The organism is Pseudoalteromonas sp. PS1M3 (assembly GCF_016865405.1).
Classification (GTDB): Bacteria; Pseudomonadota; Gammaproteobacteria; order Enterobacterales; family Alteromonadaceae; genus Pseudoalteromonas; species Pseudoalteromonas marina.
Genome location: NZ_AP022624.1, coordinates 1,672,472 through 1,730,142, shown reverse-complemented (window position 1 = coordinate 1,730,142; position 57,671 = coordinate 1,672,472). Strand labels below are relative to the sequence as shown.

Here is a 57,671-nt window from a genome sequence, read left to right as displayed (position 1 = left end):
TATTACTAGCCGGTGCTGTCTCCATTACATCTGGACACGGATTATATAACTCTAATGTCCAATTTCGACCTGAGCTTGCAGTCATAATATCGCTCAGCACTTTTGGATCTAACCCGTTATTAATACCCATTTGAATGGCTTCACTTGTGCCTGCCATTAATATGCTAAGCAGCATGTTGTTGCATATTTTTGCAACTTGACCTGCACCAATATCGCCAGCATGAAATATGTTTTTACCCATATCTACTAATACGGTATTTGCTTTTTCGAATGCGGTTTGTTCACCACCCACGATAAACGTAAGCGTTCCTGCCGTTGCCCCGGCTACACCACCTGAAACCGGTGCATCAACAAACCGTATACCTTGCTCGTCAAGTGCATTTCCAACAACGCGTGCCGATTCGGCATCAATTGTAGAGCAGTCAATCACTAAGGTATTTTTGCTTAAAACCTCAATTAGTCCATTGTTATCGTTATTACCTAAGTATAACGATTTAACATGCTTGCCTGCAGGTAACATGCTGATCAGAACGTCGGCATTGGTGGCACATTGCGCTGCATCAACGCCCGCTTTAGCACCCTGGCTAGCAAGCTCACTTACGACCGACTGGTTTAAATCAAAAACAGTGACTGTGTGCCCCGCTTTTACTAAATTTGCCGCCATAGGGCCGCCCATGTTTCCTAATCCGATAAAACCAATATTAAGTTTAGTCATCGTCTTTCCTTTATTTTTGTGTTGCCGTGTCTAGGCCATCAAGTGGGTGACTAGTGCCGTAACGATTATCAAAAAAGCTATTAACTACGCTACTTGGCACATCATGGAGTGTTGGGTATTGCCAATTGGGAGCGCCGTCTTTATCGATTAACAGTGCTCTAACGCCTTCTTGGAACTCACCTACTTCACCGGCTCTTACCGACATGCCTAGTTCCATTTTAAAGCAGTCTAAAAGGGTTTTACCTTCACTTGCTTTAAGCTGCTCACTGACCAATGCACAGCTGAGTGGGCACCCATGTTTTAACGATTTTTGCGCACGTTGTAACCACTTGTCGTCGGTGCTTAAGCTTAATAGGTAATCAACTTGCTCTTGCAATGAGGCAAAACTACCTAGTGTTTGAATTGTTTTTAAATTAGCGCTAACGTTCCCTATTGGCATATCGGCAGATTGCGCGTTTAACTCATTCAATAAATTAGTTAGCACCGTGTGGTTTTCGCTTGCACTCTTACTCCAGCTTGTAGCTAAAATAGTGTTTAGCATGTCGTTGTATTTACCGCTGTCAATAAAGTGATCAGCAAGTGATACAAAACATGCATCGTCGCAATTAATAGACGCTGACGTTAACCCTAAAAACAAGCCAACACTTTTGGGCATTTTATGCAAAAAATAGCTGCCGCCTACATCGGGGTATAAACCTATTGTTTGTTCTGGCATTGCAATACGTGAGGTTTCGGTAACAACACGGTGGCTTGCGCCAGCCATTAGCCCTAAACCGCCTCCCATTACAATCCCGTTTCCCCAAACAAGGATAGGTTTAACGTAGGTATGTATAAGGTAATCGAGCTTATATTCTTGGGTAAAAAACTCTTCAACTAAACTTGTTGGTTCACCTTGTGCCATTGCATGATGAAGACTTACTACATCGCCACCAGCACAAAACGCTTTTTCTCCTGCCCCTTTTAAAATAACCATTGCGATGGCATCGTCGTTTGCCCATGCCTTTAGTTGAGGAGTAAGCAATTTGATCATGTTAAAATTAAGCGCATTTAACGATTTAGGTGCGTTTAGTGTAATAAGCCCAATTAAACGGCCGTTGGCTGCGGTTGCCGTCTCAAAAAGTACTGAATCATCCGCTTTATTTAATAAGGTTAAATCACTCATTAGCCATTTACCCATTCTGCTTTGCGCTTTTCTAAAAAGGCATTTACGCCTTCTTTTTGATCATCAGTATCAAATAAACCAACAAATAGTTCGCGCTCTAATGGTAAAACGCTCGCCATGGGTTGGTGGCGCCCTTTTTGAATTAATGTTTTACATGCCGCAACCGAGCTAGGGCTTTGCTCGCTTACTTGGTTTGCAAGATTAAGCGCAGCAGCAAAACTCTCACCTTGGCCAACAACCTCCTCGACTAAACCAATGTGTAGTGCTTTATCAGCTTTTAAGCGCTCGCCGCACAAAATCATGCGTTTAGCCCAGCCTTCGCCCACTAACCATGCTAAATTTTGCGTGCCACCTGCACACGGTAATAAACCGACTTTTGCCTCAGGGAGTGCCATTTGCGCTTGTTGTTCAGCAATGCGTATATCACACGCTAATGCAACCTCTAAACCGCCGCCCATCGCATAGCCATTAATGGCAGCAACCGACACGCCTCTAAAATTAGTTAATGCTTCAAACGCTTCGCCAAATACACGCGACATGTCTGCAGCAATACCTTTGTCACCACTTGCAAATACATTAAGGTCGGCGCCTGCGCTAAAAAACTTATCGCCTTCACCCGTTAGCACTAAGGCATAAATGTTTTTATTGTTATTAAGCGCGTTAACTTTATTTTTTAAATCAATTAAGGTGTCTTTTGTCCAGGTATTCGCTGGCGGGTTAGACATTGTTAAAATAGCAACATGGCCTTCGGTTGTTAACTCAATGCTTGGTTTTGATTCAGACATACCGTGCTCCTTATAATATTTCGCTTGCTGATTCAGCTAAAATTCGACGCGCAATAATCACACGCATTATTTCGTTTGTGCCTTCAAGAATTTGATGAACGCGCACGTCACGTACATGGCGCTCTAGTGGGTATTCTTTTATGTAACCATAACCACCATGTATTTGAAGTGCTTCATTACACACTGTAAAACCAACATCGGTTGCAAAGCGTTTGGCCATAGCACAATAAGTGGTTTTTTCGCTGTCGCCAGTATCAAGTTTAAATGCCGCAAGCCTTACCATTTGGCGCGCCGCTACAAGCTCTGTGTTCATATCTGCAATTTTAAATTGCAAAGCCTGAAACGCAGCCAGCGGTTTACCAAATTGTGAGCGCTCTTTGAGGTATTCACGTGCTGTATTTAAGGCTGCTTGTGCGGTACCAATTGAACAGGTGGCAATATTAATGCGCCCGCCATCTAGGCCTTGCATTGCAAACTTAAAACCTTCGCCTTCTGCACCAAGTAAGTTATGTGCAGGAATACGAACGTCCTCAAAGCTTATTAGTCGTGTAGGCTGTGCGTTCCACCCCATTTTTTCTTCTGCTTTGCCGTATTCAACGCCTTTTGCATCGGCCGGTACAACAAACGCAGAAATACCCGCAGCGCCTTCGCCACCAGTGCGCGCCATGACCACTAGCACTTCGGTTTCGCCTGCGCCCGATATAAACATTTTAGAACCGTTAATAACGTATTCGTCGCCGTCGCGTACTGCTTTTGTTTTAAGTGAAGCTGCATCTGAACCAGAACCAGGCTCGGTTAAGCAGTATGATGCTAATAACTCACCCATAACTAATTGGTCTACATATTGATCTTTTATTGCGTCTGTACCAAAACTTGCAACCATCCAGGTAGCCATATTATGAATAGTTAGCATGGCAGTGGTTGCCGTACACCCTAGTGCAAGTTGTTCAAAAATAATGCTTGAGTCTAAACGTGATAAACCAAGGCCGCCCGCGTCCTCTGGTGTGTATAAACCACAAAAGCCTAACTCACCGGCTGCTTTTATCGTATCTTTAGGAAAAATATGTTCGCGATCCCATTTAGCCGCATGAGGTGCAAGCTCTGACTCGGCAAATTGGCGAGCAGTTTGTGCAAAGGCTTGTTGGTCTTCTGATAAGTTAAAGTCCATGATAGACCTCTTTAGTTGTGTGTTGTCGGTTTTCCCGTATTGGGATTGTGAGTGAAGAGCGGCGAAGGCATATTTATGTGTGTGAAAAACCTTCGCGCCCGTCTTTGTTATTATTTTTTGTGTGTGTTTATTAATTATTTTAAGTTAATGCTCATATTTGGGCCTGACGCTATATCGTCTTCAAACCAACGTGAGGTAATGGTTTTGGTTTCTGTGTAAAAACGAATACCTTGCTTACCATACGTATGAGTATCGCCATAAAAAGAGCCTTTCCACCCCGTGAATGAGAAGAACGGCAATGGCACAGGAATAGGAACATTAATACCTACTTGGCCTACTTCTATTTCGTGTTGGAATTTACGTGCAACTGCACCGCTTGAAGTAAATAGCGAGGTGCCATTACCGTAAGGGCTTTCGTTAATTAAGGCGATAGCTTCTTCTAATGTGTCTACAAACATACAAGCCAAAACAGGACCAAAAATCTCTTCTTTGTATAAGTCCATTTCTTTTGTAACGTCGGTAAATAAAGTTGGGCCAACCCAGTTACCTTGCTCGTAACCTTCTACAGTAAAGTCAGAGCCATCTATTAAACAGGTCGCGCCTTGTTTTTTACCGCTTGCAATAAGCGATAAAATTCGCTCTTTTGCTGCTTTTGACGTTTGTGGGCCGTAGGCTGCGTCTTTATCATCCCATAAACCTGGGCGTACTTTTTGAAAGCCTGCTTTTATTTCATCTACCCATTCACTTGCTTGACCGACAAATACAGCTACCGAAATACCCATACAACGCTGGCCTGCGGCACCAACAGATGCACCAACAAGGTTATTTACAACATGCGATTTACTCGCATCTGGCATAATTACCATATGGTTTTTTGCACCTACACAGGCTTGAACACGCTTAAGGTTTTGTGTGCCTTTTGAATAAATATAGGCACCTACACCACACGAGCCTACAAACGAAATAGCACGAACGGCTTTATCTTCTAATAACCGGTCTACCTGCGGTTTTGTACCATGTACAATTTGCAGAACGCCTTTAGGTGCACCCGCTTCAATAAATAGCTCAGCTAAACGCATTGGCGTTAGTGGGTCTTGCTCTGATGGTTTTAATATAAATGTGTTACCACATACTATTGCCAGTGGAAACATCCAAAGTGGGATCATTGCCGGAAAGTTAAACGGCGTAACACCTGCACATACACCCAACGGCTGCATGTAAGAATAAGTATCGATTTTGCGCGCTACGTTTTCCATTGTTTCGCCCATCATCAGCGAAGGTGCATTAGCTGCTTGTTCTACAACTTCAATACCTCGCCATACATCACCTTTAGCATCTTCAAAGGTTTTACCTAGTTCGTGGCAAATAATAGTGGCTAGTTCGTCATGGTGTTCTTTTAAAAGCGCGGCGTATTTCATCATAATGCGGGCACGCTCAGTAATTGGCACATCTTTCCATGTTTTAAATGTTTCAGAGGCTGAAGCAATTGCCGCATCCATTTCTTCATCGGTGGTACACGGAACCTGCGCTAAAACCTCTTGGTTTGCTGGGTTTATAACATCGATTAATTCTTTTGAAGCCGATTGAATAAATTCGCCATCTATTAATAGTGGAACTTGGTGCATGGTTAAATCCTATTGTATTAGTGTGTTAGTTTTAAAAATAACGCAGCTTTATTATTGTTATGTTGCTGCGTATTTTTAATGTGATTGGTACTTAGTAAGCTTCTACTGCCATTGCAACGGCTTCACCGCCACCAATACATAAAGAAGCAACGCCTTTTTTAAGGCCTCGGTTTTTAAGAGCGTGTATAAGCGTAACCAAAATACGTGCGCCACTGGCACCAATTGGGTGGCCAAGTGCACATGCCCCACCGTTAACATTTACTTTGCTTTCATCAAGCTTAAGCTCGTTTATTGCAAGCATTGTTACCATGGCAAAAGCTTCGTTAATTTCCCAAAGGTCTACATCAGTTGTTGTCCAACCGGCTTTTTCGAGCACATTGTTCATTGCACCTACTGGTGCTACCGTAAATTCGCTCGGTTTTTGAGAATGTGTGCTGTGCGCTACAATTTTACAAAGGGGTGTTAAACCGAGTGCTTTTGCTTTTGACTCAGTCATTAAAACGAGGGCTGCGCCACCATCCGAAATAGATGATGAGTTAGCAGCTGTTATAGTGCCGTCTTTTTTAAAGGCTGCACGTAAACTTGGGATTTTTTCTGGGCGTGCATTACCTGGTTGCTCATCAACCGATACCGTTACATCGCCTTTTCGTGTTTGAATTGTGTGCGGTGCTATTTCGTTTTCAAAGCTGCCGTTTGCAATTGCGGCATTAGCTTTACTTAATGAGCTGAGTGCAAAATTATCCATTTGCTCACGGCCAATGCCATATTCGTCGGCGGTATCTTGTGCAAAACAACCCATGGCTTTATTGTCGTATGCATCTTCAAGGCCATCACTCATCATGTGATCTTTGATTTCGCCATGGCCCATTCGCATTCCGCCACGCGCTTTTGGAATAAAGTAAGGGGCATTGGTCATACTTTCCATGCCACCAGCAATCGCTGTTTCTATAGAGCCTGCTTTAATTAAATCGTTAGCAAGCATGGCGGCTTTTAAACCTGAACCACATACTTTATTAATGGTGGTAGCCCCCGTGCTTAATGCTAGCCCTGCTTTTAACATAGCTTGACGAGCTGGCGCTTGACCTAAACCAGCAGGGAGTACACAGCCCATAATTACTTCGTCAATTGCATCGGTGTTTAAACCAGTTTGCGCTAATGCACTTTTAATAGCCGTTGCACCTAATTCAGTAGACTGAGCATCGCTTAGCCCGCCCATAAAGCCACCCATAGGCGTACGTTTTGCTGCTACAATTACCACTGATTCTAAAGACATAGCTAACTCCATTGTATTTAAGGGTAAATAGTTGTTAGAATATTTACTCTATTAATTGTGTTTTAAATTATTATTTAATAACCATACACAATACTAACGTTTACGCTAACGTCAACTAAAAACCGTTAAAATTATACTTTCTTATCTGTAAGGTTTCTTTGCCACCTTTGGCTCTTACAATCTAAGTTAAAATTAAGTCATTGTAATTAAATAATTTAAATTACAAATACTGCAAACCACTTCGCTTATATTTATTTCACACCAGCCAGCGCTTTACCTTTACGTAAACTTCACTTATATTGGAGTTATTCGAATGAGGTAATTACAATTATGAAACCAGATAATCAAACAAACTTTGCAAGTTCCGCCACTATGCCGACCAGTAATGAACAAACTTTTAGCATTAGCGATTTAGCTAAAGAGTTTGACATTACAACTCGCTCTATACGCTTTTATGAAGACCAAGGGCTTTTATCACCTGAGCGTAATGGGCAAACACGTATTTACTCAAAGCGCGACAAAGTGCGCTTAAAGCTCATTTTACGGGGTAAACGCTTAGGCTTTACGCTTGCCGAAACGGGCCGTTTGTTTGAACTGTACGACGCTGATAAATCAAGTGCTAAACAACTAGTCACTATGCTAGATCTGATTTCAGAGAAAAAAGCCGACCTTTCGCAGCAAATGGATGATATTAAAGTTGTCCTAATGGAACTGGTTACTGCGGAACGACGCTGTAGAGACACACTGAATAAAATAGACGAGTAGTTTATTTTTAAAATAAAAACACACTGATAACACACACTCACACAGGAATGAATCATGAGCACTATTTCACTTTATAAAGAGATGAACTTTGGTCTTGGCGAAACCGCCGATATGATCCGCGACCATGTAAATAGTTTTTCAAGCCAAGAAATTGCGCCACTAGCTGAACAAACCGACATTGACAATACATTTCCAAATCAACTTTGGCCGCAAATGGGCGAAATGGGCGTGTTAGGCATGACCGTTCCTGAAGAGTTTGGTGGTGCTGGCTTAGGCTATTTAGAGCATGTTATAGCAATGGAAGAAATTAGCCGCGCAAGTGCATCTATTGGCTTGAGCTACGGTGCGCATTCAAACCTGTGTGTTAATCAAATCAACCGTAATGGTTCACAAGCACAAAAAGAAAAATACCTACCAAAACTTATCAGCGGTGAACACATTGGTGCGCTTGCTATGAGTGAGCCTAATGCGGGCTCTGACGTGGTATCGATGAAACTTAAAGCTGAGAAAAAAGGCGATAAGTACATTTTGAACGGTAATAAAATGTGGATCACCAATGGGCCGGATGCAGACACACTGGTTATTTACGCTAAAACCGATTTAAACGCCGGTGCTAAAGGGATTACTGCATTTATAGTAGAGAAGACGTTCCCTGGTTTTTCAACCGCACAAAAGCTAGACAAACTTGGCATGCGTGGGTCAAACACCTGTGAGTTAGTATTTGAAAACTGTGAAGTGCCTGAAGAAAACATTTTAGGTAACTTAAACGAAGGCGTAAAAGTTCTTATGAGCGGCCTAGATTACGAGCGTGTTGTATTGGCAGCAGGCCCCCTTGGCATTATGCAAGCATGTATGGATATTGTTGTGCCTTACATTCATGAGCGTAAGCAGTTTGATACCCCAATTGGGCAATTTCAGCTTATTCAAGGCAAGATTGCCGATATGTACACACAAATGAACGCTGCCCGTTCATACGTTTACACGGTAGCTAAAGCCTGTGACCGCGGTGAAACTACACGTAAAGATGCTGCTGGCGCCATTTTATATGCCGCCGAATTGGCAACCAAAATGGCACTGGATGCGATTCAAATACTAGGTGGAAACGGCTACATAAACGAATACGCAACGGGTCGATTACTACGTGACGCTAAACTATACGAAATTGGCGCCGGCACGTCTGAAATTCGCCGCATGCTAATTGGTCGCGAACTTTTCACTGAAAGCCGCTAAGGATTAGATTATGACGATTTTAAAATCGAGCGTTAATCCACACGATCCTACTTTTGTGCAAAATCATAAAAACATGTCGGCGCTAGTGGATGATTTACGCGATAAAGTTGCCACAATAAGCTTAGGTGGTGGGACTGCTTTAAAAGAGCGCCACGAAGGTCGCGGTAAATTATTTGTACGCGATCGTATTAGTACGCTAATTGACGAAGGTTCACCATTTTTAGAAATTTCTCAATTCGCTGCATTTGGCGTCTATGAGCAAGCTATCCCGTGCGCAGGTGTCGTAGCTGGTATTGGCCGTGTAAAAGGCATTGAATGCATGATCATTGCAAACGATGCCACGGTTAAAGGCGGCACCTACTTTCCGCTTACTGTTAAAAAACATTTGCGAGCACAAGACATTGCAGATCGATGCCATTTACCGTGTATTTATTTGGTTGATTCTGGCGGTGCTAACCTACCTGAGCAAGATGATGTATTTCCCGATAAATTACATTTTGGCCGTATTTTTTACAATCAAGCTCGAATGTCAGGTAAAGGCATTCCTCAAATTGCAGTGGTAATGGGGTTATGTACTGCTGGTGGTGCTTATGTACCGGCTATGGCAGATGAAAGCATAATAGTAAAAGAACAAGGCACCATATTTTTAGCAGGCCCGCCGCTTGTAAAAGCGGCAACAGGTGAAGAAGTAACGGCCGAAGAGCTTGGTGGTGCTGATGTTCATTGTAAAACATCAGGGGTGGCTGACCATTTTGCTGAAAACGACGAGCATGCACTGTCTATTGCGCGCCAATGTATTGAACGCATTAATTACACACGCCCTACTGCACCGTTATTAAAAGATATAAAAGCGCCTCGGTACGATATAAGCGAACTTTACGGCATTGTAGGTACCGACCTTAAAAAGCCATTTGACGTACGAGAAGTCATTGCCCGAACAGTTGATGATTCATCGTTTGATGAATTTAAACGCTACTTTGGTGAAACGTTGGTAACTGGTTTTGCAAGCATTTACGGTAACCCTGTTGGCATAGTGGCTAATAACGGCATTTTATTCAGCGAGTCTGCTCAAAAAGGCGCACACTTTATTCAACTGTGTGCACAACGCAATATCCCATTGGTTTTTTTACAAAATATTACCGGCTTTATGGTAGGTAAAAAATACGAAGCCGAAGGTATAGCAAAACACGGAGCTAAAATGGTGATGGCGGTTTCGTGTGCCGATGTACCTAAATTTACGGTACTAATTGGCGGCTCTTATGGCGCTGGTAACTACGGTATGTGTGGCCGCGCATTTGAACCCACCATGATGTGGATGTGGCCTAATGCCCGTATTTCAGTCATGGGCGGCGAGCAAGCCGCAGGGGTAATGGCCCAAGTTAAGCAAGACGGCTTAGCGCGAAAAGGCCAAAGTATGACCGATGAGCAAATTGGCGAGTTTAAAAAGCCAATCATTGAGCAATACGAGGAGCAAGGCCACCCATATTATGCCAGCGCGCGTTTGTGGGACGACGGTATTATTGACCCAGCCGACACACGTAACGTATTAGGACTTGCCTTAAGTGCTGCTAAGAATGCACCAGCGCAAGATTCTCAATTTGGCGTATTTAGAATGTAACCGGAGCGCAGTAAATGTCAGTAACACTACAAATAACAAAATCTAATGTGGCTGTACTTGTTTTAAGCCGCCCTGAAAAAAGAAACGCATTTAATAGCGAAGTAATACACGAATTAATTCAATGCATTGAACATGCTAATACGCTCGATATAAAAGCGCTTGTGTTAAAAACAGAAGGCAAACACTTTTCAGCCGGGGCAGACTTAGCTTGGATGAAATCCATGGCTGATAACAATTACGCCGATAATCTGGCCGACTCTATGCAACTTGCAAAACTAATGCAGGTTTTAGCCACCAGCCCTCACCCAACCGTGTGTGCTGTTCAGGGCGCTGCATTTGGTGGTGCGTTAGGCTTAATTGCCTGTTGCGATATTGCACTGTGTAAAGATGATGCTCAGTTTTGCTTAAGTGAAGTGAAACTTGGGCTTATTCCTGCGGTAATTAGCCCGTATATAATTAAAGCCATAGGTGAGCGTGCTGCTCGCAGATATTTTTTAACTGCTGAGGTGTTTGATGCCCACACAGCCAAACAACTAGGATTAGTTCATCAAGTAACCGGCAATTTAGACTGTGCGCTTGATAACATGTTGCAAACACTGATTGATAACGGCCCTGTTGCAGTCAAAGCCGCTAAAGCTTTAATTAATGATGTAGCAAACAAGCCTATTAGTGAACAACTTATTGAGCTTACGGCCGAACGGATTGCAAAGATCCGTGTATCTGATGAAGGCCAAGAAGGGCTTAGTGCTTTTTTTGATAAACGCCCACCCGCTTGGCAACTGTAGGATTAATTATGAACACACACACTTTAAAAAAGATACTCATTGCCAACCGAGGTGAAATTGCGTGCCGTATTATGCGCAGTGCAAAGCAAATGGGGTTGACGACTGTAGCCGTTTATTCTGACGTCGACAAACACGCACAACATGTAAAAATGGCTGATGAAGCTTACCATATTGGGCCTGCTCCGAGTAAAGACTCGTACCTTGTAACCGATAAAATTTTACAAGTAGCAAAAAATAGTGGTGCAGATTGTATTCACCCTGGGTATGGTTTTTTATCTGAAAACAGCGAGTTCGCTAAAGCCTGTGAGGCTAACAACATTGCGTTTATTGGCCCACTTGCAAGCAGCATAGAAGCCATGGGATCTAAAACCCGCGCTAAAGAAATAATGGCTGAAGCAAATGTACCGTTAGTGCCAGGCTATTATGGTGATAATCAAGACCCTGCCTTTTTACAATCTGAGGCCGAAAAAATTGGTTATCCCGTACTGATTAAAGCGGCTTTTGGGGGCGGTGGTAAAGGTATGCGCGTTGTTGAGCAAGCTAAAGATTTTATGAGTGCTCTTGAAGGCGCACAGCGTGAAGCTATAGCAGGCTTTGGTAATGACTTAGTACTGCTAGAGCGCTATGTTAACCAGCCTCGCCATGTTGAAGTACAGGTGTTTGCAGATAATCACGGTAACTGTGTTTATTTAGGTGATAGAGATTGTTCTTTACAACGTCGTCATCAAAAAGTAATTGAAGAAGCGCCAGCTCCGGGTTTAAGTGACACATTACGAAAAGAAATGGGTGAAGCCGCAGTACGCTGTGCTTTGGCTATAAATTACCGCGGTGCAGGTACTGTTGAGTTTTTACTGTGTGGCGATGAGTTTTTCTTTATGGAAATGAACACACGCCTACAAGTAGAACACCCAGTAACCGAAATGGTAACCGGTGTAGATTTAGTTAATTGGCAAATCAATATAGCAGCCGGGGATACCTTGCCTTTAACGCAATCTGACATACAACTACAAGGCCACAGCTTTGAAGCGCGAATTTACGCAGAAGATCCAAGCAACGACTTTATTCCTTGTTCTGGCGTAATTGAATCGTTAAATACTCCGCTTAATAGTGAGTTTGTACGCATAGATACCGGCATTGCACAAGGCGATGAAATCAGCCCCTATTACGACCCAATGATTGCAAAGCTTATAGTACATGATGATAACCGCGAGCAAGCATTAGGGCGTTTACGCCAAGCTCTTGGGGAATTTCATTTAGCGGGTTTTAGTACCAACATTGGCTTTTTAAGTAACTTAGCTAATCACCCTACTTTTAACCAGGGCGCGCCAAGTACACACTTTATTGCAGAGCAAGGCGACTCTTTAGTTGCTGTTGATAGTGCGCTTTTACAATCTAGTGAGCTCATAGGTGCATTTGCGTACTTATGCTCTTTGAATAATGAGCAAGCTCAGCAAAGCAATGGTAGCCCTTGGCAGCAACTTAACGGATTTAACTTAAATTCTCCACGCATCATTAATGTGCCCTTTAAAGATTTACAGCTGAGTGCGATTAAAACATCTGAAGGGTTCAACATTACCCATAACAACACGGTATTTAATCTTCAAGGGACAGTCATTAAAGGCGTTTGTACTGTATTTATTGATGGCAATAAGCATATTGCGCATGTCTCACACTGTAATGACGCTATTACGGTTATGAATAAAGCACTACAAATTAACCTTGAACTCATTAATAAACATTACATAAGTTCACATGAAAGTGATGCATTGCCACTAGCAGCACCACTCAATGGCACCGTGGTTAAACATTTGGTTAATGTTGGCAGTACGATTAGCAAAGGCGATCCTGTTGTGATCATTGAAGCTATGAAAATGGAATACACCCTCAATGCGCCACACGATGGCATTTTACAAAGCTATTGTTTTGGTGAAGGTGAATTGGTATCTCACGGTGCCCTACTCGCCATTGTTGAAGATACCACACAGCAGGAAGGTGTCTGATGAGTGCCTTTCCTGATTCAGTTCGTATTGTTGAGGTGGGAGCGCGTGACGGCTTACAAAGCGAGGGGGTGGTAAATACTCAGGATAAAATTTCACTGATTAATGCCCTTGCACAAGCCGGTTTAAAAGATATAGAAGCAGGTGCGTTTGTATCCCCTAAATGGGTGCCACAAATGGCAGATTCGGCAGATGTGATTAACGCACTTAACTTACCGAATATTAACTTAAGCGCGCTGACACCAAACTTGAAAGGTGCGCACGCGGCCCATGACGCTGGTATTAAAGAGTTTGCAATTTTTACAGCCGCAAGCGAGTCGTTCTGTAAAAAAAACATCAACTGCTCCATTGACGAAAGTATCACACGCTTCAGTGAAGTTATGAACTTTGCAAAAGAGCATAATATCCGTGTTCGTGGTTACGTAAGTTGTGTACTTGGCTGTCCTTACGAAGGAGACATAGACGCTAAGGCTGTGCTTGATGTAACACAAAAGCTATTAGATTTAGGCTGTTACGAAGTAAGCCTTGGAGACACGATTGGCGTAGGTACTGCAAAAAAAGTAACTCAACTCATAGAATTACTTTTAATGCACATAGACAGCAACCGGCTTGCAGTACATTTTCATGATACCTACGGGCAAGCGCTCACAAATATTTACGCAGCGCTAAGCCTAGGAATATCAACGGTTGACGCAGCAGTTGCCGGCCTTGGTGGGTGCCCTTATGCTAAAGGCGCGTCAGGAAATGTTGCCACTGAAGATGTCGTTTACTTACTTGATGGCCTTGGCATAAACCATGGAATTGATTTACAAAGGCTTGTTGATGCAGGTTGGGCCATTACTGATGCGCTTAACAAAACGCCAGTAAGTAAAGTTTCTGTAGCGCTGCACAAAAAACAACAATGACACACTTACGTGTTAACTACTTTTTAGCCTATATATTACTTAAGTAAGTGTAAAACGAAGGTAAATAGTTAACAAAATTTAGCACACAATGAGGAGAGACTCATGGCCGGTTTTGATAAGGTGGTTTCAAGCTACGAAGCTGCAATGGAAGGGTTGAAAGACGGTGATACCATTATTGCCGGTGGTTTTGGTTTATGTGGAATACCTGAAGGTTTAATAAAGCAAATTAAAAAGATGAACACAAAAGAGTTAACAGTTGTATCTAACAACTGCGGTGTTGATGATTTTGGTTTAGGTATTTTATTGCAAGATAAACAAATAAAAAAAGTAATTGCCTCGTATGTTGGAGAAAACGCCCTATTTGAGCAGCAATTATTAAATGGCGAAATAGATGTTGAGCTTACGCCACAAGGAACACTTGCAGAAAAAATGCGCGCTGGTGGTGCCGGTATTCCCGCATTTTATACCGCTACAGGTTACGGTACGCCCGTTGCAGAGGGTAAAGATGTAAAAGAATTTGATGGTCGCCCTTACATTTTAGAAGAGTCTATCACTGGTGAATTTGCCATTGTGAAAGCGTGGAAGGCTGACCGGTATGGAAACCTGGTATTTAGACAAACAGCAATGAACTTTAACCCCATGGCTGCAACAGCAGGAAAAATTACTGTGGCAGAAGTGGAAGAAATCGTCGAGCCGGGTGAACTTGAACCAAGCCAAATCCACACCCCTGGTATTTATGTAAATCGCGTGATTAAAGGTAACTTTGAAAAACGCATTGAACGTGTAACAACACGAGATTGAGCAGGAGCAAAGTAATGGCATTATCACGTGAACAAGTTGCAATGCGCGTTGCGCAAGAACTACAAGATGGTTACTACGTTAATTTGGGCATAGGAATTCCGACACTCGTCGCAAACTATGTACCTGATGATATTGAAGTTATGCTACAGTCAGAAAATGGCCTATTAGGTATGGGGCAATACCCAACTAAAGCTGAGCTTGATGCTGATATGATTAACGCGGGTAAAGAAACCGTGACAGCAGCCACAGGTGCTGCCATATTTAATAGTGCAGATAGTTTTGCCATGATACGGGGTGGTCATGTAGACTTAACAGTTCTTGGTGCTTTTGAAGTTGACCAGAACGGTAACATCGCGTCATGGATGATCCCCAAAAAGCTTATTAAAGGCATGGGCGGCGCAATGGACTTAGTTGCTGGCGCAAAAAATATAATTGTTACAATGACCCATGCCAGTAAGCATGGTGAATCTAAGCTTCTTGAATCATGTAGTTTACCGCTTACCGGTGTAAATTGCGTAAAGAAAATAGTAACAGATTTAGCCGTTTTAGAAGTTAAAGACGGCGCATTTCATCTAATAGAGCGTGCACCCGGTGTATCCGTAGATGAAATTATTAGCAAAACAGCAGGTAAATTACTTGTTGACGGTGAAGTACCAGAAATGGTTTTATAAGCTTATTATATAGTTAACTTTACCCTGTACCGACCTCATTCCCAGTGCCAATGGCGCTGAGTTACCCAAAATCCCTCGTAAGAGGGATTTTTTTTGCCTACAATGCTATTTTTATGGTTAATTAATACACGCTTAATAAATTATTATCTATAATAGATGCATAAATACTGTGTTATTTAGCTAGAGCTATTGCACTAATTTGTTGTTATGATGCACCAAAATTGTGAAGCTACCCTATCAATAAAATTAAGTTATTGATAGTATTGAATAATAACATTTGGATCGATATTTGCCTGTACAGGTAATCTAAACATTTAAACACTGGAAAACATGCAAACTCCTATTCGTGGTCTTCGTTCTTTTTGCTTTGCAGCAAGAAGCCTAAGTTTTAAGCATGCAGCCAATGAGCTGTACTTAACACCGTCGGCGGTAAGCCACCAAATAAAACAACTAGAAGAACAACTTGGTATAGAGCTGTTTCATCGTAAAACACGTTCGATTAGCCTAACTACGGCTGGAAAAAACTTTTTTGATGCGATCTCCCCTATCATTACTATGTTAGAAGGTACCATTAATGAGTTTAGTCAATTACAACAAAACACAAATATCACGATTACTTTACCCGAGTTTTTTGCCAGTGAATTGCTGATGCCAAAATTAAGCGAATGGACCACTCAGCATCCTAATATTAATTTGCAAATGGACACGCTTAAAACACGTAAAGAACTTACCCGCCATAGTGATTTGTCTATTGTGCTTTCGTCAAGTAAGCCAACTGAGGGCGCAGTCACTGAGCTATTTAATTTAGAATACATTCCTGCATGTAATAAAAAATTACTTGAACAATGGAAAAACAACGATTTACAAGCACTGAACCAAGTACCACTAATTTTACACAAAGCACGCCCTTGGGCATGGCACCAGTGGGCTGAAAAAGTGGGCATAGATGATTTTTCGCCTACGCAAATTATTCAGATAGATAGTATGTTTGGTGTTGCACGTGCCGCACAGCAAGGTATGGGGATTGCACTTATTCCTCTACCTATAAGCCAAAGCTGGTTAGACGAACAATGGTTATATAAATTGTTTGAACAGCCATTAACGACTAAAGATAAATATTATTTGGTTCAACACGACTCAAATGTAGCCAACCACCCTCTAGATCTGTTTGCTAAATGGGTAGTTGATACTTTTAGAAAAACACAAGAACAATAATTTTTAGTTCACACTTAGTTAATTTATTTACTGTATAAATCACAAAAAATTCACATTAAATTAATGTAAAAGCCAACTTATTATCAATGAGTTGGCTTTTTTGTTCTTTAATTTTATGGTTTAAATTTTTTCACTTATCAGTTTTATTTTTATCGTTTGTTTGAATTTAGGAAACAACATAAAGTTTATTTAACGAAAACATTTAATGACTAATTGAGTTGTTATTTAAATAACTAAGTTTGAAACCAATTTAGTTTTTATGACTCAAATAAATGTATAAAAGAATCTTTATATTGTGTGTGAAGATGTTGTCAGTGTGAAAAACAGTTCAAGTTAGGTGGTGACTTAGTTTGGGCTGTTTTTATTCTCTCCACAGCCACATAATATTAAAATCTGCTTTTAGCAGTAAACGAATCTTTATTGTGTGTGAAGATGTTGTCAGTGTGAAAAACAGTTCAAGTTAGGTGGTGACTTAGTTTGGGCTGTTTTTATTCTCTCCAACAGCCACATAATATTAAAATCTGCTTTTGGCAGTAAATGAATCTTTATTGTGTGTGAAGATGTTGTCAGTGTGAAAAGCAGTTCAAATTAGGTGGTGACTTAGTTTGGGCTGTTTTATTTTTCAACAAAAGTGCACCACTTAGTAAATATTTATAAAGCCCTCAATTATGAGGGCTTTTTTGTACTTGTTTCTTTACTAGTCGAAACACCAATTATAGACCGATAGGTTTATATGCGGTATTAGCTATTATCTCGAGGGACAAAGTCTAATACGGTTGCGTTTATACAATATCTATCTTTTCCTCTTGGCCCCTCACCCGGAAATAAATGCCCCAGGTGAATACCTGTGCTTTTAGACCTTAATTCTATGCGTTGCATGCCCCAACTATTGTCCTCGTGTTCGGTTACACTGTTTTTAACAGGGTGCGTAAACGACAGCCAACCTGTACCAGAATTAAACCGATCTCGAGTATCAAATAAAGCCTCACCACTGAGCTTATCGACAAAGGTGCCATCGGGTGTGTTTTTAAATATTTTATATTCTTTACAATATGGGCGATCTGTTTTTGCATTAAATGCAACTTTATAAGCTTCACTATCTCCTAATTTAAATGCACCTAATGCTTTGTAAAATGTCTCACGGCTTGCGTAGCCTTGGCGACCATATACTTCTTCACCATTTTCTAAAAATAGAATTGTGGGTGTTGCCCATGTCGCTGATTTAATGGTTAACCCATCTAATTGATCTGCATATCTAAATGATAAAGGGATGGTGCCTTTGTAGTCATTTGCCACCTCTTTTTTAAACTTCTCGCAATAAGGGCAATAGTCTCGAGAGTCTATGATCACAATTTGTTTACCCGTTAATAATGCAGTGTTGTCTTTCGTTTTAACTGGTACTGGTTCGAAAACCACACCAGTAGAATGATCAGGGCAATAACCATTAGGATTTTTTTGCAAATAATTTTGGTGGTATTCTTCAGCAGCTACAAAGCCCTCAAGTGGCTTGATAACGGTGACTATATTTTCATACCCAGCATTGGTTAATAATTGTTGGTATTGCGCTTTAATCTTTAACGCTGTGTCTTTTTGCGCATCGTTGCTCGTTAATATAATAGACCGATATTGCGTACCAATGTCATTACCTTGTTTGTTTAACTGAGTAGGATCGTGACTTTCAAAGTAATTTTTAAGTAACTCTTGCGCAGAAATAATATTGCTGTTGTAAGTCACTTTAACTACTTCAGCGTAATTGTTTTCGTCAAAGCGGCGTGATTGCTTAGTAATGTTTTTGTAAGTAGCCTCAAACCCATTGCCATCTGCATAACCAGATTCTGCATCAATTACTCCATCTAGCGCTTCATAGCGTTTTTCTGCGCCCCAAAAACACCCCGATCCTAGTACAAGGCTTTCTACATGCATACTGGCTGCTACATCGCTTTGTTCGACCTTTTCCATCGATAAAGCAAACGCGCCCGCGCTAAATATAATTGCAGCGCCCGATAAATATAATAAATGCTGATAATTCATAATGTACCTCTAAACAAGTCCGTACTAATTAAGACCATTTAAATTTAATTATTATTTCAAACGTCGTGCTTATTTATTACGAGGCTAAACATATAAAGTTTACTTTTAAATCTAATTGACAATAAGATTTAAATTTAAGTGTGTTAACAATTTTGCATAAATGTTCTGTGTTGGTCTCAAGGGTATAAATAATTAATTAAATATGTGATAGGTTTGCTTAATGATGTTCGAATTAGGTTTTACTAATGCAAAATCCTCACGTTTACGCCTTATCAAACAATAGCTTATTGCTTGATGCATCTCACTTAAGCACTAGCGGAACACTCAGTATTCAAAAAAAAATTTGGTCTTTAGCAAATCACTGTAAAAAAGGTAATTCATTTATTGATATTGTACCCGGTATGAACTCACTCACTTTATATTTAAAGCAAGATATTGAGTTAGCTAAATGGCTTGAGCAATTACCAGCTATTTGGAATAACATTAAACCTAATGAGTTCGTAGCTAAACACCACAAAATCAAAACGCATTATAACGGCGAAGACTTAAACTACGTGGCAAATTTTCATAGTTTAAGCATTGATGACGTCATTAACCTTCACAGTGAGCCCCAGTACGCTGTTTTATTTTTGGGGTTTCAACCTGGTTTTGCATACTTAAATGGACTAAACAAGCAACTTTTTACACCAAGACGCTCAGAACCTCGTGTTAAAGTACCTAAAGGGTCTGTCGCTATTGGTGCTGAGCAAACAGCCATTTACCCGGCAGATTCGCCTGGTGGCTGGCATATTATTGGCCAAACTGACATACCATTATTTGATGCAACGCAAAAAAGCCCATGCTTAATACAGCCTGGTGACACGCTTGAATTTATACCTGTATCTGTGGGGAAATAAATAATGATTAAAGTTATTAAAAGTGGCCCATTACTGAGCATCCAAGATTTTGGACGTAACGGATACCGCCATTTAGGCGTTAGTCAGTCTGGCAGCTTAGACCCTTACGCACAAACCATAGCAAACTGCCTTTTAAATAATGATAAAAACGCCGCTGTTCTTGAGGTAACCGTTGGCTTGTGCGAACTTGCGTTTGAATGCAACACTGTTATTGCCTTATTTGGTGCTGATTTAAATGCAACACTTGATGAAAAACCGATTTACCCAGGTTGGACATATAATATTAAACAAAAACAGGTGCTAAAATTTTCAACCGGCAGAGCTGGATTAAGAGCCTATATTGCCGTTAAAGGAGGGATTCAAAGCCCGGTTGTTATGAACTCTAAAGCAACTGACTTAAATGCTGGTTTTGGCGGACTAAATGGCAAATCGCTCATAGCCGGTAACACTATTAAAATAACCCCTTACCAATCAGAATTTACTCAATGCGGTGCACTAATGCCGCCAAAACGTAAAATTGTTCGCGTATACCCAAGCCCTCATGCAAAGCTTTTCTCAAAACAGATCATTAATGGGTTTACTCAGTCGTCGTTTAAAGTGAGTCACAATAGTAACCGCATGGGTGTTAGGCTTCAAAGTGATAATTATTCTTTAACCCACTCACACTCATTGCCTTCTCTTGCGGTGAGCCCCGGCAGTATTCAACTTCCACCAAATGGAGAACCCATTGTTTTGTTAAACGATGCGCAAACAACGGGGGGTTACCCCTTATTAGGCACCGTAATTGAAGCAGACTTGCATCAATTTGCGCAATACAGACCACTAGATACAATTGAATTTGAATATGTGACGTTTAAGCAAGCATTACACGCCAAACAAAAGCTCGACGGTCATTTAAACCAGTTAAAAATTGCACTTAAAAGCAAACGTTAAGCAATAATTAGTTACGTTTAACTTTTACTAATAAGTCGTGGCTTATTGCACCACTGTGTTACAAAAACGAGCTGTCTGTAAAGCAAGCTCACTTGGATAACTCACTAATAGTATAGAGTTTGAGCAATAGAATTGATGCAAAAATAATCATAGTTACTCCTTGTTCACCAACAAGGTGCGGTCACTTAAACATTGGTGCATAAATTATTCTTAATTAATTGCAAAAGCTATGTGACTTGAGTAAATATTTCTGATAAAACAAGGGTTCGCAGTTCAGCAAAGTGGCTGATCTGCACACATAATAGGAATGAGGAGTTACTATGTGTTCAATCTTTGGGGTATTAGATATTAAATCTGATCCCGCTCAATTGCGAACTCAAGCAATTGAAATGTCAAAATTACTACGACACCGAGGCCCAGATTGGTCTGGTGTTTACGCGTCTGAAAAAGCAATTTTAGTTCACGAACGTCTTGCAATTGTTGGCGTATCTAGTGGTGCGCAACCTTTATACAACCCTGAAAAAACGCATATTTTAGCGGTAAACGGGGAAATATATAATCACAAAGAGTTAGCTGCAAACTTAGACACTGATTTTACTTTTCAGACACAGTCTGACTGTGAAGTAATATTAGCGCTATACAAACAAAAAGGTCCTGAGTTTTTAGATGACTTGAACGGTATTTTTGCATTTTGCTTATACGATGAAGAGAATGACGCCTACTTAATTGGTCGCGATCACATTGGTATTATACCGCTATACACTGGCCACGATGAGCACGGTAACTTTTATGTTGCATCTGAGCTAAAAGCACTTTCTCCAATTTGTAAACATATTGAAGAATTTCCTCCTGGTCATTACCTTTACAGTAAAGATGGTGAATTAAAGCCGTATTATAAACGCGATTGGCAAACATTCGACGCAGTGAAAGATAACAGTGCAGAGTCATCAGATGTGAAAGACGCACTAGAGGCAGCCGTTAAACGTCAACTTATGTGTGATGTACCTTACGGTGTATTACTATCTGGTGGATTAGACTCATCGGTAATTTCTGCTATCACACAGCGTTTTGCAGCTAAACGTATTGAAGATAACGACGAAAGTGATGCTTGGTGGCCTAAGCTTCACTCGTTTTCAGTGGGTCTTGAGGGTTCACCCGATTTAGCGGCAGCTCAAAAGGTAGCCGACATGATTGGGACAGTGCACCACCCTATCATTTTTACTATTCAAGAGGGTATTGATGCGCTTCGTGAAGTTATCTACCACATAGAAACTTATGATGTAACCACTATTCGTGCATCAACCCCTATGTATTTGATGGCTCGTCAAATTAAAGCCATGGGTATTAAGATGGTTCTTTCTGGTGAGGGTGCAGATGAATTATTTGGTGGTTACTTATACTTCCATAAAGCGCCAAATGCACAAGAGTTTCATGAAGAACTAAACCGTAAAGTATCTAAACTTCATATGTTTGACTGTCTGCGTGCTAATAAATCAATGGCCGCATGGGGTGTTGAAGCTCGCGTACCATTCTTAGACAAAGAATTTGTTGATGTTGCTATGCGCATCAATCCTGAAGCTAAAATGTGTAAAGATGGCAAAATTGAAAAGCATATTTTACGTGAAGGCTTTGGTGGTTACCTACCTGATGAAGTTTTATGGCGCCAAAAAGAACAGTTTTCTGATGGTGTTGGCTACAGCTGGATAGATACATTAAAAGAGTATGTTGAAGAGCAAGTAAGCGATCAAGACCTCGCTAACGCTAAGTTTAAATACCCTATTAATACCCCTGATTCAAAAGAAGCTTATTACTACCGTGCTATTTTTGAGTCGCACTTCCCAGGTGACGCCTCGGCTAAGTGTGTACCACACGGTAAGTCAGTCGCTTGCTCGACACCAGAAGCACTAGCTTGGGATGAATCATTCCAAAATAATGCGGACCCTTCTGGTCGTGCAGCGGGCGTACACAACGACGCTTACACAGGTAAAAAATAAGCACTAACGTATACACTGCATAAGTTTTATGCAGTGTATAAACTTCCACCACCCAGTTAGGTTCATTTTCTTCTTCAACTTACTAGACTGCTTGGTCTATAAATAATTACTTTAATTATAGTTTAAGTTCTAAGCTTATAGTTTTTATCTACCTACTATTATTTTTTTAAATAGCTATTTTTATGGCTAACATTACCCTTAAAACACGCTATTTTAACTATTTGTTACTTTTATCGTTTATGTAGCTGCGTATCATCTGTAAGATAGAAAAATAAATAGTTAGTCTTCAAATTATTTTTTATTCTCAGTATATAGACTAATGTATTTAATGGGCGGCTGGATAACCAGTTATTTATAATTACAAAAGAGGTATTGCATGAAGGAAAATCATGACAAATATAGTATTGATAATACAGATTACACCGTAGGACAGGATAACGTCCAAAAGTGGGGGTTTGATATTCATAACCCTGTTTTTGGGATTAGTGCGGGTCTTATTATTTTATTTTTAGTTGCCTTACTTGTGACCGAGCCACAAACAGCTAAAACTGCGCTCGATACTATTAAATTCGATATTATTAATAACTTTGATGCGCTATTTATGTGGGCTGCTAACTTTTTCGTCGTTTTCTGTTTAGCGCTTATTGTATCTCCATACGGAAATATACGCTTGGGAGGAAGTGAAGCTAAACCCTCTCATACTCGCCTTTCATGGCTTGCAATGTTATTTGCCGCTGGTATGGGTATCGGCCTTATGTTTTGGGGTGTAGCAGAACCTGTTGCTTATTATACTGGCTGGTACGAAACACCATTAAACGTTGCAGCAAACACACCAGAAGCTGCAAAATTAGCCATGGGCGCAACCATGTTCCACTGGGGTCTTCATCCGTGGGCAATTTATGCAGTGGTTAGTTTATCTTTGGCTTTTTTTGCTTACAATAAGGGGCTCCCGCTTTCAATCCGTTCGATTTTTTATCCGATTTTAGGTGATAAAGCGTGGGGATGGCCGGGACATATTATTGATATTTTGGCTGTTTTGGCTACTTTATTTGGGTTAGCAACTTCATTAGGTTTAGGTGCGCAGCAAGCCTCAGCGGGGATTAACCATGTATTTGGTTTAGAAGGCGGTATTGGCTCGCAAATTTTAGTTATTGTAGGGGTTACTTTATTAGCCGTTATATCCGTTGTTCGCGGCATTGATGGCGGTGTAAAGCTATTAAGTAATATAAACATGCTGATAGCGTTTGTATTACTGTTGTTTGTTTGCCTAGTTGGATTTGCTGTAGCTATGGGGAATGTTCCAAATACAGTAATGGGGTATGTAGAAAACATTATCCCTTTGAGTAACCCACACGGCCGTGAAGACGAAACATGGATGCACGGTTGGACTGTATTTTACTGGGCATGGTGGATTTCGTGGTCACCGTTTGTTGGTATGTTTATAGCTCGTGTTTCACGCGGACGCACTATTCGTGAATTCTTAATCGCTGTATTACTTATTCCAACTTTAGTAACGGTATTGTGGATGTCTATCTACGGTGGTATTGCAATTGATCAAATTATCAATGGTGTTGGCGCGCTTGGGCTTAATGGCTTAACTGAAGTCCCTTTAGCAATGTTTCATATGCTGGATGAACTGCCGCTTTCAAATATATTATCGTTTATTGCCATTGTTCTTGTACTTGTGTTTTTTATTACCTCGTCAGACTCTGGGTCGTTAGTAATCGATTCTATTACAGCCGGTGGTAAGATTGACGCTCCCGTTCCCCAGCGTATATTTTGGGCTACAGTTGAGGGCGCTATTGCTGCTGCGCTACTTTGGATTGGCGGAACACAAGCCATTGAAGCTTTACAAGCGGGTGCTGTGTCAACAGGTTTACCATTTACGTTTGTGCTTTTACTTATGTGTGTGAGCTTAGTATTAGGTTTAAGAACTGAGCCTCGCCCAGTTAAGTAATAAATTAACAACAATAAAAAACGCCGCATTTTTGCGGCGTTTTTTATTTATATGTGTTCAGCTCCATATAGTGAACAACGGTGTTTCTTCTGTGTAATGATGACGCAATTGAGCTTGTAAAAGCTCAGCGGTTGCAAGCGCATCGGTTAACGCATGATGTCCTTCATAACCAGGTAGAGAATAACGTTTACGACAGTCATTTAGCCTTAGCGATCCCAGTTTAGTGTTAAATATCTGCCCTATTAAGCCTTGTTTTGCTTTGAGCGCTCTTCGCTCAAGTTCCATGGTATCTACAACCATAAACTCAATATGCTCTTTTAATCTCAATAATAACGCACTATTAAAAAAGCCACGTTCTATTGCCGCATAGTGAACAACTATTACCTTAGAACGCAAAGCATCAAGTAAAGGGGCTATAATGTTGTCAAAGTCAGGCGCGTTATCAACATCGTTATGAGTAATACCGTGGATCACAATAGATGATTCACTTAGGTTTCGTCTTGGCTGAACCACCCAATGTTTACTCTGTTTACAGTATATTCGCGCCAATGTGAATGGCACTAACCCTACACTCACAATATCATCTGTTTTACTATTAAGCCCTGTTGTTTCAAAATCTAATGCAACAAAAGGAATGTCTTTTACAGAAGCGCTAGCATCACTAAATGTAGATAAATAAAACTCTTTTAGTAAGTTGTTTTGCGCATCATCGGCAAGCTGAGCATAACGTGTATTCCAGTTTTTAACTTCTTTGAAAAACATAGATTATTTCACACCCGAGTGTGCGGTATAACAAAATTTAAGGTAATTTTGCGCCTTATCTAGAATAGCAAAAGCATCTTTTAAATGACGCTGTTCAAATGGAGAAAGTAGATGCGGATCAAGATTATTGTCGGGTACTTCACCCTGCTCAATTTGCCATGCCTGATGACGTATTCGGGTCATCGAAATGTACTCTAACGCATCACGTAAGTCTTGCGCTTTACCTGCAGGCAAAATATTGGCTTCTATAATATCTTCTAGGCGATCAAATGAATTTTGCTTACGAGATCCAATGGCAAGTGCATGGACGCGAACAACATCACTTAATGGCGCTGTGCCACGTCGTTTTAAATTCATAGATTTTTGATGCTGCCCATTGTGTTCAAGAACAAACCCTTTAAAAAAGCCAAGTGGAGGTGTTCTATTACGAGCATTTGCTGCCATATTTGCTAGAAACAGTCTGTTATTTGCACTGTGTTTAGCAATATATGTTTTTAACTCATTAGCCCATTTTGTTTTACCCCACACACCGTCTAAATCAAAAAATATAGAACTGTTAAGTAAAGCCTGTGGTTTGGGTTCAGCAATCCACTGGGCAAATTGCTCAAACCATTGGTCCTGTGTTTTTCGCCACTTCTTGAATGACGCCATAATTTCACCGTCGCAATAGCTATAGCCACATTGAGCTAATCCATCACAAACAAAGTCACTCAAATTTTGAAAATAAGCATTATGTTTTTCGTCGTCATAGCTATTATCTAGTATAAGTGCGTTGTCTTGATCGGTAACAATAAGCTGCTCATCTCTAGCCATAGAGCCTAATGCAATAAAGCAGTAAGGTACTGGCGGCGGGCCGAATTTTTCTTCTGCGAGTATTAGCAACCGTTGTTTAAATGTACGACCAATGACAGCCATTGCAGTACCAACCATATGAGAGTTTGCGTCTTGATTTACCATGCGCACAAATACACGGGGAAGCTGATTTGCGTAGTGAGCTAAGTCTTCAACAGACTGCTGAGCCAATATACCACGCACCAACAATAAGCTACTTTGCGATTCATAACGTAGAATATCTGACAGTGATATAACACCTATTGGCCGTTTTTTTTGTACCACAGGAAGATGATGTAAGTTATCTCTGAGCATGGCTAGCACGGCTTCAAAAATATAGTCATTTTGATCAAGTAGCACTAGGTTAGTTGACATAATAACGTGTGCGGGCGTGTTGTACTCAAGCCCCTGCGCAACAACTTTAGTACGTAAATCTTTATCTGTTATTATACCAACGACTTGCCCGTCATCTTCTTGAGGGTCGTTATTAATATGCTTATTAACGTCGGTCACTAGCACTGACGAAACCGACTCATCGGTCATGAGCTGTGCAATATTTTTTACTGTTTCAGTTGCATCGACTGTAACAACGTCTCGGTGAAGTAACGATTTCACCTTGGCAGTGGTTAAATCGTTGCCATCGGCTTGCTCAACAATTGCTTGATGCAAACGCACATTACCATCGGTTTCAAAATAATCTGCAAAGACTTCAAATTCATCACAATACTGCAAAAATATGTCAACGTTTATACAATACACTAACGTGTCTTCAAGCGCTGTAGCCGGAAAACGTACTTTGCGATTCATCAACAAGCCCATTTGCCCAAATATTCCCGCAGTGGCCAAACGGTTATAGAGCTCGCCATCACGGCGATACATTTCAACAGCGCCACTTCTTATGATGTACAAATCGGCTATGTCTTGGCCGTATTGTAAAATATCGGTATTAGCCCTGAAGTAACTGACTTCGACTTGTTTAGCAAGTTCATCTAATGCTTTTTGAGGAAGATCATCAAAAGGAGGGTGTTGTGATAAAAATTGCGCTATTTCAATTTGTTCGCTTTGCATTATAGATCCCTATTGATTTCCAATAATGCAATTGTGGGCCTAATTAACCGTTTTTTAAAGAAAAAAGATTAATTAGGCCACTAAAGGTTTATTCTGTTTGTTCAAGCTCTTGGGCCAGCTGTTTAGTTTCATCCCCTCTTGGCTTAGTGAAACGTGCAAGTCCTAAATAGATGACTGGTGTTAAGTATAAAGTAAATAAAACAGCAAGTGAAAGACCACCAAATACAACCCAACCTATTGCATTACGTGCTTCAGCACCCGCCCCGCTTGATAAAATTAATGGCAGTGCACCAAGTAACGTCGAAACGAGAGTCATGGTGATTGGGCGTAATCTAACCAGCGCAGCCTCTTCAACAGCCTCGCGAACTGATAAGCCTTGGTCTCGAAGTTGATCTGCAAATTCGACTAATAAAATGGCATTTTTCGCAATTAGACCAATGAGCATCACTAGACCAATTTGCGAATAAATATTAAGAGACGTATTTGTTAAATAAAGCGCTAAAATAGCAGAGGTAATACCAAATGGAACTGTTAGCATTACCACTATCGCACTGTTTACACTTTCAAATTGAGCTGCTAATACCAGTAATACAATTAGAAAAGCCAACACGTAAGTTAAAAGTACTTCGTTTGCTGTTTCTTCAAAGGTCAGCGCTTCACCTTTAAACGCAAGGGTAATACCTTGAGGCAACGATTGCTGAGACAAATTGCGAATTTGATCGACTATATCGGCAATCGTCATACCATCCGGTAGCTCCATATCTAATTCAATAGCACGACGCTGTGCATGACGCTCAAGCTCAGCGGCTACTCCTTCTTCACTAATATTAGCTAAGCTACTAATCGGCACTAACCTCCCTTGCGAACTTGCCACATAGAGGTTTGCTAAATCACTTGGATCTTGAATAACCTGGTTTTGCACTTGCAGCATGATGGGTATTGATTGGTCGCCAATGTTGAGATCCGCAACATCATCCCCATTGATGGCAGCGCGAAGTGTAATTGAGATATCACTGAGCGATACACCCAACTCTTCGGCTCTTCGCCTATCAATATTTACACGTAATTGTGGTTGTGACGGCTGATAAGAGACTCTTACAGGCGCAGTACCCGGGATTGCGTTTTCAATTTGCTTTGCAAAATCTTGTGCAGCAACAAAAATTTGTTGGTAATCTTGGCCTAATAAAGCGATTTCTATACCGCCACCTTGACCTCTAAGATTTAAACTATTAGAACCGGATGCACGACCAGCCGCACCTGGAATTTCACCCAATGGTCCGCGAATTTTATTAATGATTTCTTGCTGGCTAAATTGACGGTCGTCCCAATGCTTTAGCGGTACGGTAATAAAAACAATATTAGGATCCCATTGCCCAACAACTGTGTATATAGATTCTATTTCGCCACTTTCTACAAAAGGTAATAAAATATCTTCCATTTGCATTGCTTGCCTGTCCATAAAGTTCAACCCAACACCGTCTGGGCCTCTGGCAAATATACGAATTTTCCCCCTGTCCTCTGTGGGTAATAGTTCGTTATCGAGGTTTAAATACAATGCGCCAGAACCAAAGGCTATTAATATACAAGCTATGAGCACAAGCCAAGCGCGGTTCAGAACGCTTTTAATCGTTATGCTATAAAGTCTTACTAACTTATTACCTACTTTGGCAAATGGGTGGTTGCTTTGTTTTTTTAGTTTTAATTTTGAAGTCAATGCAGGGACAAGTGATAACGCAACAAAACTTGAAATAATGACTGCACCTGCAAGCACCCCGCCAAACTCTCTAAATAATCGTCCTGCCGTAGAGGGTAAAAATGCAATAGGGATAAAAACCGCAGCTAATACGGCTGTCGTTGCAACTACCGCAAAAAATACTTCTCGAGTTCCTATTACTGCTGATGCTCGCCGACCAAGCCCTAGCCCTCTTTGACGTTGTATGTTTTCACTTACAACAATTGCATCATCAACTATTAAACCTGTGGCTAAAACCAGTGCTAATAAAGTGAGTATATTAATAGAAAAACCAAGGGCCCAAATAAGTGCAAGAGACCCTATAAGCGCAACAGGTATGGCAAATGCAGGCACAAGTGTTGCGCGCCACGAACCTATAAACACCCATAACGTTATTACCACTAACAAAACTGTAAGCACTAAGGAGTTTATTACTTCGTCAACAGAGCTTCTTATAAATTGAGCATCGTCTGAGGTGAGCGTAAATTCGAGTTCAGGGAATCGTTCGCGCATGTTGTCAAGTAACTGTAAAACTTCGTCCGATATTTCAATTGTATTTGATTGCGCTTGACGAATAACCTCCATACCGATTACTGGTTTGCCATCTAAACGAACCATAGAGCGAGGATCTGCAGGGCCAAAATAGACTGATGCAATATCACCCACTCGCGTATCACCGCTAACAATAATATCAGCTACTTCATTGGGGGTAATAGAAGTCGCATCGGCTCTGACTATGACTTGTTGGTCACTTGATTTAAGGCTTCCTGCTGGTACATCAAATGGCGCTTCTCGTAAAACATCTGCCACATCAGGAATAGTAAGATTAAAACTACTTAACTTTAATGGATCTAACCGAACTCGCAAAACACGTTTTCGGTCCCCGTTTAACCTGACATCGGCAACACCCGGTATGGTTAAAAACTGGGGAGCTAAATCGGTTTCAACGCGTTCAGTAAGGGCTTCAAGTGCTAGACTATTACTTGATACAGTGAGCGAAACAACAGCTTCTGCATCATTATCGGCCTTGATAATTGCAACACGTTCAACTTCCTCTGGTAATTCTCGTTGTACACGAGCAACAGACTCACGGGTTTCGTTAGCTGCATTGTCTAAATCTACGCCAGGGCGAAACTCAACAACAATACGCGCATTGCCTTCTTCACTTTGTGCGCGAATTGATTTAACACCACTTACACGGGCTATTGCCCCTTCTAGTTTACTGGTTACTTCTGTGTCGACCGTTTCTGGAGACCCACCAGGAAATGAAGCCGAAACAGTTATACGTGGCCTATCAACATCTGGTAATTCTCTGACTTCAATTCCTGCAATTGCAGCTAAACCAGCAATTATTATTAGTAGATTCAAAACAACAATGAGCACTGGGCGGCGAATTGCCATTGAGGGTAGGTCTTGCATCATAGGGGAATTTTTCATTGTTATTCCTCTAAATTACTGGGATTAGCAAACGTTAATGTTTGGTTTTCGCGCAAGCGTTGGACGCCTTCAACAACCAATATATCGTTTTCATTTAAATTGCCTGAAACTAACAATCGCCCAGCTAAGCGTTGCTCTATTTTTACATCTATGCGCTTTGCTTTTTTATCTATACTTTTCCAAACATAAGGCCCTGTTGCTCCCCACATAAGTGCAGCCTCAGGCACAACAGCATATGATTCCCCTTGCATGGTAATATTAATTCGAAAACTCATACCAGGCATAAACTGATCATTTTCATTTTCCAGTTTGGCTTTGACACGTAAGGTACGGGTTTGTGGATTTATTCGAGAATCAAGATATGAAACTTGAGCATTAATAGCTTTTGCGCTTTGCCATGGTGTTACTTCCACAATACCTTTATTTTTTAGTATTGAGACAGCTGACTCGGGGGCGTTAAAATTAATGTACAAACTGCGAGTATCATCAATTGTTGCAATGGCAGTTTGCTCTGTAATGCGATCCCCTTTTTCTACATCAGTAAGTCCCATCACACCATCAAATGGCGCAAGCACAGTTCTGTCTTCCAGATCTGTTTTAGCATTAATAAGAGCAACCTCGGCGAGTGCATGCAAAGTTTTAGCATCATCTAAGTCACTTTTAGGAATTGCTCCCTTTTTGTGACTTTCGCTGAGTCTGTTAAGTGTTCGTTGGGTATCTGCTAAGGTTATTTCTGCTTGTTTAAGAGCTGCTTTTTGTCTGCGAGAGTCAAGCTCGACTAAAACATCTCCTTCCTTTACGAAGTTACCCGGTTTAAAGTGAACGGCTGTTACTCTATCACCCACTGCAGGAAATAATATAACGGAGTGGATTGCTTCTGCATTACCTACAGCTTTAACCTCTTCTTTTGTACGTTCCGTTGTAACTTTTTGTACCATTACATTTGCACTAGATGCTGCTGTGCTAAAAATGAATAATAACAAATAGATATTTAATAGAAGTATGCGCAATTTCAAAGAACCACCTTATAAACCATTTTGTTGACCACTATACGCAGTGTAGCAAAAGTGTGATCAAAATTAGCCTGTGTTAACGCTGAACACTCAACTATGTAAGATGAATAACAAATTTTAGCCAAAAAAAAGAGCCGTAAAGCTCTTTTTTATTAAGTACATTTTAAAGATGACTTACTTACCACGTTGAGCATCTTTTTGTGCTTTTTTAGCCTCTTTGCGTTGTTGAAGAACGGTCTGTGCTTCGTTACCTATATGCCCTTCACCACGAGCCTGTGCGAGCTCAATTTGTTTTTGGCGCTCTGCAAAACGGGCTCGCTGCTCATCAGTTACCTTATCAATACAATGATGACATGAAACACCCTCTAAATATTCAGGCTTTTGTTTTTCTTGTTCAGTTATAGGCATACGACACGCATGACATTGATCGTAAGAACCTTTCTGTAGGTCATGATCAACAGCAACGCGATTATCAAATACAAAACACTCGCCTTCCCACATGGTTTCTTCTTTTGGCACTTCTTCTAAGTATTTAAGAATACCACCTTCTAAGTGATAAACTTCATCAAAGCCCTGCTCTTTCATGTAAGCTGTTGATTTTTCACATCGAATACCACCTGTACAAAACATAGCAACTTTTTTATGTTTTTCAGGATCAAGATTTTCTTTTGCCCATTGAGGGAACTCACGAAACGTTGTTGTATTTGGATCAACGGCATTTTGAAATGTGCCAATTTCAATTTCGTAATCGTTACGCGTATCAATAAGTACAACCTCGGGGTCAGAAATTAATGCATTCCAGTCTTGAGGTTTAACATAGCTTCCCACTACTTTAAGAGGATCAATTCCCTCTACGCCCATTGTTACGATTTCTTTTTTTAGTTTTACTTTTGTGCGGTAAAACGGACATTCGTCATCATAGGATTCTTTAGTAACAATGTTTTTTAAATTTGGCTGTTCATCTAACCATGCAAGGAGGTTATCAATGCCCGCTCGTTTTGAAGAAACAGTACCATTAATTCCTTCTGCAGCTAGAAGTAATGTGCCTCGCACTTCGTTTTTTTCCATAACCTCCAGTAGAGGTTTACGTAATGCTTCAAATTCAGGTAGGCCTACAAATTTGTATAAAGCGCACACTACAAAGTGTTCGCTGGTAAGATCATCTTTATGAACAGCTGTCATTTTATTTCCTATTTTGCCTTATTAGCCAATATTGGCGTTTACCGAATCGTAAATCCGGCGCATATGGGGCGCGTATTTTACGCTTTTTTAGATTAATTGCAAAAAATAGCACCATACTTTGCTTTTTGCTGTCGGGATAAGCCATGTGTACGCTATAATGCAGCAATTAATTTAAGTTGCACATTGGAGAACATTACATTGCACTTTACTGATCTTGGGATTGATACTCGCCTTGAAACACAATTAGCACATCAAGGGATCACCCAGCCCACAGACATTCAAGCACATGCAGTGCCTACCGCACTTGCAGGGCATGACATTTTTGCTCAGTCAAAGACTGGGTCGGGCAAAACCTTGGCGTTTTTATTACCCGCAGTACAACGGGTTATGAAACAAAAAGCACTCAGTAAACGCGATCCACGTGTACTTATTGTTGCCCCTACACGCGAATTAGCTACGCAAGTATTTACACAGTTGCGTTTGTTAATAGCGGGCACGGCGATTAAAGCTGTAAAAGTATTAGGTGGTGAAAACTTTAATGACCAAATTAAAGCATTAAGGAACGACCCACAGTTTGTAGTGGCTACACCCGGTCGTTTGGCCGATCATATTAGCAAACGCTCGTTACAATTAAGTGGTTTAGAACTACTAATTTTTGATGAAGCAGACCGTATTTTAGATCTGGGCTTTACTGAGCAACTAAAGTTAATTAACGACGAAGCCAATCACCGTCTTCGCCAAACATTATTGTTTTCAGCAACCCTAGACCACGCTCAAGTAGATGCTCTTTCGCGTAATTTATTAAAAAAACCAAAACAGATCACGCTTAGTGCTGCAAATGAACAGCACAGCGATATAACACAAACACTCTACTTAGCCGACCACCTAGATCACAAAGAAGCGTTATTAGCACACTTTTTAAAGCAAGACGAAGTTGGCCAATGCATAATATTTACTGCCACCCGGGCAGATACAAGTCGTTTGAGCGAAGAACTAAACAACAAAGGATTTAAATCAGTCGCACTAGCGGGTGATTTAACACAAAGCAAACGCTTAGACATTATGGACTCGTTTAGCAGAGGAAACTTCAAGATATTAATTACCACTGATGTCGCATCCCGTGGTTTAGATTTGTTAAGCGTAACGCATGTAATTAACTTTGATTTGCCAAAACATGCTGAAGAATATGTTCACAGAATAGGTAGAACTGGACGTGCTGGTTTTAAAGGTACCGCTATTTCGTTAGTAGGCCCTAAAGATTGGGCTAGTTATTTAGCAATTAAATCTTTTTTAAACAATGAGCTTAAATTTGCAACTATTGACGGGCTTAAAGCTAAATTTAAAGGGATCAAAGAGAAAAAACCTGCTGCAACTGTTAAAGCTAAAAAAGTAACGCAGGTTAAAAAGCCACAAATTAAACGTAAAGCAAAACCTAAAAAACCAGCGGCACCCATTAAAGCCCCTATGAATATCGATGGCGATTCACCAATGCGCCGTAAAAAAAAGCCTGAGCAGGAATAATTATGAGTTACCTTGGAACAACACAAACCCTATTTGTAAAAGAAGTGAGTAATGAAGGCGCTTACTTGGACGGTCATGATTTAGGTGAAGTTTTTTTACCAAAAAACGAAATTAAAGATGAGCTTGAAGCTGGTGACAGCATTAGCGTATTTATATATTTAGATAATGCTAATTTACCAACGGCGACTGTTAAAAAGCCACATGCTCAGGTAGGTGAATACGCCCTTTTACGTGTTAAGGAAATAAATAGTATTGGTGCATTTTTAGACTGGGGATTAGAAAAAGATGTATTAGCCCCATTTAATGAACAAAAGCCACGTATGCAAGAGGGGCATTCTTATCTTGTTCGTTTGTATCTTGATAATGCGAGTCAACGCATTTGTGCTTCAACTAACTTTAATCGCTTTTTATCAAAGGATGAGCCTGAATACACACGCCTACAAGAGGTTGATTTGATTGTTGCTGGTAAAACAGATATTGGCTACAAGGTGCTTATAGAAGAGTCTCACTTTGGTGTTGTATTTTACAATATGGTATTCAAAAACTTATTTGTAGGGCAAAAGCTTAAAGGCTTTGTTCAAAAAGTACGAGAAGACGGAAAAATTGATGTTGTACTCGAAAAACCAGGCATGGGTAAAGTAAGCGAGCTTGGCGATAAAATAATGGAAAAGCTTAAAAACGAAGGCGGCATACTCGCCATTGGCGATAAATCTGATCCTGAACTTATTAAAAAAGTATTTTCAACAAGTAAAGCTAACTATAAAAAAGCAATTGGTGGATTATTTAAACAAGAGCTGATTGAGATAGAAGCGAAATCTATCCGCTTAAAATCTAAATAATTTTATAGCGCTCATGATACCTTTATATTGTGAGTGCTTACCCTAAAATATACTTATAAGGCAATGTACACTGTGTATACTCTCTTGAGTAATTAAGTACTTCCCTTTCTGATTCTAAGTTTTGCGGCGCTAATCTAAAAACCTTTATTTCACACTCCAATTTCTTTTCATCATGATGAGTTAAACAATCACTGACAGTGATATCTTGAGCATTTAATGCGTCAGAATTTCTGTAGCAAAGATGGTGAGCATAATCCTTCATTGTTTTTTTAAAATCAAACATGTCTACAGGATAAGCTGATATAACGTCTGTTACTGTTGTAACGCCATCATAAGCCTTACTAGAAAATACATGTTTGTTAACTGAAAAGCCTGCAATGATAATCAACACTGAACCAAATAATAGCTTCAAAATAAACCCCTTACATCATTTTGATATTATAAATGTAACACAAATTACACATAACGTAAGGGGTTTAGTACTTATTTGCTGTTTTTTGTAAATTATTTTATAGATTCATTAACATCTTGCAGTACTTTTACTGGATTTGCTGCTTTAGTAATCGGTCTGCCTACAACTAGATAATCACTGCCAGCTTCAATTGCTTGTTTTGGAGTCATTATTCTTTTTTGATCGCCTGCTTCACTGCCTTCAGGGCGAATACCTGGGGTAACTAATTTAAAATGCTCACCAAGTTCAGCCTTTAAAACATTCGCTTCTTGAGCAGAACAAACAACACCATCAAGGCCTGCTTCCTTAGCTAGTTTTGCAAGGTATATTACCTGCTCCTGTGGTGATTTGTTTATACCTAAGCGTTTTAATTCTGGTTCATCCATACTTGTTAACACAGTTACAGCAATAAGAATTGGTGCTCTATCTCCAAATTCTTCTAAAGCAAGTTTTGCTTTGTGCATCATTTCATAACCGCCTGACGCATGAACATTTACCATCCAAACGCCCATTTTTGCAGCAGCTGTAACTGCCTTTGCAACTGTATTAGGAATATCATGAAACTTTAAATCTAAAAATACATCAAAACCAAGTTCAATTAACTCTTTTACAAATTCAGGGCCAAAGTAAGTAAACATTTCTTTGCCTACTTTTAATCGACAAGTATCGGGCGAAAGCTGTTTTACAAATGCTAATGCTGTTTCTTGATCGTCGTAGTCTAAAGCGATAAGCACTTTTTTTGAATTTTCGAAAGACATAGTTATCCTAATCTATAGCAGTAAAGAGTTTTTATATATTCAACTTAGTTATCAAGGCGAACTTACACAAAGTGAGTAAGGAGGTTTAATTAGTATATAGATGCTAGTTAAACTTCTAGTCGAATTTGTAAGGGCATTACAATAATTAAGTATTTAGGGGTTATTAAAATCCGTCTAAACCTCTACTTGGGACAATGGTTTCCCAATGTTTACAAGAAGGGCAATTCCAATAAATTGTATAACTTGTGAAGCCACAATGCTGGCATTGAAAATCTGGCTTAGTAGCAATATATGACGTTACAAGGCTATCAATTTCATTAAGTACTTCTTTTGTATTTTTATTTTGGTCACCCATTAGCTGCAGTAAAAAACTAAACCCCCTGATCGTTGGTTGTCTTTTTAAACTGTCAGTTAAAAAATCGAAAGCTTGTTTTGTATGACCTTGCTCTAAAAGAGCTTGGCAATGTTTTATTTTTATAAGAACACCACCCTTATCTAGTAAATCGTTTACTAACTCATGAAATTGATGCGTTAAATTTAGTTGCTTATAGCTATGCGCCAGATCATCAATGAATAAGGGGGCAAACAAAGTAAACTGGCAAATAAGTTCACGCCAATAGTAGATCGCTTTAACATAATCTTCTTTAGAAAAAGCGATAACACCTAGCTCGTACAAAGGCCTAACGGCTTTGTAGTTTAGACTAATTGCTTTTCGCATAATTTGAGGAGTATTGTCACTAAGGGCAGACTCACAATAAAAATTCGCGATAGCCTTAAATTGTTGCTCTTTAGAGAATAATTCGCTGTGAGATTCAAACATATTAATGCCTTTATCCCACTCACGAGTTTGCGAATATAAGGTAATAATAGGATCGAGAGCTTCTACATGGCCGGCCTTGACCAACCAAACCAAATGCTCTTCTGCACCATCTAGCAATCCAGCCATTATATAATCTTCGGCTAATTCTAAGCGACTAGTAGCGGCCTGCTGCTCACTCAAACTTGGGTGTTTTAAAAGAAGTTCATGAATTTTGATTGCACGGTCTAATTCGCCTCGGCGACGAAACATAGTGGCAAGTGTAGAGTAATGTTCGACTGAATCGGCTGCAACTTCTAGTAAATTTATTAAGTGTTCTAAACCTTGATCTTCTTCACGGTCTAATAGAAACTTAAGCCCTTTACTGTATTCAGAAGTTATTTGACGATTAAGTTGGTGAGCATGATTTTTAGCACTGTTTTTACCCATAATCCAGCCATAACCGGCTGCAACAGGTAGTAGTAAAAACAAAAGCTCAATCATAATTAGGTGTCTTTATTAACGTCAAGCTTGTTTTTATTTTTCTCAGGCGCTAACTGTTTTTTCAAACGGTAATTTTGCCACTTTAATTGAGAGAATAGCTTAAAGCTTATAAAACAACCTATTAGAACACCTAACAAAAAGCAGATACTTATTATTACAGCTAAAGGCAGAGTATTACTGGCTATAATATAATTTACTTGTACTAACTGCGGGTTTTGTGACCCTAATACAAATGCGCTAATTAGGCACAGCGCTACCAGAATAAATTTCAATACCTTGAACAAGTAACTACTCCGTTATATTAACTAGGCAATGCTCGCATTGACGCGGTCGCGTAATTCTTTACCTGGTTTAAAATGAGGTACGTGCTTTCCATCTAACTCTACTGTATCGCCAGTTTTAGGATTACGACCTGTGCGAGGAGCGCGGAAATGCAAAGAGAAACTACCAAATCCTCTGATCTCTATTCGATCTGAAGAAGATAATGAACCGGCCATTTGTTCTAGAATTTCTTTTACAGCATTTTCAACATCTTTCACTGGAACGTGTGCGTGTTGTTCCGCAAGTGTTTCTATCAATTCTGACTTAGTCATAGCGTTTCCTTAATAAAAAGATATAGGAAGGGCAAAAGTGCCCTCCCAACTAAAAACTAATTATTTATTAGTCTTTTTGTGCATTTGCGAAAGCAGCTGCCATTGCGTTTTCAAACACTGGCTCTTCTTTCTTAAGCTTCTCTAGTACTTCTTTCTCTTCTGCTTCGAAAAGAGCTTTTACAGATAAGCTTAAAGTGCGGTTCTTACGATCAACACCAACGTATTTAACTTCAACTTCGTCGCCTACAGAAACAACAGTAGTTGCATCTTCAACGCGCTCTTGAGCGATATCAGCTACACGGATGTAACCTTCAACGCCTTCGATAAGTTCAACAGTTGCGCCTTTCGCATCAACTTCAGTCACTTTACCTTTAACAATAGCACCTTTTTTGTTTGCATCAAGGTAGTTATTGAACGGGTCAGCTTCGATTTGCTTAACACCTAGAGAGATACGTTCACGCTCTGGGTCAACTTGCAATACGATAGCAGTGATTTCGTCGCCTTTCTTGAATTCACGTACAGCTTCTTCGCCAGGTGTGTTCCAAGAAATATCTGAAAGGTGTACAAGACCGTCAATACCACCGTCAAGACCGATAAAGATACCGAAGTCAGTGATTGATTTGATCTTACCAGTAACTTGGTCGCCTTTGTTTTGTAGACGAGCAAATTCCTGCCAAGGATTAGCAATACATTGCTTAAGACCTAGAGAAATACGACGACGTTCTTCGTCGATTTCAAGAACCATAACTTCAACTGTGTCACCTAGTGAAACAACTTTTGAAGGGTGGATGTTCTTGTTAGTCCAATCCATTTCAGAAACGTGTACTAGACCTTCAACGCCTTCTTCAATTTCTACGAAGCAACCGTAATCAGTAAGGTTAGTTACACGACCAGAAAGTTTAGAACCTTCTGGGTAACGACCAGCGATAGCTGCCCATGGATCTTCACCAAGCTGTTTAAGGCCTAGAGATACACGAGTTTTATCTTTGTCGAATTTAAGAACTTTAACTGCGATTTCGTCACCAACATTAACGATTTCTGAAGGGTGCTTAACACGCTTCCACGCCATATCAGTAATGTGTAGTAGACCATCAACACCACCAAGGTCAACGAACGCACCGTAGTCAGTAAGGTTCTTAACGATACCTTTAACTTCTTGACCTTCAACAAGGTTAGCAAGAAGCTCTTCACGTTCTTGTGAGTTTTCTGATTCGATAACTGCACGACGTGAAACAACAACGTTGTTACGTTTTTGATCAAGCTTGATTACTTTAAATTCAAGCTCTTTGCCTTCAAGGTGAGTTGTGTCGCGTACTGGACGAACATCAACAAGTGAACCAGGTAGGAAAGCACGGATTGAATCAACTTCAACAGTGAAACCGCCTTTAACTTTACCGTTGATAACACCAGTAACAGTCTCTTGCTCTTCACAAGCTTTCTCAAGACGGATCCACGCTTCGTGACGCTTCGCTTTCTCACGAGAAAGGATAGTTTCACCGAAACCGTCTTCGATTGCATCTAGTGCAACATCTACTTCGTCGCCAACAGCAACTTCTAGTTCACCAGCAGCATTTTTGAACTGCTCTGCAGGGATAGCACTTTCTGATTTAAGACCAGCATCTACAAGTACAATGTTGTTCTCTATTGAGATTACTGTACCTTTAACAATAGAGCCTTGCTCTGCTTCAAAACCCTTTAAGCTTTCTTCAAATAACTGCGCAAAATTTTCTGACATACGAATATACGTCTCATATATTAATACCAATAAGCAACCATGCTGCATGGGGTTGTTAAAATAGCACTGGCATCCTGCTGGTGCATAAAATGTGTTTAACTTCGTTTAGGAAGTTTACCTTCAGAGATAGCTGCATCTAATAAAGTAATAACTTTATCAAACACTTGCTGTGCATTTAGCTCGCTAGTATCGAGTTCAATTGCATCTTCTGCAGGCACAAGCGGTGCGACGGCGCGATTCATATCACGGTCATCACGAGCTTGAATGTCCTCTAATAGACCACTTAGTGTAACATCAAGCCCACGCTCATTCAACTCAACAAAGCGTCTACGAGCACGCTCTTGTGCGCTCGCTGTCAAATAGATTTTTAATGGCGCATCTGGGAATACAACAGTACCCATATCACGGCCGTCTGCTATCAAACCATTTTCGGTTCTAAAAGCGCGTTGACGCCTTAATAGCGCTTCACGAACACGAGGAAGAGCTGCTACTTTTGATGCAGCTGCACCCACTTCTTCATTACGAATAGTCGTGGTTACATCCTCTCCCTCTAGAATAACTTTTCCAGCATTAGTTTGGCTATCTACCAAAAACTGCACGTCTAAATTTGCAGCCAGTGGTAAAAGTGCCTCTTCGTTATCTAATGCGATTTGGTGATGAAGTGCTGCAAGGGATAAAACGCGGTAAATTGCACCACTATCCAATACATCCCAACCCAACTTATCGGCTAACAAACGACAAACAGTTCCCTTACCAGAACCACTTGGGCCATCAACGGTGATCACGGGCATTAATAACGCCTGCATTTAAACCTCCTGCAATGCACACCTAAATAAACCGCGACATTATACGTCAGTTATTAAAATATATCTGCTATTAGTGTGTAACTTTTTATAAATAGTTATAAAAAGCCTATTCACTCACTGATGCTAATACATTGAAAAACGTAGGAAATGTTTTATAGGTACACTTAGGGTCATTGATTGTTATAGGCTTTCCGCCCACTGCAACCATGGCAAAACACATAGCAATCCGGTGATCATCGTAAGTATCAATAGCGACATCGTTAAATGTTAATGGCGGAGTTATTTCAATAAAATCCTCCCCCTCAACAACTTTTGCACCTACTTTACGAAGTTCTGTACTCATAGCGTAAAGACGGTCTGTTTCTTTTACACGCCAATTATAAATATTACGAATAGCTGTGGGACCTTTAGCAAATAAAGCAACGGTAGCCAACGTCATTGCAGCATCGGGAATGGCATTGGCGTCTATGTCGACCCCTTTTAACTCGCCTTTCCTCACAACTAAACGTTCATCGTACCAATCGATTTGTGCACCGACTTGTTCCATCACCTTCGCAAAGCCAATATCACCCTGAACCGATTTAGCACCCACACCTTTAATTTCAATCTCGCCACCAGCAATGGCTGCGGCTGCAACAAAATAAGAAGCCGATGATGCGTCACCTTCAACCATTATGCGTTCAGGTGATTGATACTGTTGGCCACCTTTTACTTTAAATAGTGAATAGTCTGAATGTTCAACGGTAATACCAAAACGCGCCATAACCCCTAAAGTAATATCAATATAAGGCTTAGACACCAATGTGCCTTTAATTGTAATTTGCGTATCACCACTGAATAATGGAGCTGCCATTAATAAAGCGGTTAAAAATTGACTTGAAATACTGCCATCAATTTCAACTTCGCCACCATTAATTTGCCCACCAACAATTTTAAGCGGTGGGTAGTCTTTGTGCTTTGTATAGGTAATATCACCACCAAGGGCTTGAAGCGCATCAACTAAGTGCCCTATTGGGCGCTCTTCCATACGTGGCTCACCGACTAACTCATACTCACCTTTAACAGCTGCTAAAACAGCTGTTAACGGACGATATGCTGTACCAGCATTACCTAAAAATAAAGGTTTATTAGGTTTTTTGAACTCACCACCAACACCATGAACAGTTGCAACTGTTCGGTCTTCATTAAGTGTTACTGTTACACCTAAAAGCTCTAGTGCTCCCAACATATGACGAATATCATCACTATCGAGTAAGTTCTCTACAACGGTTGTTCCGCTAGCCAGAGCAGCCAGCAGTAAAATACGATTAGATAAACTTTTTGACCCTGGTAATGTCACAGAGCCGTTAACACGCGATATCGGTTCTAAACGAAGTTGCTCCATTAGCTATTCTCCTTTGCAAAAGCTGCCATGAAATCAACAAGCGCTTGTACGCCTTCAAGTGGCATTGCGTTATAAATACTTGCGCGCATACCGCCTACTATTCTGTGCCCTTCAAGCGCTAATAAACCAGCTTCTTTAGATTGTGATACAAACTTTTCATTTAAGCTTTCGTCATTAAGCCAAAATGGGACGTTCATACGTGAGCGGCAATGCTTGGCTACTTTATTTGAATAAAAAGGAGACTCATCAATAAAATTATAAAGAAGTTCAGCCTTAGCGATGTTCTGAGCTTCCATCGCTTTTACACCACCTTGGGCTTCTAACCATTCAAACACTTCTGCAGCTAAGTACCATGCAAATGTGGGTGGTGTATTAAACATACTGCCCTGCTTCGCTTCGAGTGCATAATCTAAAATACCAGGCTTAGCTAAACCTTCACGATCAAGTAATGTTTTGCGCACAATAACGATAGCGATACCTGATGGACCGATATTTTTTTGCGCACCAGCGTAAATTAAATCAAATTTATCTACATCAATTTCGCGCGATAAAATCGTTGACGACATATCAGCAACAATTGGTGCCGTTGGATGACTTGGCACCTCAAAAATTTCTAAGCCATCTACGGTTTCGTTTGGGCAATAATGAATATATGAGGCATCTGCAGGTAAAACCCAATCAGCTACATTTTTAATTGAGAATTTTCCATCTGCATCGTTACGTACATTAACACTGGTTGTTGAAGTAAACTTGTTAGCTTCGTCTGTCGCGCTTTTAGACCACACACCATTTTCGCAGTAGATAGCTTTTTTATCTGCTTGATGAAGATTGAGGGGCACTGCACTAAACTGACCGCGACCACCACCATGCATAAATAAAACTTCAAATTCATCACTAATATTCATTAAGCGTCTTAAGCTTGCTTCACATTTTGCAGTTAATGCCAAAAATTCTTTACTACGGTGGCTAATTTCCATTACAGAAACGCCCATGTCTTGCCAATCTAAGAATTCTTTTTGTGCTTTTTGCATTACCGCTTGCGGAAGCATAGCCGGCCCTGCACAAAAATTATATTTACTCATTACCTTTGCCTCATTCCAGTAATTTATACACTCAACATGAAAATATTAAATCCACGCTGTATTAATTTTTTTCAACAACATTAAAAAAAGCGGCCAAGGCCGCTTTTTCAATCTCAATTATTCTGAAGGAGGATTATCATCCACGACTTCATCTATAACTGTATCTACTGTTTCAACGTCTTCAGTATTAATTAAGTCACTTTCTGTAACTTCAATTTCTTCTATACGTTGTAAACCAACTACTTGCTCTTCGTCAATAGTTCTGATCAAAATAACACCTTGTGTGTTACGACCAACCGTTGAAACTTCGTTCACACGAGTACGCACTAACGTTCCGCGATTTGAAATAAGCATTATTTCGTCGTTGTCATCAACTTGAACAGCACCTACTACAGCACCATTACGCTCACTCACCTTAATTGATACAACACCTTGTGTTGCACGACTCTTAGATGGGTAATCTTCAAGTTGAGTTCGTTTACCATAACCATTTTCAGTTACAGTCAATATTGCGCCATCAGTTTTTGGCACGATGAGCGATACAACACGTTGCTCGTCGGTCATTTTAATACCGCGTACACCCGTTGCCGTTCTGCCCATTGGACGAACACCCTTGAAACGAATTTCTGGGTTACCTTCTTCGTCTAATACTGGGTTTCCATTTTCATCAACAACAGCAGATTCTTCAGCTTCTTTAAAGCGAACAACCTTACCCGCATCGGTAAACAACATTATTTCGTTGGTACCATCAGTAATATCAACACCAATTAAGCTATCACCCTCATTTAGGTTAACGGCAATAATACCGCTAGCACGTTGACGGCTGTAGGCTGTTAAAGGTGTTTTCTTCACTGTACCAAATGCTGTTGCCATAAAGATGTATTTATCTTCTTCGTACTCACGTACTGGCAAAATAGCGGTAATACGTTCGTCAGCTTCTAAAGGTAATAAGTTTACAATTGGCTTACCGCGTGCTGCACGACTTGCTAGTGGTAATTGATATACTTTTAACCAATATAAACGCCCTGCTGTAGAGAAACATAAAATAGTATCATGCGTGTTTGCAACTAATAAACGCTCAATAAAATCTTCGTCTTTCATTTTTGTTGCAGATTTACCTTTACCACCACGACGCTGCGCTTCGTAATCAGACAACGCCTGATACTTAACATAGCCTTCGTGAGAAAGCGTAACAACTACGTTTTCTTCAGTTATTAGATCTTCAAGGCTGATATCATGCGCGGCTGCGTTGATTTCAGTGCGGCGCTCATCACCATATTGCGCCTTAATTTCAACTAACTCGTCACGAATTACTTCCATTAAGCGCTCTGGGCTTGCCAGTATGTGTAACAGTTCAGCAATTAAATCAAGCAGTGTTTGGTATTCACTTAAGATTTTTTCGTGCTCAAGGCCTGTTAGCTTGTGTAATCGTAAGTCAAGAATCGCTTGAGCTTGTTGCTCAGAAATAAAGTATTGGCCGTCGCGTATACCTAAATCATCAGCTAACCAATCTGGGCGAGCAACGTTAGCCTCACCTGCTTTTTCAAGCATTGCTTTAACATTACCTAATTCCCACGAACGTGCAGTTAACGCTATTTTTGCTTCTGCAGGTGTTGGAGATTTACGAATAAGTTCAATAATTGGGTCAATGTTGGCAAGTGCAATTGCTAGACCTTCTAGCATGTGTGCACGGTCGCGCGCTTTACGTAAATCAAATACTGTACGACGAGTTACTACTTCACGACGGTGAATAATAAACTCTTCAAGCATTTCTTTTAAATTAAAACACTTAGGCTGATTATTGATGAGTGCAACCATGTTCATACCAAACACTGTTTGTAACTGTGTTTGTGCATATAGGTTGTTTAGAATCACTTCACCTACGTCACCACGCTTTATCTCAATAACGATACGCATACCGTCTTTATCTGATTCATCACGTAGTGCACTAATGCCTTCAATTTTTTTATCTTTAACAAGCTCCGCTATTTTTTCAATTAAGCGCGCTTTGTTAACTTGATAAGGGATTTCATGAACAATAATTGTTTCACGACCCGTTTTTTCGTCTGTTTCGATGTCAGCGCGTGCACGCATGTACACCTTGCCACGACCCGTTTGGTACGCTTGTTCAATCCCTTTTTTACCGTTAATGATTGCGGCTGTAGGGAAATCTGGACCAGGAATGTAATCCATTAACTCAGTTATGGTTAAATCTGGATTAACAATTAATGCTAAACAACCATTGATAACTTCAGTTAAGTTATGTGGTGGGATGTTTGTCGCCATACCTACGGCAATACCAGAAGAACCATTTACAAGTAAATTAGGTACCTTGGTTGGTAAAACATCAGGAATTTGCTCTGTGCCATCGTAGTTAGGAACGAAATCAACCGTTTCTTTCTCAAGATCCGCTAATAACTCATGAGACATTTTAGCCATACGTACTTCGGTGTAACGCATAGCAGCAGCTGAATCACCATCAACAGAACCAAAGTTACCCTGGCCGTCTACAAGCATATAACGAAGTGAGAATGGCTGTGCCATACGAACTATCGTGTCATAAACTGCGCTATCGCCGTGTGGGTGGTATTTACCGATTACATCACCGACAACACGTGCCGACTTTTTGTAAGGCTTGTTCCAATCATTACTAAGCTCGTTCATTGCAAACAAAACGCGGCGGTGAACTGGCTTTAAGCCATCACGTACGTCTGGTAATGCACGTCCTACAATTACACTCATTGCGTAATCTAAGTAGGAGTTTTTTAACTCGTCTTCAATATTGACTGGCAGAATTTCATTGGCGAGATCAGTCATTTGATATCACATTCCTTCAGTAGCAGCTCTTAATAACCCAGTATTAGGTTTTAAAGAGTATTGTTATTATTACTAACAGACATGCTATCACAATTAATTTTAATTTACAGGCGCAAAACTTTGCGATTTATCAATTTAGGCCTATATAATGGCCTCAGATTGACGAGGAAGTATTTTATGACCGAACATCAAAATGTAGATCACGCAGAAATAGCAAAGTTTGAAGCCATCGCAGAGCGTTGGTGGGATTTAGAGGGTGAGTTTAAACCTCTTCACGAAATTAATCCGTTACGCCTAGATTTTATTGCAAATAAAACGCAAGGTTTATTTGATAAAGAAACGCTCGATGTTGGCTGTGGTGGGGGTATTTTAAGCCAAAGCATGGCACGTATGGGGGCAAAGGTAACAGGTATTGATATGGGACAAGAGCCCTTGACTGTCGCTAAATTACACAGCCTAGAAACGGGTGTTAATGTAGATTACATAAAAATACCCGCAGAACAGTTTGCTGAAGAACACCCTGAACGATTTGACGTTGTTACCTGTATGGAAATGCTCGAACACGTTCCAGACCCTGCTTCAATTATTCACGCCGTTGCCAAACTTGCAAAACCTGGCGCTGATGTTTTTTTCTCTACCCTCAATAAAACACCGAAAGCCTACTTGTACGCAATTGTAGGTGCTGAAAAACTATTAAAAATGGTTCCAGAGGGAACTCACGATCACAAAAAGTTTATTAAACCGGCGCAGCTAATTGCGTGGGCCGAGCAAGCGGGCTTAAAAGTACGTGCAAGCTCAGGACTTTCGTATAACCCCTTCTCTAAACAATACACACTTAATAATGATGTTAGTGTTAATTATATCCTTCATTTTGAGAAGTTGGTGTAATGAAGAGCGCAGGTTCATCATTAGAACTTTATCAATATGATGCGTTTTTGTTTGATTTAGACGGCACCTTACTCGACACAGCTGACGATTTAGGCGCTGCACTTAATAGTGTACTACGAGCAAATCAAATTGCCGAAGTAACAAGCGAAATATATCGCCCAGCGGCTTCTAATGGTGCGGCAGCTTTATTGGAAGCGGGTTTTAAAGAGTTGTGGCCCTCTCTTGCACAAGCACAGTTGATAAAACAATTGGTCGATAGCTATGCCCAAAACATTGCGAAATACACCCAATGCTTTGCCGGTATTGAACCACTACTGATCTCACTTGATCACAAAAAGATCAAATGGGGGATCATGACAAACAAGCCTGGCTTTTTAACTGAGCCGCTTGTCGCTGCGATCCCCGCTTTAAAAAATGCGGCAGTTGTTATTAGCGGTGATACACTTGAAGAAGCCAAACCCTCTCCTCTACCTTTACTTCATTGCGCAAAACTAATGGACGTAATACCAGCTCGCTGTTTATACATAGGTGATGCCGAGCGAGACATTCAAGCGGGTAAAGCAGCAGGTATGCCTACAGCTACTGCTCTGTGGGGGTACATTCCAAGCGATGCAGAAGCACTTACTTGGAAAGCTGATTTTAACTGGCGTAGTCCTATTGACGCATTTAACCATATATAGTGCCCATTTTAGATATAAACACTATATATTGTGATTGTGTTAGTTTTTACGCAAAGCTTGATGATAAAAAAAGCAGCCGACATTTATTTTCAAAATGTGTAAATTTAGTCGATCCTGAGTTGATTTTTAAAAATTTCAACTTCAATGAATGATCAAAGGTTAATGCCTACTAACACAAATACGTTATCCCAACGTTATCCACAAATAGGGGCAATCATGCCCCTTGCAAATCAACTCAGACCACACTATCTTGTGATCTCTAAATTGAACAACACCAGATATTGTGGCCAAATGTTATTCAATTAAATTTACCTCATTGGGTAAAACTTATAAAAAATGAGCACTACTTCTCTTTTTGAGACGTACAACATTGGTCAAAAATACATTATCCCCAAGGAATACAGGCAAAGCTATGAACCAACAGTTATCTGTAAGCAAACGTGACGGGCGCAAAGAGCCTCTTGATCTTGATAAGATCCATCGCGTTATAGAATGGGCCGCCGAAGGTTTAAATAACGTTTCGGTTTCACAGGTTGAATTAAAGTCACATATTCAATTTTATGATGGTATTCGTACAAAAGATATTCACGAAACGATTATCAAAGCGGCTGCCGATCAGATTTCTAAAGAATCACCTGATTACCAGTATCTTGCTGCGCGTTTAGCTGTATTCCACTTACGTAAAAAAGCATACGGTCAATTCGAGCCTCCACGTTTATTTGATCACGTAACAAAAATGGTGAGTGATAAACGTTACGATGCTCACTTACTTGCTGATTATACAGAGCAAGAATTTGACGAATTAGACGAATACCTTGACCACTCACGCGATCTTAATTTTAGTTACGCTGCAGTTAAGCAATTAGAAGGTAAATACCTAGTTCAAAACCGTGTAACGGGTGAAATTTATGAAAGCGCACAGTTTTTATATATTTTAGTGGCTGCAAGCTTATTTGCAGATTACCCACGAGAAACACGAGTTTCATACATAAAACGTTTTTACGACGCGGTATCGTTATTTAAAATTTCATTGCCTACGCCAATCATGGCTGGTGTACGTACGCCTACTCGTCAATTTAGCTCTTGCGTACTTATTGAATGTGGCGACAGCCTTGATTCAATCAATGCAACGTCGTCAGCTATTGTAAAATACGTTTCTCAGCGTGCTGGTATCGGTATTAATGCTGGTCGTATCCGTGCATTAGGAAGCCATATCCGTAATGGCGAAGCATACCACACAGGTTGTATCCCTTTTTACAAGCACTTTCAAACAGCTGTTAAGAGTTGTTCGCAAGGTGGTGTTCGCGGCGGCGCAGCAACCCTATTCTACCCGCTATGGCATTTAGAAGTAGAGAACCTTTTAGTTCTTAAAAATAACCGTGGTGTTGATGACAACCGTGTTCGTCATTTAGATTACGGCGTACAATTTAATAAGCTAATGTATTCTCGTTTGATTAAAGACGATTACATCACGTTATTTAGCCCATCAGACGTGCCAGGTCTTTACGATGCGTTTTTTGAAGATCAAGACGAATTTGATGCGTTATATGTTAAATACGAACAAGACGAGTCAATTCGTAAAAAGCGTATTAAAGCCATTGAATTGTTCTCTGTGTTTGCACAAGAGCGTGCAAGTACTGGCCGCATATACTTACAGAATGTAGATCACTGTAATACACATAGCCCGTTTATAGCGAAAGTTGCGCCAATTCGTCAGTCTAACTTGTGTTTAGAAATTGCATTACCGACTAAACCACTTAACAACGTTAACGACGAAGAAGGCGAAATTGCATTATGTACACTGTCTGCTTTCAACTTAGGTGCGCTTGAGTCTCTAGATGAACTAGAAGAGCTTGCGGAGCTAGCTGTACGTGCACTCGATAATTTACTCGACTTCCAAGACTACCCAGTACCAGCTGCCAAAAACGCAACGATGGGACGTCGTACGTTAGGAATAGGCGTAATCAACTATGCCTACTACTTAGCTAAAAATGGTAAGCGTTATTCAGACGGCAGTGCAAATGCACTAACACATAAAACATTCGAAGCTATTCAATACTACTTGATGAAAGCGTCAAACGAACTTGCAAAAGAACGTGGTGCATGTCCTAAGTTTAACGAAACAACGTATTCTCAAGGTATTATGCCTACAGATACGTATAAAACAGACTTAGATAAAATTTGTGATGAGCCACTGCATCTTGATTGGGATGCACTGCGTAAAAGCATACAAGAACACGGTATGCGTAACTCAACACTAAGCGCATTAATGCCATCAGAAACGTCATCGCAAATCTCGAACGCAACAAATGGTATCGAGCCGCCACGCGGTCACATTAGTGTTAAAGCAAGTAAAGATGGTATTTTAAAACAAGTTGTACCTGAGTACGAACGTTTGAAAGACAACTATGAGTTACTTTGGGACATTCCTTCTAATGATGGTTACTTACAGCTTGTCGGTATCATGCAAAAATTTGTTGACCAAACTATTTCTGCAAACACAAATTATGATCCAAATAAATTTGAAGGCGGTAAAGTACCTATGAAAGTCTTATTAAAAGACTTACTTAGCGCCTACAAATTGGGGGTCAAAACTCTGTATTACCATAATACCCGTGATGGCGCATCTGATGCACAAGACGACACTCCAGAAGTGGAAGATGACGATTGTGCAGGCGGCGCGTGTAAAATATAGTCGTTAATTTTATCTTAAGCGGGCATGCAGCCCGCTTTGTTCTGATAGTTTTTTGAGTGATAAACATGTCTTATACTACTTTTAGTCGTAATCATAATAACCAAATGCAAGAGCCAATGTTTTTTGGCCAGACCGTTAACGTATCGCGTTACGATCAACAAAAATATCCTATTTTTGAAAAGTTAATTGAAAAGCAACTGTCTTTCTTTTGGCGACCAGAAGAAGTAGATGTGAGTAAAGACCGTTTAGATTTTCAGGCGCTACCAGAGCATGAAAAGCACATATTTTTAAGTAACTTAAAATATCAAACACTGCTTGATAGTGTACAAGGCCGCTCTCCTAACGTTGCGCTACTACCTATCGTGTCTATCCCAGAACTTGAAACCTGGATAGAAACGTGGGCATTTAGTGAAACAATTCACAGCCGTTCATACACCCACATTATTCGTAACGTAACACAATCACCAGAGCTTATTTTTGATGACATAGTTAGCAACGATAAAATTAGCGAGCGCGCTGATGCAGTTACAACTTATTACGATGATTTAATTAACTCTGTTTCACTTTACAACCTTTACGGTGAAGGCAAGCATGAAATCAACGGTAAAACAGTTGTTGTAAACTTATTCGAGCTGAAAAAGAAACTTTACCTCGCTATGATGTCGGTAAATATTCTTGAAGCAATTCGTTTTTATGTCAGCTTTGCTTGTTCATTTGCATTTGCTGAACGTGAACTTATGGAAGGTAACGCTAAGATAATCGAGCTCAAATCCCGTCAGCCATACACACACAATAGCAAAATTTTAAAAACTAATCAAGCTAAATCAAACACAAACAACGTGTTCAACTTGTGTGGAACCACACATAAAATCACAAAAAATGCCACACAACTTAAAATAGCAGCATAAAAAAATAAATATGTGGCTTTATCCCGGAATAAATAAAAAATGAAATATACTACTTTTAATCAAAAAAATAATGACGCTTTAAAAGAACCGATGTTCTTTGGCAACCCTGTGAATGTATCACGTTATGATGTTCAAAAACACGTGGCATTCGAAAACTTAATTGAGAAACAACTGTCTTTCTTCTGGCGACCAGAAGAAGTTGATGTATCAAAAGATCGCGGGGATTGGCAAAGTCTATCTGATGCCGAAAAGCACATTTTCATCTCTAACCTTAAATATCAAATCTTACTTGATAGTATGGCCGCACGTTCAGTTAATGCGGTGTTACTCCCATTGGCTTCCTTACCTGAAGTTGAAACATGGATAGAAACATGGGCATTTAGTGAGACGATTCATTCTCGTTCATATACACATATTTTAAGAAATTTATTCACCAACCCTGGTGAAGTATTTGATGAAATAATCATTAACCCTGCAATATTGAAACGTGCTGAAAGTATTTCGCTTTACTTTGATGATTTAATTTTATATTCACAGTTATATAACTTACATGGCGAAGGTAAACATACATCTGAAGGTGTTGAATATGATGTTACTTTACACAAATTAAAGGAAAAGTTATACCTTGCGGTGTGCTCTGTTAATGCTTTAGAAGCTATTCGTTTTTACGTTAGTTTCGCCTGTTCGTTTGCGTTTTCAGAGAGATCTTTACTTGAGGGGAACAGCAAACTAATTCGCCTTATTGCAAGGGACGAAGCCCTTCATTTAACGGGTACACAGCATATGTTAAACATATGGAAAAATGGTGGTGATGATCCTGAAATGAAACAAATTTGCATTGAATTGGAAGAGCAAGGTAAACAAATTTTCTTGGACGTAGTTGAACAAGAAAAAGAATGGGCCGATTACTTATTTAAAGATGGTTCAATGATTGGTTTGAATGCCGCGATTATCAAAGAATATATCGAGTATATTAGTCATCAAAGAATGATGGCTATTGGCTTAGACAGTCCATTCGATATTAAAAGCAACCCTCTTCCTTGGATGAATTCATATTTAACGTCTGATAACGTACAAGTTGCCCCACAAGAAGCAGAAATATCAAGCTATTTGGTTGGTCAGATTGACTCTAACGTTGAAGCAGGTGAGTTTGACGATTACGAATTATAATGTCATGGAAAATAACGGTCGAGGAACGAGTTATTTCGTTTCTCGAACCTGATAAAAACATCTTAGACTCATTAGAAAGAGAGAATATTGAAACCCATTACCACTGTAGAGATGGGTTCTGTGGCGCATGTAGGTGTAAGTTAATTAAAGGAGAAGTTCATTATGAAATGTCTCCTTTAGCCTATGTAGGGGATGGTGAAATACTAACTTGCTGTTCAATTCCTGCAACCGATATAGAAATAGATCCACACGGATAGATACTGTTTTTGACTAATTATTCCAATAAAAAATAATTATTTCCCTCCTCATACTGAGGACCAATTGCTACTTTCCTGTGGTTCAATGCCACTGATAGCAATAGTTTAAATAAATTTAATTACCTTAAATATGATATCCCAACAAGCCAAATAGTCGAGTTAAAATGAATTAATAAGGGTGTGAGTTATGATCAGAGCCGAATATCTACGATTTATGCAAACACTTGGCAATGAAGCCAGTTCAGTTAATGTAAGAAAAATTGCCAATATAGTCCTTGAGAATATAGATACGCTAATCCCCCTGACTACTCGGCAAGGCCAACGTATTCAGTCTATAGTGCCGTTAGCACAAGCTAATTGGTCAACTATAAATACAAAAGCACCTGCACCTACAGAAAATGATATAGAAAAGTCATTTTCATTTAATAAAATAACTAAATTAATAACAGGCCCTTTTCGTGGCTTCGCTAAGAAAGAAGAATTTGACCTTAATAGTTTACTTGTACTTATCTATGGTCCCAACGGCACTGGTAAATCAAGCTTTTGTGAAGCATTAGAACACGCTCTACTTGGCAATGTTGCTGATGCAGAAAGCAAACGCTTTAGAAATCAAGATGATTATCTTAAAAATGCCCACACTAATAGCTATGTAAAGCCGACTATTCTAGGTACAAACAATCATGGTGAAGAAGTACCTATTCAGCCAAACGATGCGCTTTATCGATTTTGCTTCGTTGAAAAAAATCGTATCGATAGCTTTTCCCGCATCGCAGCCCATGCTCCAGCAAAACAAACAGAGCTGATTTCAACATTATTTGGCTTAGAATCATTTAATGAATTTGTAAGAAATTTTTCACCTGAAATTGATGATAAATATATAGATTTATTAGGTGTCAAAGCTAACCAACTCAGGTTAAAACAACAAAGTTTAGCGGGAAGTCAATTACTACTCAAAGAAAACAAATCAGCATTACAGCTACTTGTTGCAGAAGAAATAGAGTTCTCAAAGAATTACAATCCTGGTTTAAAATTGAGACAAGTGATTGCCGATATTAATGGTGATGCTGATAATTTGGGTAAGATCAAACAAATTGAAACAGAGCTTCTACAGCCTGTTGCTACTAAAAGTGGTTTATCAATTGTTAAACTAAATGAACTACTTCAGACCATTACGACTAGCCAAGCAGAATTAACTGTTAAACAACAAGAGTTGGTTAATGCTAGCCAACAAATATCATTTCAACAGTTATACGAAGCTGTTGTTCAGCTTCAGTTAGCTGACCCAGACCACTGCCCTGCTTGCAAGACACCTATTGAGCAAGTCACTATAAATCCTTATACAAATGCAAGTGATGAATTAAATAAACTTCAACACCTAAGTGCATTGCAACAGCGAATCCAACAGCTTAATAATATTTTTAACCAAACAATCATCAACATATCACAAATAGTTAATTCTGCTTGTGCTCGTTTCTCCCAAAACCCACTTCATGGCTTCGTTGTTGCAACACCTACGCAAGCAAACATTGCCTGGTGGAATAGCTTACATGAAAAGATGGCTGATGGATTTACACCATGGCAACATATAGATTCGCAAGTGAAACAACTAGAACAAAGCGATTTATCAATTGATCAGCTTTCTCAACAAAGAGTCGTAAAGCAGCAAGAGCTTGTTAGATTAAGAGGGTTAGCAGATCAAATTATAAGGCTACAAACTCAGCGTCAGACAATCGTGCAAGCAATCAAATCTGCGGAAAATGACATTGCAACCTTCGCTATAAAAAATGAGAAGCTTATTGCTGAGGTTAAATTAGAAAAAGCAACGCTGGTAGAAAATATGACTATTAGCTCTGCTTATTCAACTTTTGTTTCAAGACTGAATGCATATAGAAAAGGACTACCTCAAAAGTTAGTTTCAGATCTAGGTGAGTTAGTGGTTTCACTATATAACTCATTTAACCGTAATGATTCACCTCACGAGTTGCTAGCCTCAGTTCAATTACCACTTAGCCAAAATCAACGCCTTAAAGTTTCATTCACCAATGAACCAACCAAATATTTTGATGCATTGCATATATTGAGCGAAGGCCATATTCGATGTATTGGCCTTGCGATATTACTCGCAAAAAATATTAAAGAACGCTGCCCTTTACTGATTTTTGATGATCCTGTTAATGCTATTGATGATGAACATAGGGAGTCTATTCGAAGGACGTTATTTGAGGACGATTTTTTCAAAGGCTCGCAAATAATACTTGCTTGTCACGGTGAGGAATTTTTCAAAGATATTCAAAACCTCTTAACCGTAAAACAAGCAAAAGAGTCTAATACGTTTTCTTTTTTACCAAAAATTGAAGAACAACATATTAGAGTTGATTTTAACTGCTCACCTAGAAATTATATAATTACGGCTCGTAATCACCTTGAACTAATGGAAATTAGGGATGCGCTAGCTAAATCTAGACAAGCTTTAGAATCACTTACTAAAGGCAAATTATGGCAATACGTCCATAAGCATGGTGATGGTAATTTAAGTATCAAATTACGTACAGCAAAGGCTCCAATTGAACTTCGTAACCTTTCTGATCAACTCAAGTCCAAGATTTCTCAAGGTGGTTTTTCAGATGAAAATAAAGATTCCGTTCTCACTCCCCTTAATCACCTTCTATTAGCAGGTAGAAACGGTGAATCACGTGAATGGCACTACTTAAATAAAGGCACGCATGAAGAAGTAGACCGTGCAGAGTTTGATAGGAATACTGTACATCAAATTGTTTCCGCATTGGAAGAGCTAGATATTGCTATGGAAACGTAGTGGCTTAATCTCAATTAACAATTGATCTGAGTAAGTGAATAAAGGGATGGGAGGCCGTTACTTCATTAGAAGTGATGTTATGCTACAAGCTCTTCTTTTTTTCTTTCACCAATTAACTCAGGCTTATCTGTTCTGTAACGCCCAGACATCAGCTTTTTAGCATTTTTAAGTAATAATGCTTTTGTTTGTTTTGGCGTTAATCTTTTGATTTCTTTTTTCATTTTAACATACCTCTCCAATGAGGATTCTTAAGTTCATATTAGTATATTTCAGGTCGATTTTCAATCAAATTAGGACCCAATAGCCTCATTTAACCTTGTTTGCATATCATTTAGCCGCTCAATTGAAGCAAACATCTCATCATCACTTATATATTCAAAACCAAAGGATTTATAATAATCCTCTAAATCTGGAGAAGGCTCACATAGTAAGATCCCTTGGGAATTTTCAAAATATGATAAGAAGTAAGAAACGGCAACAATCATCAATGCTGTAAGCCGCCCCCTTAAAGGGTGCTCTTGCTCTTGGATTACTAAAGATTCCAATAAATATATATTTAAGACACCATTTTTAACGTTGTAAATTCCCAAAACCGCACCATCAGGAATATTTTCACCACTATCAACCCTTAGTGCCAAATGAAAACTATCTTCATGATCATAATGACTTAAGTAAGCACGCCAATTTAGCTTAGTCTCGCTGGAAAATACTAATTGCTTTAACGCTTCTTCAGATATATCTGAATTGTAGTGGCATAGTTAATTTGGCCACCCATTAAGAAAGAAATGTTATGCTAATAAGCATACAAATTTGGGTGAAAAAATGACGAAATTAAAACGCGCAACGTATTCTGCGGCAATCAAGTTAGAAACAGCTCAGCTTGTAGTTGACCAAAGTTATACTCAAGAAGAAGCAGCCAAAGCGATGGGGGTGGGTAAATCAACCGTCAGTAAGTGGGTTACTCAATTAAAGCAAGAGCGGAATGGCCAGACACCATCTGCTTCACCAATGACGCCCGAACAAATTGAAATCCGCGAACTTAAAAAGCAAATCCAACGCATTGAATTAGAAAAGGATATATTAAAAAAGGCTACCGCTCTCTTGATGTCCGACTCCCTGAACAATTCTCGTTAATCGAGAAGTTAAATCAACGAGAGCGTTATCCAATTAGTGTGCTATGTAGTGTATTCAATGTGCATCGCAGCAGCTATAAGTACTGGGTCATACGGGATACAACGCCGACGCCAGAGCAAGTAAGGCTAGAGGCTGAAGTTAAAGCAATACATGCAATGAGCGGTGGCTCAGCTGGGGCACGGACAATCGCAGCAATTGCAACGAATAACGGTTTTGAATTAAGCCGTTATCGCGCCGCTAAGCTCATGATTAAACTAAAACTAGAGAGCTGCCAAGTACCACAACATCAATATAAAAGGGGTAGTAATGAGCATCTTGAAATCCCAAATTTGCTAGATAGGCAGTTTGATGTTGTTGAGCCAGATACCGTGTGGTGCGGTGATGTGACGTATATTTGGGTAGGTAATCGCTGGGCTTATTTAGCCGTTGTTATTGATTTATTTGCACGTAAAGTCGTTGGTTGGGCCATGTCGTTGTCGCCAGATACTAATTTAACGCTAAAAGCACTTGAACTCGCGTATGAAAGTAGAGGAAAACCGACAGGACTGATGTTTCATTCAGACCAAGGTAGTCATTATACAAGTTTAAAATATCGTCAACGTTTATGGCGCTATAAAATTACACAAAGTATGAGCAGGCGCGGAAATTGTTGGGATAATGCGCCAATGGAGCGATTTTTTAGAAGCTTTAAAACGGAGTGGATGCCAAAGGTTGGATACGAAAACTTTAAAGATGCTAAATATAGTGTGAGTGATTATATCAACGGATATTACAATAATGTTAGACCACATCATTATAATGCTGGTTTAGCGCCGAATGAATCTGAGGTTAGATATCAAGATTCTAAAACTGTGGCCAAAATTAGTTGACCACTACACATCACCCTTATTCCAGCTATGTTCTGAGTTATATTTCGAAAAATTATGCACTCTAATTAGCAAAACATGCCGATATTTTTTTAATTCTTGTTTTTGTTTTGACAATAAAAGCTCTAAGTACCTTTGATTGTATGCATGTGTCACATTATCTTTATAGAAATATGAGAAACGTTCATGCTGTAAATCCGACTCTGGTAGCTGAGAAATCTTGCGATCGGTATCTACTTTAGATAAGACATTAATCGCAGACTGAACAATTACAGGGTTAAATTGCTGCCCACTTAATTTAGAAATTTCTTGAATTGCTTCTTGTACAGATTTTCTACCTTTATAAATTCTATCTGTGGTCATGGCATCAAAGCCATCGGCAACCGTGAGAATTTGAGATAAGAAGGGAATCTCGCCTCCT

At 39.9% G+C, this 57,671-nt stretch carries 47 protein-coding genes and 1 pseudogene (2 of these 48 running past the window's edge); 23 read left to right on the top strand and 25 right to left on the bottom strand.

What is annotated here, in order from left to right; genetic code table 11:
• The 6 genes from mmsB to PS1M3_RS07900 all read right to left on the bottom strand — a co-directional run.
• On the bottom strand, positions 1 to 715 hold the 5' portion of the coding sequence (mmsB, locus tag PS1M3_RS07925) for a 3-hydroxyisobutyrate dehydrogenase (RefSeq protein ID WP_138740886.1). The gene continues 185 nt to the left of window position 1, outside the view; 715 of the gene's 900 nt are visible here — the first part of the coding sequence; the start codon lies at positions 713 to 715; its stop codon lies beyond the left edge, outside the window.
• A gap of 10 nt (positions 716 to 725) precedes the next feature.
• Positions 726 to 1,877 (bottom strand): enoyl-CoA hydratase/isomerase family protein, encoded by a 1,152-nt coding sequence (locus PS1M3_RS07920; RefSeq protein ID WP_138740885.1) that lies wholly within the window; start codon positions 1,875 to 1,877, stop codon positions 726 to 728.
• Complete coding sequence (locus tag PS1M3_RS07915; RefSeq protein ID WP_138740884.1) at positions 1,877 to 2,662, bottom strand: enoyl-CoA hydratase; 786 nt, start codon at positions 2,660 to 2,662, stop codon at positions 1,877 to 1,879. The genes PS1M3_RS07920 and PS1M3_RS07915 overlap by 1 nt, the downstream gene beginning before the upstream one ends.
• Positions 2,663 to 2,672: 10 nt before the next feature.
• Positions 2,673 to 3,830 carry an acyl-CoA dehydrogenase family protein gene (locus PS1M3_RS07910; RefSeq protein WP_039036937.1) on the bottom strand — a complete coding sequence of 386 codons (1,158 nt, stop codon included), beginning with the start codon at positions 3,828 to 3,830 and terminating at the stop codon, positions 2,673 to 2,675.
• 134 nt (positions 3,831 to 3,964) lie between these two features.
• On the bottom strand, positions 3,965 to 5,455 hold the full coding sequence (locus PS1M3_RS07905; protein WP_138740883.1) for a CoA-acylating methylmalonate-semialdehyde dehydrogenase: 1,491 nt from the start codon (positions 5,453 to 5,455) through the stop codon (positions 3,965 to 3,967).
• Between the two features lie 91 nt (positions 5,456 to 5,546).
• Positions 5,547 to 6,728 (bottom strand): acetyl-CoA C-acyltransferase, encoded by a 1,182-nt coding sequence (locus tag PS1M3_RS07900; protein WP_138740882.1) that lies wholly within the window; start codon positions 6,726 to 6,728, stop codon positions 5,547 to 5,549.
• Positions 6,729 to 7,058: 330 nt separating this feature from the next.
• On the opposite strand from PS1M3_RS07900, the gene PS1M3_RS07895 reads away from it, so the two are divergent.
• The 9 genes from PS1M3_RS07895 to PS1M3_RS07855 all read left to right on the top strand — a co-directional run bounded on the left by PS1M3_RS07895 (position 7,059) and on the right by PS1M3_RS07855 (position 16,715).
• Positions 7,059 to 7,493: a MerR family DNA-binding transcriptional regulator gene (locus tag PS1M3_RS07895; RefSeq protein ID WP_138740881.1), complete on the top strand. Its 435-nt coding sequence runs from the start codon at positions 7,059 to 7,061 to the stop codon at positions 7,491 to 7,493.
• Between the two features lie 54 nt (positions 7,494 to 7,547).
• Positions 7,548 to 8,723 (top strand): isovaleryl-CoA dehydrogenase, encoded by a 1,176-nt coding sequence (locus PS1M3_RS07890; RefSeq protein ID WP_138740880.1) that lies wholly within the window; start codon positions 7,548 to 7,550, stop codon positions 8,721 to 8,723.
• A gap of 10 nt (positions 8,724 to 8,733) precedes the next feature.
• Positions 8,734 to 10,341 carry a carboxyl transferase domain-containing protein gene (locus tag PS1M3_RS07885; protein ID WP_138740879.1) on the top strand — a complete coding sequence of 536 codons (1,608 nt, stop codon included), beginning with the start codon at positions 8,734 to 8,736 and terminating at the stop codon, positions 10,339 to 10,341.
• Between the two features lie 14 nt (positions 10,342 to 10,355).
• Positions 10,356 to 11,126: an enoyl-CoA hydratase/isomerase family protein gene (locus PS1M3_RS07880; RefSeq protein WP_138740878.1), complete on the top strand. Its 771-nt coding sequence runs from the start codon at positions 10,356 to 10,358 to the stop codon at positions 11,124 to 11,126.
• Positions 11,127 to 11,134: 8 nt separating this feature from the next.
• Positions 11,135 to 13,126 carry an acetyl/propionyl/methylcrotonyl-CoA carboxylase subunit alpha gene (locus tag PS1M3_RS07875; RefSeq protein WP_203987133.1) on the top strand — a complete coding sequence of 664 codons (1,992 nt, stop codon included), beginning with the start codon at positions 11,135 to 11,137 and terminating at the stop codon, positions 13,124 to 13,126.
• Positions 13,126 to 14,028, top strand: a complete 903-nt coding sequence (locus PS1M3_RS07870; protein ID WP_138740876.1) for a hydroxymethylglutaryl-CoA lyase — start codon at positions 13,126 to 13,128, stop codon at positions 14,026 to 14,028. Before PS1M3_RS07875 ends, PS1M3_RS07870 begins: the two co-directional genes overlap by 1 nt.
• Before the next feature lie 102 nt (positions 14,029 to 14,130).
• Positions 14,131 to 14,829: a CoA transferase subunit A gene (locus tag PS1M3_RS07865; RefSeq protein WP_203987131.1), complete on the top strand. Its 699-nt coding sequence runs from the start codon at positions 14,131 to 14,133 to the stop codon at positions 14,827 to 14,829.
• A 14-nt stretch (positions 14,830 to 14,843) separates the two neighbouring features.
• Positions 14,844 to 15,500 carry a CoA transferase subunit B gene (locus PS1M3_RS07860; RefSeq protein ID WP_058403973.1) on the top strand — a complete coding sequence of 219 codons (657 nt, stop codon included), beginning with the start codon at positions 14,844 to 14,846 and terminating at the stop codon, positions 15,498 to 15,500.
• 330 nt (positions 15,501 to 15,830) lie between these two features.
• On the top strand, positions 15,831 to 16,715 hold the full coding sequence (locus PS1M3_RS07855; RefSeq protein WP_006794182.1) for a LysR family transcriptional regulator: 885 nt from the start codon (positions 15,831 to 15,833) through the stop codon (positions 16,713 to 16,715).
• Between the two features lie 741 nt (positions 16,716 to 17,456).
• Here the strand turns inward: PS1M3_RS07855 and msrA are convergent.
• The gene (msrA, locus tag PS1M3_RS07850; protein ID WP_203987129.1) at positions 17,457 to 18,746 is read right to left on the bottom strand and encodes a peptide-methionine (S)-S-oxide reductase MsrA; all 1,290 of its coding nucleotides are present in this window, start codon (positions 18,744 to 18,746) and stop codon (positions 17,457 to 17,459) included.
• A 245-nt stretch (positions 18,747 to 18,991) separates the two neighbouring features.
• Here msrA and pxpB point away from each other — a divergent pair, with 245 nt between their 5' ends.
• From pxpB to PS1M3_RS07830, 4 genes are all read left to right on the top strand, one after another.
• Positions 18,992 to 19,642, top strand: a complete 651-nt coding sequence (gene pxpB / locus PS1M3_RS07845; protein ID WP_138740580.1) for a 5-oxoprolinase subunit PxpB — start codon at positions 18,992 to 18,994, stop codon at positions 19,640 to 19,642.
• 3 nt (positions 19,643 to 19,645) lie between these two features.
• Positions 19,646 to 20,575 carry a biotin-dependent carboxyltransferase family protein gene (locus PS1M3_RS07840; protein WP_138740579.1) on the top strand — a complete coding sequence of 310 codons (930 nt, stop codon included), beginning with the start codon at positions 19,646 to 19,648 and terminating at the stop codon, positions 20,573 to 20,575.
• 320 nt (positions 20,576 to 20,895) lie between these two features.
• On the top strand, positions 20,896 to 22,569 hold the full coding sequence (gene asnB, locus PS1M3_RS07835) for an asparagine synthase B (RefSeq protein ID WP_039036927.1): 1,674 nt from the start codon (positions 20,896 to 20,898) through the stop codon (positions 22,567 to 22,569).
• Between the two features lie 376 nt (positions 22,570 to 22,945).
• Positions 22,946 to 24,526 carry a BCCT family transporter gene (locus PS1M3_RS07830; RefSeq protein ID WP_006794177.1) on the top strand — a complete coding sequence of 527 codons (1,581 nt, stop codon included), beginning with the start codon at positions 22,946 to 22,948 and terminating at the stop codon, positions 24,524 to 24,526.
• 57 nt (positions 24,527 to 24,583) lie between these two features.
• Here the strand turns inward: PS1M3_RS07830 and PS1M3_RS07825 are convergent, their stop codons facing one another.
• From PS1M3_RS07825 to PS1M3_RS07805, 5 genes are all read right to left on the bottom strand, one after another.
• A complete protein-coding gene (locus PS1M3_RS07825) occupies positions 24,584 to 25,288 on the bottom strand; it encodes a 3'-5' exonuclease (RefSeq protein WP_203987127.1) in 705 nt (234 codons plus the stop codon).
• Positions 25,289 to 25,291: 3 nt separating this feature from the next.
• Positions 25,292 to 27,187 carry a DUF294 nucleotidyltransferase-like domain-containing protein gene (locus PS1M3_RS07820; RefSeq protein WP_203987124.1) on the bottom strand — a complete coding sequence of 632 codons (1,896 nt, stop codon included), beginning with the start codon at positions 27,185 to 27,187 and terminating at the stop codon, positions 25,292 to 25,294.
• Positions 27,188 to 27,275: 88 nt separating this feature from the next.
• Positions 27,276 to 30,356, bottom strand: a complete 3,081-nt coding sequence (locus tag PS1M3_RS07815) for an efflux RND transporter permease subunit (protein WP_203987121.1) — start codon at positions 30,354 to 30,356, stop codon at positions 27,276 to 27,278.
• A gap of 2 nt (positions 30,357 to 30,358) precedes the next feature.
• Complete coding sequence (locus PS1M3_RS07810) at positions 30,359 to 31,372, bottom strand: efflux RND transporter periplasmic adaptor subunit (RefSeq protein ID WP_203987118.1); 1,014 nt, start codon at positions 31,370 to 31,372, stop codon at positions 30,359 to 30,361.
• Positions 31,373 to 31,543: 171 nt separating this feature from the next.
• The gene (locus PS1M3_RS07805; RefSeq protein ID WP_010557405.1) at positions 31,544 to 32,551 is read right to left on the bottom strand and encodes a rhodanese-related sulfurtransferase; all 1,008 of its coding nucleotides are present in this window, start codon (positions 32,549 to 32,551) and stop codon (positions 31,544 to 31,546) included.
• Positions 32,552 to 32,749: 198 nt separating this feature from the next.
• Here PS1M3_RS07805 and PS1M3_RS07800 point away from each other — a divergent pair, with 198 nt between their 5' ends.
• Positions 32,750 to 34,072, top strand: a complete 1,323-nt coding sequence (locus tag PS1M3_RS07800; protein WP_203987115.1) for a DEAD/DEAH box helicase — start codon at positions 32,750 to 32,752, stop codon at positions 34,070 to 34,072.
• Between the two features lie 2 nt (positions 34,073 to 34,074).
• Positions 34,075 to 34,911: a S1 RNA-binding domain-containing protein gene (locus PS1M3_RS07795; RefSeq protein WP_058428938.1), complete on the top strand. Its 837-nt coding sequence runs from the start codon at positions 34,075 to 34,077 to the stop codon at positions 34,909 to 34,911.
• Positions 34,912 to 34,948: 37 nt separating this feature from the next.
• Here the strand turns inward: PS1M3_RS07795 and PS1M3_RS07790 are convergent, their stop codons facing one another.
• From PS1M3_RS07790 to gyrA, 10 genes are all read right to left on the bottom strand, one after another.
• Positions 34,949 to 35,323 (bottom strand): hypothetical protein, encoded by a 375-nt coding sequence (locus PS1M3_RS07790; RefSeq protein ID WP_006794169.1) that lies wholly within the window; start codon positions 35,321 to 35,323, stop codon positions 34,949 to 34,951.
• 92 nt (positions 35,324 to 35,415) lie between these two features.
• Positions 35,416 to 36,120 carry an orotidine-5'-phosphate decarboxylase gene (gene pyrF, locus PS1M3_RS07785; protein WP_006794168.1) on the bottom strand — a complete coding sequence of 235 codons (705 nt, stop codon included), beginning with the start codon at positions 36,118 to 36,120 and terminating at the stop codon, positions 35,416 to 35,418.
• A 163-nt stretch (positions 36,121 to 36,283) separates the two neighbouring features.
• Entirely contained in the window at positions 36,284 to 37,420 is a 1,137-nt protein-coding gene (gene lapB / locus PS1M3_RS07780) for a lipopolysaccharide assembly protein LapB (protein ID WP_006794167.1), read from the bottom strand.
• Positions 37,421 to 37,422: 2 nt separating this feature from the next.
• Entirely contained in the window at positions 37,423 to 37,704 is a 282-nt protein-coding gene (locus PS1M3_RS07775; RefSeq protein WP_008132961.1) for a lipopolysaccharide assembly protein LapA domain-containing protein, read from the bottom strand.
• A gap of 21 nt (positions 37,705 to 37,725) precedes the next feature.
• Positions 37,726 to 38,013: an integration host factor subunit beta gene (ihfB, locus tag PS1M3_RS07770; protein ID WP_006794165.1), complete on the bottom strand. Its 288-nt coding sequence runs from the start codon at positions 38,011 to 38,013 to the stop codon at positions 37,726 to 37,728.
• A 67-nt stretch (positions 38,014 to 38,080) separates the two neighbouring features.
• On the bottom strand, positions 38,081 to 39,748 hold the full coding sequence (rpsA, locus tag PS1M3_RS07765; RefSeq protein WP_006794164.1) for a 30S ribosomal protein S1: 1,668 nt from the start codon (positions 39,746 to 39,748) through the stop codon (positions 38,081 to 38,083).
• Between the two features lie 95 nt (positions 39,749 to 39,843).
• Positions 39,844 to 40,554 carry a (d)CMP kinase gene (cmk, locus tag PS1M3_RS07760; protein ID WP_203987113.1) on the bottom strand — a complete coding sequence of 237 codons (711 nt, stop codon included), beginning with the start codon at positions 40,552 to 40,554 and terminating at the stop codon, positions 39,844 to 39,846.
• Between the two features lie 106 nt (positions 40,555 to 40,660).
• Positions 40,661 to 41,938, bottom strand: a complete 1,278-nt coding sequence (aroA, locus tag PS1M3_RS07755) for a 3-phosphoshikimate 1-carboxyvinyltransferase (protein ID WP_039036918.1) — start codon at positions 41,936 to 41,938, stop codon at positions 40,661 to 40,663.
• On the bottom strand, positions 41,938 to 43,020 hold the full coding sequence (gene serC, locus PS1M3_RS07750; protein WP_039036917.1) for a 3-phosphoserine/phosphohydroxythreonine transaminase: 1,083 nt from the start codon (positions 43,018 to 43,020) through the stop codon (positions 41,938 to 41,940). The genes aroA and serC overlap by 1 nt, the downstream gene beginning before the upstream one ends.
• 117 nt (positions 43,021 to 43,137) lie before the next feature.
• Positions 43,138 to 45,837 carry a DNA topoisomerase (ATP-hydrolyzing) subunit A gene (gene gyrA / locus PS1M3_RS07745; RefSeq protein ID WP_008132953.1) on the bottom strand — a complete coding sequence of 900 codons (2,700 nt, stop codon included), beginning with the start codon at positions 45,835 to 45,837 and terminating at the stop codon, positions 43,138 to 43,140.
• A gap of 177 nt (positions 45,838 to 46,014) precedes the next feature.
• Between gyrA and ubiG the strand changes: the two genes are divergently transcribed.
• The 7 genes and pseudogenes from ubiG (at position 46,015) to PS1M3_RS07710 (ending at position 55,250) form a co-directional block, all read left to right on the top strand.
• Positions 46,015 to 46,725, top strand: a complete 711-nt coding sequence (ubiG, locus tag PS1M3_RS07740) for a bifunctional 2-polyprenyl-6-hydroxyphenol methylase/3-demethylubiquinol 3-O-methyltransferase UbiG (RefSeq protein WP_010557415.1) — start codon at positions 46,015 to 46,017, stop codon at positions 46,723 to 46,725.
• On the top strand, positions 46,725 to 47,405 hold the full coding sequence (locus tag PS1M3_RS07735; protein WP_006794446.1) for an HAD-IA family hydrolase: 681 nt from the start codon (positions 46,725 to 46,727) through the stop codon (positions 47,403 to 47,405). Before ubiG ends, PS1M3_RS07735 begins: the two co-directional genes overlap by 1 nt.
• A gap of 412 nt (positions 47,406 to 47,817) precedes the next feature.
• Positions 47,818 to 50,100: a class 1a ribonucleoside-diphosphate reductase subunit alpha gene (gene nrdA / locus PS1M3_RS07730; protein WP_008132948.1), complete on the top strand. Its 2,283-nt coding sequence runs from the start codon at positions 47,818 to 47,820 to the stop codon at positions 50,098 to 50,100.
• 65 nt (positions 50,101 to 50,165) lie between these two features.
• Positions 50,166 to 50,897, top strand: a pseudogene (nrdB, locus tag PS1M3_RS07725) (class Ia ribonucleoside-diphosphate reductase subunit beta); the annotation flags it as partial.
• A 150-nt stretch (positions 50,898 to 51,047) separates the two neighbouring features.
• On the top strand, positions 51,048 to 52,178 hold the full coding sequence (gene nrdB, locus PS1M3_RS07720) for a class Ia ribonucleoside-diphosphate reductase subunit beta (protein ID WP_203987109.1): 1,131 nt from the start codon (positions 51,048 to 51,050) through the stop codon (positions 52,176 to 52,178).
• Positions 52,178 to 52,435, top strand: coding sequence for a class I ribonucleotide reductase maintenance protein YfaE (yfaE, locus tag PS1M3_RS07715; RefSeq protein WP_138740571.1), 258 nt, complete (start codon positions 52,178 to 52,180; stop codon positions 52,433 to 52,435). The genes nrdB (PS1M3_RS07720) and yfaE overlap by 1 nt, the downstream gene beginning before the upstream one ends.
• A 187-nt stretch (positions 52,436 to 52,622) precedes the next feature.
• Positions 52,623 to 55,250 (top strand): AAA family ATPase, encoded by a 2,628-nt coding sequence (locus PS1M3_RS07710; RefSeq protein ID WP_203987107.1) that lies wholly within the window; start codon positions 52,623 to 52,625, stop codon positions 55,248 to 55,250.
• A gap of 77 nt (positions 55,251 to 55,327) precedes the next feature.
• On the opposite strand, the gene PS1M3_RS07705 is transcribed toward PS1M3_RS07710, so the two are convergent.
• Both PS1M3_RS07705 and PS1M3_RS07700 read right to left on the bottom strand, forming a co-directional pair.
• Positions 55,328 to 55,471: a hypothetical protein gene (locus PS1M3_RS07705; RefSeq protein ID WP_171047583.1), complete on the bottom strand. Its 144-nt coding sequence runs from the start codon at positions 55,469 to 55,471 to the stop codon at positions 55,328 to 55,330.
• Positions 55,472 to 55,540: 69 nt separating this feature from the next.
• Positions 55,541 to 55,888 carry a hypothetical protein gene (locus PS1M3_RS07700; RefSeq protein WP_138740569.1) on the bottom strand — a complete coding sequence of 116 codons (348 nt, stop codon included), beginning with the start codon at positions 55,886 to 55,888 and terminating at the stop codon, positions 55,541 to 55,543.
• A gap of 184 nt (positions 55,889 to 56,072) precedes the next feature.
• Between PS1M3_RS07700 and PS1M3_RS07695 the strand changes: the two genes are divergently transcribed.
• Positions 56,073 to 57,253, top strand: a protein-coding gene (locus tag PS1M3_RS07695; RefSeq protein ID WP_203985558.1) for an IS3 family transposase whose coding sequence is annotated in 2 segments (ribosomal slippage) — positions 56,073 to 56,331 and positions 56,331 to 57,253 — 1,182 coding nt in all. Because the reading frame shifts where the segments join, the coding sequence is not laid out codon by codon here.
• Between the two features lie 3 nt (positions 57,254 to 57,256).
• On the opposite strand, the gene PS1M3_RS20040 is transcribed toward PS1M3_RS07695, so the two are convergent.
• Positions 57,257 to 57,671, bottom strand: partial view of an HD-GYP domain-containing protein gene (locus PS1M3_RS20040; RefSeq protein WP_239104491.1) — the 3' end only. The gene runs 1,046 nt beyond the window's last position; 415 of the gene's 1,461 nt are visible here — the last part of the coding sequence; the start codon falls outside the window, past its right edge — the gene reads right to left on this strand; the stop codon is at positions 57,257 to 57,259.

What these genes read in the sequence shown, in the direction of transcription:
- PS1M3_RS07885 (WP_138740879.1), top strand. Translation starts at nt 8,734, where the DNA reads ATGACGATTTTAAAATCGAGCGTTAATCCACACGATCCTACTTTTGTG.
- PS1M3_RS07920 (WP_138740885.1), bottom strand. Translation starts at nt 1,877, where the DNA reads ATGAGTGATTTAACCTTATTAAATAAAGCGGATGATTCAGTACTTTTT.
- PS1M3_RS07895 (WP_138740881.1), top strand. Translation starts at nt 7,059, where the DNA reads ATGAAACCAGATAATCAAACAAACTTTGCAAGTTCCGCCACTATGCCG.
- PS1M3_RS07855 (WP_006794182.1), top strand. Translation starts at nt 15,831, where the DNA reads ATGCAAACTCCTATTCGTGGTCTTCGTTCTTTTTGCTTTGCAGCAAGA.
- lapB (WP_006794167.1), bottom strand. Translation starts at nt 37,420, where the DNA reads ATGATTGAGCTTTTGTTTTTACTACTACCTGTTGCAGCCGGTTATGGC.
- pxpB (WP_138740580.1), top strand. Translation starts at nt 18,992, where the DNA reads ATGCAAAATCCTCACGTTTACGCCTTATCAAACAATAGCTTATTGCTT.
- asnB (WP_039036927.1), top strand. Translation starts at nt 20,896, where the DNA reads ATGTGTTCAATCTTTGGGGTATTAGATATTAAATCTGATCCCGCTCAA.
- PS1M3_RS07830 (WP_006794177.1), top strand. Translation starts at nt 22,946, where the DNA reads ATGAAGGAAAATCATGACAAATATAGTATTGATAATACAGATTACACC.
- serC (WP_039036917.1), bottom strand. Translation starts at nt 43,020, where the DNA reads ATGAGTAAATATAATTTTTGTGCAGGGCCGGCTATGCTTCCGCAAGCG.
- PS1M3_RS07795 (WP_058428938.1), top strand. Translation starts at nt 34,075, where the DNA reads ATGAGTTACCTTGGAACAACACAAACCCTATTTGTAAAAGAAGTGAGT.
- PS1M3_RS07910 (WP_039036937.1), bottom strand. Translation starts at nt 3,830, where the DNA reads ATGGACTTTAACTTATCAGAAGACCAACAAGCCTTTGCACAAACTGCT.
- PS1M3_RS07915 (WP_138740884.1), bottom strand. Translation starts at nt 2,662, where the DNA reads ATGTCTGAATCAAAACCAAGCATTGAGTTAACAACCGAAGGCCATGTT.
- PS1M3_RS07705 (WP_171047583.1), bottom strand. Translation starts at nt 55,471, where the DNA reads ATGAAAAAAGAAATCAAAAGATTAACGCCAAAACAAACAAAAGCATTA.
- nrdB (WP_203987109.1), top strand. Translation starts at nt 51,048, where the DNA reads ATGAAATATACTACTTTTAATCAAAAAAATAATGACGCTTTAAAAGAA.
- pyrF (WP_006794168.1), bottom strand. Translation starts at nt 36,120, where the DNA reads ATGTCTTTCGAAAATTCAAAAAAAGTGCTTATCGCTTTAGACTACGAC.
- PS1M3_RS07815 (WP_203987121.1), bottom strand. Translation starts at nt 30,356, where the DNA reads ATGAAAAATTCCCCTATGATGCAAGACCTACCCTCAATGGCAATTCGC.
- PS1M3_RS07860 (WP_058403973.1), top strand. Translation starts at nt 14,844, where the DNA reads ATGGCATTATCACGTGAACAAGTTGCAATGCGCGTTGCGCAAGAACTA.
- ubiG (WP_010557415.1), top strand. Translation starts at nt 46,015, where the DNA reads ATGACCGAACATCAAAATGTAGATCACGCAGAAATAGCAAAGTTTGAA.
- PS1M3_RS07880 (WP_138740878.1), top strand. Translation starts at nt 10,356, where the DNA reads ATGTCAGTAACACTACAAATAACAAAATCTAATGTGGCTGTACTTGTT.
- PS1M3_RS07905 (WP_138740883.1), bottom strand. Translation starts at nt 5,455, where the DNA reads ATGCACCAAGTTCCACTATTAATAGATGGCGAATTTATTCAATCGGCT.
- rpsA (WP_006794164.1), bottom strand. Translation starts at nt 39,748, where the DNA reads ATGTCAGAAAATTTTGCGCAGTTATTTGAAGAAAGCTTAAAGGGTTTT.
- nrdA (WP_008132948.1), top strand. Translation starts at nt 47,818, where the DNA reads ATGAACCAACAGTTATCTGTAAGCAAACGTGACGGGCGCAAAGAGCCT.
- PS1M3_RS07870 (WP_138740876.1), top strand. Translation starts at nt 13,126, where the DNA reads ATGAGTGCCTTTCCTGATTCAGTTCGTATTGTTGAGGTGGGAGCGCGT.
- yfaE (WP_138740571.1), top strand. Translation starts at nt 52,178, where the DNA reads ATGTCATGGAAAATAACGGTCGAGGAACGAGTTATTTCGTTTCTCGAA.
- aroA (WP_039036918.1), bottom strand. Translation starts at nt 41,938, where the DNA reads ATGGAGCAACTTCGTTTAGAACCGATATCGCGTGTTAACGGCTCTGTG.
- msrA (WP_203987129.1), bottom strand. Translation starts at nt 18,746, where the DNA reads ATGAATTATCAGCATTTATTATATTTATCGGGCGCTGCAATTATATTT.
- PS1M3_RS07805 (WP_010557405.1), bottom strand. Translation starts at nt 32,551, where the DNA reads ATGACAGCTGTTCATAAAGATGATCTTACCAGCGAACACTTTGTAGTG.
- gyrA (WP_008132953.1), bottom strand. Translation starts at nt 45,837, where the DNA reads ATGACTGATCTCGCCAATGAAATTCTGCCAGTCAATATTGAAGACGAG.
- PS1M3_RS07900 (WP_138740882.1), bottom strand. Translation starts at nt 6,728, where the DNA reads ATGTCTTTAGAATCAGTGGTAATTGTAGCAGCAAAACGTACGCCTATG.
- PS1M3_RS07710 (WP_203987107.1), top strand. Translation starts at nt 52,623, where the DNA reads ATGATCAGAGCCGAATATCTACGATTTATGCAAACACTTGGCAATGAA.
- PS1M3_RS07820 (WP_203987124.1), bottom strand. Translation starts at nt 27,187, where the DNA reads ATGCAAAGCGAACAAATTGAAATAGCGCAATTTTTATCACAACACCCT.
- cmk (WP_203987113.1), bottom strand. Translation starts at nt 40,554, where the DNA reads ATGCAGGCGTTATTAATGCCCGTGATCACCGTTGATGGCCCAAGTGGT.
- ihfB (WP_006794165.1), bottom strand. Translation starts at nt 38,013, where the DNA reads ATGACTAAGTCAGAATTGATAGAAACACTTGCGGAACAACACGCACAC.
- PS1M3_RS07875 (WP_203987133.1), top strand. Translation starts at nt 11,135, where the DNA reads ATGAACACACACACTTTAAAAAAGATACTCATTGCCAACCGAGGTGAA.
- PS1M3_RS07840 (WP_138740579.1), top strand. Translation starts at nt 19,646, where the DNA reads ATGATTAAAGTTATTAAAAGTGGCCCATTACTGAGCATCCAAGATTTT.
- PS1M3_RS07865 (WP_203987131.1), top strand. Translation starts at nt 14,131, where the DNA reads ATGGCCGGTTTTGATAAGGTGGTTTCAAGCTACGAAGCTGCAATGGAA.
- PS1M3_RS07890 (WP_138740880.1), top strand. Translation starts at nt 7,548, where the DNA reads ATGAGCACTATTTCACTTTATAAAGAGATGAACTTTGGTCTTGGCGAA.
- PS1M3_RS07735 (WP_006794446.1), top strand. Translation starts at nt 46,725, where the DNA reads ATGAAGAGCGCAGGTTCATCATTAGAACTTTATCAATATGATGCGTTT.
- PS1M3_RS07825 (WP_203987127.1), bottom strand. Translation starts at nt 25,288, where the DNA reads ATGTTTTTCAAAGAAGTTAAAAACTGGAATACACGTTATGCTCAGCTT.